The sequence below is a fragment of the Prosthecobacter sp. Pr1 genome (assembly GCF_057652315.1).
The window spans coordinates 115,344-171,939 of record NZ_JBYFBS010000016.1 but is presented as its reverse complement, the minus strand read 5'-3'; the positions used below and the strand labels follow the sequence as shown (position 1 = coordinate 171,939).

Sequence of the window (56,596 nt, the reverse complement as noted above, 5' to 3'; positions counted from 1 at the left end):
CCACTCATGCCCGTCGGCCAGCGCTTTCGCAGGGTCCCCCCCTTCCCCGCCTGCCCAGCGCCGATCAACGAGCCCTCCCCCTTACGGCTTCACCAGGAAGAACGCGCGGAAGCCATCCAGCAGCGGCAGGTTCGTCACCTCCAGGCCGGTGGTTTCATCCACCCACTGGGACTGCGGATTGAGCAGGTAGTTCTGATACACCGCTGTGGCAGGATCAGTATCACCGCTCCACAGACGCAGGCGGGAACCGATGGTGAATGGCTGCGCACCCGGAGTCTTGGCCGTGGCCAAACCAGTGCCCAGCAGCGCTGTGCCTGCGGTCTGCGGCAGCGCGAGTGCCGCGCTGCGGACTTCACCCAGGAAGGTCAGCGTGGCCGGCGTGCTGCGGATCTGCACCAGCATGCCCGTCTGCGGTGGAATGACACGGGCGGCATCATTCGCGAGCGAGGCATCACCATCACGCACCCACTGCGCTCCACCGTTCGTCGCAGTCTGCAGCCAGTCGATCTGGAACTGGCCGCTGGCGCTGTCAAAGAACATGAGGCGGTCTGCTGTATCCGCCGTGGCAGCAGCCTGCAGGCCGGACACCGGCAGCAGTGCGCCGAGCGTCCAGTGCGGACGGATGCGGATGCGGGCACCGGCCAGTGCGCTGTCCGCGCTGGTGGTGAGGGAGATGCTGCTCGTAGAAACCGTGGCGTCGAGATCCCAGGTGCGACCTGTCAGCGCACCGTTGAGCACTTCCACATAGTAGCTCACACCATTCTGCAATTGCGTGCGGATATCTCCGCCGTTGATGCTCAGCACCACCGTGCGGCCACTGACCGAGGCGACCTGCCCCGTGTAAACGGCAGGCAGCAGCAGCGGCATGGACAGTGACTGGCGGCCCACCGCAAACTGCATGCGTGCCCAGCCCTGCGCACCCGTGGTGGCCGTGGCTTCTGGCGTGCCGTCGAGGTTGGCATCCAGCGTCACCTTGAGGCGCAGGTAGCCATGTGCCGCACCGCTGAAGGCAGACTCCACCGCGCTGTAGCGCAGCGTTTCTGTCTGATCCGCATTGGCCGTGGTCACAGGTGTGAGCGCCAGCGTGGTCCAGATGCTGAGATCATTGCTGCCTTCCAGCGAGTAGCGCAGGTCTGCATGCTCACCCGCAGGCCGTGTCAGCACTGCGTCGATGGCACCCGAGACCGTGTTGTTCACCAGCGTGAAGCGCGACACACCCAGGCCGTTGCCACCCGCCGTGCCCAGCGCGTATTCCAGCAGGTTCGTCTGGCCATCCGCATCCGGATCATCATTTGGACTGTTGAGTCCGCCCAGGCTGTTCTGCGTCTGCCATGCTGTGAAGGTTGCCGCAGTGGTCGCAGTGCCGGGATTGGTCACCAGATTGCGTTTGACCTCCACGCCATTCGGCGAGCCCGCACTGCCCAGGAAGCCGAAGTCGACGGTCATCATGCCGGATTCATCCGCTGCATCATCCATGAAGGACTGGAAGCCGTTTTCACCGGTCGCGGCGGTCACGCTGCTGTTCAGCGGCATGGTGCCGTAGGCCAGATTGATGATGCCGGAGGAGACGCCCGTCGCAGAAGGCTGCGTGGCGTCGTCGCCATTTTCATCAAAGCGGTCATCCTTGGCGGTGTCCGCGTTGGTGGTCAGCACCACATTGCCCGTGCCGACCACCGAGGTCATGCCATCAAGCGGCGCACCTGTGGCAAACATGCCGGCAGGAATGTGGACGTAGTAGGCCGCAGGCGCGGTGGCGTAGAGCATGTAGGTGCCGTCTGCCGCAGTGACAGCCTCAGACACCGGCGTGTCCGTCACGGCCTGCGCCTGCTGGAAGAGCTGCACGGTGACATTCGCCATCGCCACATCGATGCCCGCTTCATAAGTGCCGTTCGAATTCGCGTCACGGAACACCAAGTTACCGACCATCAGCGCCTTCGCCTTGAGCCCGAGGTCAATGGTCAGGTCAATGTTGGCATCGTCATCATTGTCACTGGTCTTGTCGAATCCAGATTCACGGCCATCCGTGTCCGTGGGCAGCGTGCCCGCCACCAGGGAGAATCCGGCGGTCACCACGCCGGTCGTTTCCGGATCGGCCGCTGGCTGCGCGTTCTGGTTCAGATTGTCGTCACTGCCGTTGGTCGTCAGCATGCTTGGCACCAGGAAATTCAGCGGGCCGGTGGCAGTGAACTGCGCGGCAGGGATGCGCACATAGTAGGTCTGCGGAGACACTGCCGGCGGCGCGTAGAAGAGGTACTTGCCGGTGGTGTCGGTCGTCGTTGTGCTCACCACTTTTTCCGCACCCGCACCGTCGTTGTAAACCAGCTCCAGTTGGATGCCCGCGAGGCCTCTGTCCACGCCGGCCTGGTATTTGCCGTCGGCATTCGCGTCGCGGAACACCAGATTGCCCACGCCCAGACGTGTGGAGAAACCAAAGTCGATAGTCAGGTCGGCGTTGCTGTCATTGGCATCATCCGAAGTGCCCTGGAAGCCGCCTTCCTGCGCGCCGGTCGGCGCGGCATTGGCCGTCAGCGTGACCGCCGGTGCCGTGATGCCCACCTGCTCAGGACTCTGGGAGTCGATGCCGTCTTCACCCAGGTTGTCATCACCCAGGGTGGTCTGGTTGCCGCGCAGCGACATCATCTTGTGCAACGGTCCCGGACCCACCGGACCACCGTTGATGTTGATGGACGCCTTAAAGTTGTCTGCAGCCACATGCACCGTGTAAACACCGGGGCTCAAGTTGGTGAAGAAGTAGCGGCCGCTCACGTCCGTGGTGGTGCTGCGGATAAAGCTGGTGGAGCCCGCCGTGCCGCTGCCGGCATACAGCAGCATCCAGACGCCGGGCACACCTTCGCCTGCATCCGCCACGCCGTTGTTGTTGGCGTCGTTGAAGACCAGGTTGCCGATGTTCATCAGGCTTGGCAGCGTGCCGCCGGTGAAGCCCATGTCGATCGTGAGATCCACATCCGCGTCATTGAACTCATCCATCGAATTGAGGAAGCCCGCCTCGCCCTGCGGCTCGGTGCCATAGGCCAGTGCGAAGACCGTGGAGCTCACGCCCGTGCTCGTCGGATTGGCGGCATCCTGGCCGTTTTCATCCGCGCCATCATCCTGGCCGTCGTCACTGCCGACGCCAGTCGCGGAGGTCGTGCCAAAGAGTGCGCCGCCGCTCGTGAACTGCGTGGCTGGGATGTAGAGGAAGTACTGCCCTTCCTCATAAGTGTTCAGCAGGTAGGTGCCGTCGATGCTGGTGGTCGTTTCCATCACCGGCGTGGCGGTCGCCGGATCGTCACCCACCTTGAAGAGGCGCACGTTGACCCCGGCCACACCGAAGTCCGCGCTGTCATAGTGGCCGTTCGAATTCACATCGCGGAAGATCAGGTTGCCCACGCTCAGCGGCTTCGGCGCAAAGCCGAGGTCGATCGTCAGGTCCACGTTCGCATCATCAAAGTCATCGGACTCGGAGTAGTAGCCGGTTTCCGTGGTGGCTGCGGTCGGCGACTGCGCCGGCACCAGCGTGAAGACCGGCGTGAGTGCGCCCTCCGTCAGCACGGCGCCGGTGGTATAACCATCCTGCTTCGTGTCATCATCTCCCGCCGTCGTGGTCGGCACGGCTGAACCCGACGCCACCGGCTTCGAAGGCACCAGATTCGCCAACGCGCCACCGTCCTGGAAGTTGCTGTCAGGAATCTTCACATAGTAGCTGCCCGGCGCCACGCTGAAGCTGTAGAGACCGCCGCCGTAGGTCGTGGTGCTGCCCACCGCCGTCGTCGCGTTCGCCTCATTGGACCACAGTTCGACGGTGACGCCATCGACGCCGTACTCATTACCCGGATCAAAGAGGCCGTCGTTGTTGAGATCGTTGAAGACCACGTTGCCAACGCCCGAGCGCAGCACAAAGCCAAGGTCCACGGTGAGATTGGTGGAGGCGTCATTGATGTCATCGCTGCTGCCTTGGAAGCCGCCTTCCTGGCTGCCGGTCGGCGCATTGGTCGGCGTCAGGTCAACGATCGCCGTCTGGATGCCATTGACGGATGGGTTTCCATTGTCGAGGCCGTCTTCACCCAGACTGTCGTCACCGCTCTGCGTGCCGAAGATGCTGGCATAGCCAAACAGCGGCGAGCCAAAGTCAAACTGCCATGATGGCACGCGCACAAAGTAGCGGCCCGGTGCCAGATCGGCGAAGAGATAGGTGCCGTCCGTGTTCGTGGTCGTGGTGGCCACCGGCGCATCAAACGGAATGAACGCGCCTTCGTTATACAGCTCCAGCGTGACGCCGCCCACGCCTTCACCGGCATCCGCACGGCCGTTGAAGTTCGCATCCAGGAACACCAGATTGCCAACCGACACGGAGCGGAAGAAGCCGAAGTCGACGGTCAGGTCGGTGTTGGCATCGTTCGCATCATCCATGAAGGCATTGCTGCCAAACTCACCGAGAGAATCGGTCGGCTCGTTTCCGGGGGACAGGTAGAACTGCGCGGACTCCACACCCGTGGCGGACGGATCCTCCACATCGATGCCGTTTTCATCCACATTGTCATCCACGCCATTGTCCGCACCGTCGCCCGGCAGCGAGCGCCAGCCGGAGAGTGGTTTGCCTGCGGCGAATTCGGTGGCCGGGATGAAGATCTTGTAGGCTCCCTCCACCAGATTGCTGAAGATGTAGCTGCCGCCGTTGTTCGAGATCACCGTGGAGATCGGATTGGCCGCATGCACGTCCGCCGTCGCGCTGAAGAGCTGCACCTTCACACCGTCGATGCCTTCACCGGAGTCATAGACACCGTTGCCGTTGAGATCCACGAAGACCAGGTTGCCCACGCCGACGCCGTTCGGATTGTTCAGGGCAAAGCCGAAGTCGATGGTGAGGTTGAAGTTGTCATCATCAAACGAGTCGATCGTTTTGAACGCACCCGTCTCACCGCTCGCATCGGTCGGCTCCGCATTCACCGCCAGCGTGAAGACGGCGCTGCTGATGCCGTTGAGGAATGGGGACGGGTCATCCAGTCCGTTTTCACTGTCAGGCACGTCATCATCCAGATCCAGGGAGGCGCTGCTGGCTCCTGCGAGGGAGGAGAGCCCGTTGAGCGGACGCCCTGGCTCAAACTGCGTATACGGAATGTGCACCACGTAGTCGCCCGCAGGCAGCGAGTCGAAGAAGTACTGGCCGCCACCGCTGGTGATGGTGCTGAAGAGCGGCACACCAAAGCCCGGTGTCTGGCTGCTGCGGTAGAGTTCCACCGTCACACCGTCCACGCCTTCACCCACGTCAGCCTGGCTGTTTTGGTTGGTGTCGATGAACACCAGGTTGCCCACGCCGACCGGCGTCTGGAAGCCGAAGTCGATCGTCAGGTCGATCGCCGCGTCGTTCTGGTCATCCGATGTGTATTCAAAGCCGGTTTCACCGCTGTCATCCGTCGGCGCATTGCCGGGATAGAGGCTGATCACCAGAGACGACACGCCGTTGTCCGTTGGCAGGCCGTCATTGATGCCGTCTTCACCCACGTCATCGTCACCCACGAGACCTTCGAGAATGCTGATGCGCTGATACAGCGGTCCTCCGACCTGGAACTGCGAGGACGGAATGTGCACCAAATAATTGCCGGGACGCAGGAAGTTGAAGCCGTAGCGGCCCGTCGAATCCGACGTGGTGAAGGCCAGCGGATTGTCCACTTCTGGGAACTGCGTGTCAGTGTAGATTTCGACCCTGACGCCGGACAAGCCTTCACCCGAGTCATAGTGACCGTTCGAGTTGTTGTCCGCGAACACCATGTTGCCCAGCGCCACCGGACGGTAGAGACCGATGTCCTCCGTGAGGTCGATGTTGATGTCATTGAGATCGGTGGAGGAGTCAAAGCCGGTTTCGGAGCTTGTATCCGAAGGTGCCTGATCACGCACCAGATTGATGATGCCGGTGCTCACGCCCGTGATCCACGGCGTGTCCGTCGGCAGCGCATCCTGGCCGGTGTTGTCGTCACCTGCAGTGACCACGGGCAGACTGTAAAGGCCGCGCAGATTGCCGCTGGACTCGAACTGATAGGCCGGCAGATGGATGAAGTACTGCCCCTGCCACAGATTGCTGAAGAGGTAGAGACCACCGTTGGCGGTGACCGCCGTGGCCACCGGCGTCGTCACTCCTGGAGTGTCGCCCCAGCGGTAGAGCTGAATGGTCACATCATCACGGCCCTCGCCCACGTCGAAGCGGTTGTTGCCGTTGTCATCCACGAACACCAGGTTGCCGATGCCCATGATGCCGGGCTCCACAAAGCCGAAGTCCACCGTCATGTCGCCATTGGCATCCACCGTGTAGTTGTCCAGTTCGCCACCGCGGCCAAATTCCGCGCCGGCGGAGCCGTTGCCCACAGGCTCGGCGCCGGGAGTCAGCGTGATCAGCGGGCTGTTCACCACCGTCTTCGGACCACCGGGCTGACGACCGCTGTCATCGCCGTCGATCTGGTCATCCACGTTGGACGAGATCGGGCTGCTATAGCCGCTGCCTGCCAGCGGCAGACCGTCCACAAAGTTGGACTCAGGAATCTGCAACTGATACACGCCCGGAGCCTGGCCGGAGAAGTAGTAGAAGCCTTTGTTGTCCGTGTAAGTCCAGCCCACGAGGAACTCGGCGCCGTCGGCGGAGTCGCCGTTCAGATCCCGCCACAGGTCCACGCGCACGCCGGGGATGCCCAGCTCTGCCGCATCCTGGATGCCGTTCGCATTGTCATCATTCCACACCAGCGAGCCGATGGCCACGCTGTCTGGCAGCGGCGCAAACGGACGCCCGATCGCCAGGTCACGCGGACCGGACCAGATTTCAAAGTTCGGACCCGGTGGCCGTGGGATCGGCACTTCAAACACATTGACCGTGCCGTTGGGCGCAGTGGTGATGTCCACACTGATCAGCGCCCCGCTGTTGAAGCTGCCGGCGTTGACCGGCTTGCCCCAGCTGTAACCCGAGATGTAGAGCTTGTTGTTCGATGGGTTGAACTCGATGTCACGTGTGTCCACCTCACCCTTGCCTGCGCTGGAGAGCGTGGCGATGAGCTGCGGCAGACCCGGCGCGGCAGGCGTGCTGAGATCGACGCTGAAGACCTCGCCATCGGAGCGGTTCACGCCGTAGAGCGTGCTGCCTTCGATGTCGATGCCCGAAATCAGCGCGATGGACTGCCCGCCCGGCACCATGGCCATGAGCTGGATGTCCGTGACGATGGTGTTGAGCAGCGCGCCCGTCGTCGTGCTGTAGCGGCGCACTTCACGGGTGTCGTTGGTCTGCACCACCAGATAGAGGTTGCCATCCGGGCCAAAGTTCATGTCTTCCACATCCGTCTGAGTGATGAAGGTGTAGGGAGCCGAGGCGCCGATCGGCTTGCCTGGAACGTCGCCCGTCGGTCCTTGGAAGCGCACGACGCGGCCCCCGTTCACATCATACACATAGAAGTTTCCGTCCGGCCCGATGGCGAACTGGGAGACCAGGCTCATGCTCGTGGCGCTGTTGTCGAGCACCGGACCCAGGTCGGTGCCGGCGGGGCTGATCTTGCGCAGGTTGCTGGCGCCGTAGTGGGCCACATACCAGTTGCCGTCCTGACCCAGCTCCATGCCATACGGCACGTCGCCGTAGTCCGCATTGCCCTGGCTGAGGCTCGTGCCAAACGCGGGCACCAGAGAGCCGGAGTAGAGTCCCGTGCTGGAATTGAAGGCCTGGATGCTGTCCGCCTGCGTGGCGGACACGTAGATGCTCGGCGTCACATTGACGAAGCCAAAGTCGATGGTCGTTTCGTTGTAGGTGCCGCCGCCCGTGCCCGGCTCATCTGCGGCAGTCAGCGTGATCACCGGGCTGTTCACCGCGCCACCGCTCAGCTGCAGGCCGTTGTCATCATTGTCCACACCGTTGTCCACAAAGGTGGTGTTGCTGCTGGAGAGCGGCTGTGCGGCCGGGGCACGGGGGATGCGCACATAGACTTTCAGCGGCGGCACCGAAGTGAAGAGATAGGCCCCGCCGGCGCTCGTGGTGGTGGTTCTCAGCAGCACATCATCCGTGCCGCCGATGCTGCCGTCCGCGCCTGCATTCCACAGCTGCACCGTGACGCCGTCGATGCCCGGCTCGCCGTTGTCACGGAGTCCGTTGTCGTTCGTGTCCTGCCACACGAGGTTGCCCACGTTCATGCCGCGGAAGAGGCCGAAGTCGATCGTGTTCTCCGTGTCCGCATCGCCGTCATCCACCGTCGGCTCAGCGCCTGTGGCGAGCGTGATGACTGGGGAGAAGACCGGTGTGCCGGGACCGCCGGGCTGGGAGGCGGCGTTGTTGTCATTGTCCACGCCGTTGTCGAGGTTCACCGGATTGCCGCCGATGATGTTCAGCTCGGTGGGCATCAGCACGCGCATGAAGTAGGTGCCGGGCTGCAGATTGATGAAGGTATACTGACCCTGCCCGTTGGTGGTCGTGCTGGTGAACATCAGATCGCTGTTCGGACCGCTGCCACCGATGGCATGATCCGCACCTGGATCCCAGAGTTCCACCGTGACGCCGCTGATCCCGGATTCGCCCACATCACGCAGGCCGTTGAAGTTGCTGTCTTCATACACGGTGTCACCGATGCTGAGCCCCTTCACCAGCAGCGAGTAGGACTGCGTGGCGGAGCAGTTGTAGGCGTCCGTGCTGCGCACCGTGAAGTTCGCCGTGCCATACACCTGGGCAGAGCCGGAAATCAATCCGCTGGAGGAAACCGTCATGCCCGCCGGAGGAGAGCCTGCGATCACCGCATAGGTGTACGGTCCGGTGCCGCCGCTGGAGGTGAGCTGCTGGCTGTAAGGAATGGCGTAGTAGGCGCTCGTCAGCGAGGTCGGTGTGATGCTCACCGACGGGCAGTTGACCGACAGCGTGTAGATCTGGGTGGAGGAGCAGTTGAACGAATCCACCGCCTGCACCGTGAAGGACGCCGTGGTGGCCTGTGTGGGAGTACCGGAGATGAGGCCGCTGGCACTCATCGAAAGTCCGGCTGGCAGTGCGCCGCTGGCCACGCTCCAGGTGTAGGGAGCGCTGCCGCCTGAAACCGTCAACGACGCCGTGTAAGCCGTGCCCACCACACCGTTTGTCAGTGTCGCCGGAGAGATGGTCATCGTCGGGCAGATGATGGTGATGGTATAAGGCTGCGTGCCCGGCGCACCATTCACATCCAGCGCCTGCACCGTGAAGGAGTAGGTGCCCGGAGATGCCGTGGTGGTGCCGGAGATCGCGCCTGCGGTGGAGATCGACAGGCCCGTGGGCAGGCTGCCCGTCAGCTTGCTGAAGGTGTAAGGCGCGGTACCACCGGTGGCGGTGAGCTGCGTGAAGTAGGGCACCAGACGTGTCGCGTTCGAGAGCGTGGACGGCGTGATGAAGATCGGCGGATAGTTCACCGTGAAGGTGTAGGAAATCGTCGAGGAGCAGTTGTCCGCATCCGTCGCACGCACCACGAAGGTGAAGCTGCCCAGGCTCGTCGGCGTACCGCTGAGCACTCCGCCGCTGCTCAGGGTCATGCCGGCAGGCAGCACGCCAGAGGCCAGGCTCCAGGTGTAAGGAGACGTGCCGTTTGCCGCCGTCAGCGTCTGGCTGTAAGCCGCATACTGCACTCCCGCAGGCAGCGTCGCCGGAGTGATCGTCAGCGTCGGGCAGGCGATGACGATGGCCAGCGCCTTGGTCACCGAGCAGTTCACCGAATCCGTGGCACGCACCGTGAAATTGTAAGTGGCAGGCACGGCCGTCGGCGTGCCGGAGATCAGACCGGCGGTGCTCATTGACATGCCCGCAGGCAGTGCCCCGGAGGCGAGGGTCCAGTTATACGGCGTGGTGCCGCCAGACGCGCTGAGCTGCTGGTTCGGATATGCCACATTCTTCGTCGCGCTCGGGAAGGTCGGCGCCGTGATGGTGTAGGACGGGCAGTTCACCGTGATGGCATACACGCCGGACTTGGCGCAGCCGTTGGCATCCGTGGCGGTGACGGTGATGTTGTAGGTGCCCGGCGCGCTGGAAGGCGTGCCGCTCAGGATGCCGCCGCTGCTCAGGGTCATGCCGCTTGGCATCGTGCCGGTGAAGCTCCACGTATACGGGCTGGTGCCGTTGCTGGCGGTCAGCGTCTGCGGGGAGTAGGCCGCATACTGCGTCGCCGCTGGCACCGTGGTCGGAGCTAGCGAGAGCGCCGGACAGGTGACCACCCAGTTGAAGGAAGTATCGAGCGCACAGCCATTCGCATCCGTGGAGCGCACCACAAACGAGTAAGTGCCCGGTGCGCCGGTGATGGTGCCGGAAAGCAGACCGCTGCTGGAAAGCGTCGCGCCCGTAGGTAGCGTGCCGGAGGGCCGTGTGTAGGTGTAGGCCGAAGTGCCGCCCGTGGTGGTGAACTGCTGGCTGAAGGCCGTGTTTTGCGCCACCGAGGAAAGCGTGGTTGGGGACAGCGTCAGCGTCGGGCAGACCACGCCAATCGTCATCGCCTGTGTGGCGGAGCAGTTGGAGGCGTCCACCACTTTCACCGTGAAGCTGTAGGTTCCCGTCGCGGCTGTGGGCGATCCGCTCAGCACACCTGCGCTGGAAAGCGCCAGTCCGCCCGGCAGCGTGCTGCCGGTGGCGAGGCTCCACACATAAGGCGAGTTGCCGCCCGCAGCGCTGAACGTGGCGGAGTAGGCCGAGCCCTTCAGCGCATTCGTCAGAGTCGCAGGCGTGATGCTGATCACCGGGCAGGAGCGCAGGCCGAAGTCGATGGTGTTTTCCGTGTTCGTCAGCCCTGTGCTGCCGGGCTCACCGCCAGGAGTCAGCGCAAACACCATGCTGTTCACCACCGAACCCGCACCACCCGGCTGCGAGCCGTTGCTGTCATTGTTCACGCCGTTGTCAGCCGTGACGACCGTGCTGCTGGCCAGCGAGTAGGCGGCGGGCGGTGTCAGGCGCACGTAGTAGTTGCCGGCGGTGTAAACCTTGAAGCTGTAGGAGCCGCCGCTCAGCGTGGAGATCGTTTGCAGCACCGTGTCTGCATTCAATCCGCTGCCGCCCACGGCGTTGTCCGCGCCGGGATTCATGAGATCCACCTGCACGCCGCTGACTCCAGTTTCCGTGGTGTCCTTGAGTCCGTTGTTGTTGACGTCATTCCACACCAGGTCACCCACGGTGATGCCGGTGAAGAGACCGAAGTCGAGGGTGTTGTTACCATTGGTGCCGTCGCCATCCACACCGGTGGCGGGTTCCGTGCCCACTTGAAGATCGATCACCGGACCGTACACAAACGTGCCCGGACCGCCCGGCTGGCTGCCGTTGTTGTCATTGTCCACGTCGTTGTCCAGCGTCACCGCCACGCTGCTCACACCCGGCACGCTCACCGTCGGTGTCACACGCACGTAGTATTTGCCCGGCACCAGATTGGTGAAGGCATACACCCCGGTGCTGCTGGTCAGCACGCTCGCGCCCACCTGCGTGTCCGCATTCGCGCCGCTGCCGCCCACCGCATTGTCCGCACCCGGGCTGAAGAGCTGCACCGTCGCGCCGCTGATGCCGAGTTCGCCGGCGTCGCGCAGTCCGTTGCTGTTGGCGTCGTTCCACACCAAGTTCCCCATATTCACCCATGGCGAGACAGAGCACGGCTCCGTGGCGATGGTGAAAACACCAGAGGGATCGGTCACGAAGGAGCCTTCCGTGGCATAGCTGAAGGCGGTCAGCGCGCCGTTGCTGTCATACGTCGGCGTGCTGCCAAGGTCCACCATGTGCAGCTCGATGCCCGTGGCGCCGCCGGTCTGGATGCCTTCCCACGTCGCGGAATCCACCCCCATCGCGCTCCAGTTCGTCGCGTTGTTCACGCGGCTCACATCGATCACGCATTGGAAGCGCACACTGCTGCCGGCCTCAGTGACCTTGTTCAGCATCACGTCTCCCGCCGTGCTGTTGCCGGAGGCCGTGCTCACCATCAGGTTCGCCGCCGTCTGCCAGCTCTGGCCGCCCAGCGTGGTATCATACTTGTAAATGGTCACTGTCGGGCTGGCGCGCGTGATGCCGTCCACATACACGATGGCATGGTCCGCAGTCGCAGGATTCCCGCCCGTGCTGACCAGGAACCACAGCGCGTCCACCTTGGAGGCGCCGATCTGGTTGAACGTCAGGTCCACGTTCAGACGGCTCAGCGCCGCATCATAGATCACATCAGCATTGCTCATCGTGGCCACTCCGCCCTGCGTGTAGTTGAAATCATACGCCTGCACCGGTGTCCATTCCGTGGCCCCGCTCAGCACGCCGTCGGCGTTGGAGTCCATGGCCAGGAAGTGATAGCAGCCCGTGGCGCTCGGCCCGCTGGACTTGAAGCCGAAATCGATGGTCATGTTGCCATTGTTGTCATCGGTGTCGTCGAGAGTGTTGAACGCGCCGCTCTCGCCGTTCGTGTTGATCGGCTCACCGCTGTCGCTCAGTGAGATCAGTGCGCTGCTGATGCCGTTGGTGGCGGGCAGCGCGTTGTCGATGCCGTCGTCATTACCCACGATGTTGTCATCCACGTCATTGTCCGAAGAGCTGGACGGGAAGATGGAGATCGTGTTCACCAGCGCCTTGCCAGTGGCAAATTCGGAGGCCGGCACGCGCACATAGTAGGAGCCTGGCACCACGTTGGTGAACTGATACCGCCCGCGCACGCTGGAACTGGTGCTCGTCGTCGTGCTCGTCACAAACGAACCCGCGCTGTTGAGCAGTTCCACGCGCACGCCGCCGACGCCTTCGCCCGAATCATAGACGCCGTTGTTGTTGGCATCTTTGTAAACCAGGTTGCCAATGCGGCAGAGAGTCGGACGCAGGCCAAAGTCGATCGTGTTGTCGAGGTTGCTTCCAAACGGTGCCAACAGGTTGCCCGGCTCCGTCAGCGCCGAAAGCGTGATCATCGGCGAATAAATCGGCGCGCCCGTGGCGGACTGCGTGATGCCGTTGCTGTCGTTGTCGATGCCATTGTCCGCATTGCTGCTCGTCGTGCTGCGGCGCGGATGCGTGATCGGCGGCGTGAGCTTCACATAATACTTGCCCGCGTTGAGTCCGCTGAAGCTGTAGAGACCGTCGCTGCCCGTGGTGAAGGTCGTTCCCACCTTCACGTCATCCCCATTGTTCACCGTCGTGTCGGTGGAGGTGTAAATTTCCATCTGCGCACCTTCGACACCGGTCTCACCCACATCGACAAGGCCGTTGTTGTTCGCATCCGCAAAGACCAGGCTGCCCATCGTCATCGCGGCGCTGAAGCCGAAATCCACCGTCATGTCCTGGTTGCCGCCGCCGCTGGAAAGATTGCCCGGCTCCTTGCCCAAAGCCAGATTGATCACCGGGCTGGACACCGCCGTGCCAGATCCACCGGACTGAATGCCGTTGCTGTCATTGTCCACGCCGTTGTCCAGATTCACGCTCGGAGAGGCCACCGGCCACATTGCGTCAGGCGTTGGCAGACGCACAAAATAATTGCCCGCAGTCAGGCCGTTGAAGAGGTAGTAGCCGTTGGCATCCGTGGTCGTGGTGGAGACCAGCGTGTCATCCCCCGTGTTCGCCAGCGAGTCGGCACCGGGGTTCATGAGCTGCACCGTGATGTTTTGCAGTCCAGGCTCGCGTGGGTTCTTGATGCCGTTGCCGTTCGTGTCCGCCCAGACGAAGTCACCGATGGCCAGCGTCTGCGGATTGGTGGTGGCGCTGCCCTGCAGCAGGATGTTGTCGATGTCGATGTATCCGGAACCGTCACCGCCCCAGAGATAGACTTCGATCATGAAGGACTTGCCCGCGAGCTGCGCTCCCGTCGGCAGCGTCGATGCACCGCCGATGGAGTTGGTCCATGCCAGGTTCATTGAATACCAGGACGCAGTAGCTGCAAGCTGGAAGACGTTCGTCGTCACCGTCTTCATGGTCGCGCCTTCCATCCAGGAGAGGAACACCTTCCCCTGCACCGGCGCGGTGCTGCCCACGCGGTACACATCAAACAGCAGGTTGCCAATGTTGCCCGTGGCCGTCGGGTCCATGTCAAACCGGATCCACAGGCTGTCAGGGCGCTGCACCAGCGAGCCCGGCACGGCATCATAGCCCGTGTCATACGCGGAATCCCAGTCGCGCATGCGGCGTGAGAGCGCACCACTGCGGATCGGCCCGTTGTTGGTCGGTTCGCTGATGTCCGTGAGGCCGTTCATGTCGTCCTCGATCTGGATCTTCGCCGCATTCACCACGGCGGAGCTCTTCATGCTCGGCGGTGCGGGCAGGCCGCCGCTGCTGCTGTTCAGCTCGTATTCCAGCAGGTTCGTGAGGGAGGCCGGCACTGCGCGCAAACCAAAGTCGAGCGTGTTGTCCGCATCGATGCCGCCCACCACATCACCCGGCTCACGGCCCACCGCGAGCGTGACGATCGGGCTGACGATGGCGGTGCTCACGCCGCCAGCCTGCACGCCGTTGTTGTCATTGTCCACGCCGTTGTCCAGCGCCACCTGCGGTCCGGAGGAAAGCGGATAGGCCGTCGGCGGCGTGGCGATCTTCACAAAGTATTTTCCAGGTGCGAGTCCGGTGAAGGCATACGCGCCGGTGCCGTCCGTGGTCGTCGTGCCCTGGGACACATCATCCCCGTTGCCGATCACCGAGTCCGTGGTGGAGAACAGCTGCAGCGACACACTGCCGATGCCCTGCTCACCCACATCCTTCGTCCCGCTTTGGTCCGTGTCCTGCCACACCAGATTGCCAAGCGTCAGACCATTGATCACGGCGATGTAGTCCCGCGTGCCGGAGCACGTCGCGCTGTCCACGCCGCGCACGGTGAAGCTGAAGCTGCCCGCCGCTGTCGGCGTGCCGCTGATCACGCCCGTGCTCGTATTCAAGGTCACGCCCGGAGGCAGGCTGCCTGCGGTGACCGAATAAGTGTAAGGACTGATGCCGCCTGTGGCGGTGACCGTCTGGCTGTAGGACACACCGCGATAGCCCGAGCTCAGGCTGCTTGGGTTCAGCGCCAGTGTGGTGCAGTTCACCGTCATGGTGATGGTCGTCGTGCCGGTGCAGCCATAGCTGCCGCGTGCCGTCACCCCAAAGCTGTAGCTGCCCGGTGCCGTGGGCGTGCCGCTGATGACGCCGGCGGTGCTCAGCGCCAGGCCGGAAGGCAGACTGCTGCCCGACTGCAGAGTCCAGGTGTAAGGATCCGTCGCGCCAGAAGCCGAAAGCGTCGTCGAGTAGCTGGTGGCCACGGTGCCGTTCGGCACGCTGCTCGGCGTGATCGTAATCGTGGGGCACTGCAGCGTCAGTGAGTAGGCCGAGGTACCAGGGCAGTTGTTTTGATCCATCGCCTGGATCGTGAAGTTGAAGGTGCCTGCCGTGTCCGTGGGAGTACCGCTCAGCAGACCTGCCGAGCTCAGCGTCATGCCCGCAGGCAGCGTGCCCGTTTTCACGGTCCATGTCTTCGTGCCCACACCACCCGTGGCGCTAAACTGCTGCGAGTAGGCCGTGCCCACCGTCGCGGTGGTCAGGGATGAAGGGGAGATGGTGATCGCCGCGCAGTTCACGCCCAGCGCCAGCGCCTGCTGCACCACGCAACCGTTCAAATCGCTCGCCTGCACCGTGAAGTTGAACGAGCCCACCGCCGAAGTCGTGCCGCTGATCAGACCTGCGGAGGAGAAAGTGATGCCGGATGGCAGTGCACCCGCGGCCAGCGTCCAGGTGTAAGGCGAGGAGCCGCCGGTCGCCGTGAGCTGCTGGCTGTAGGCCACCGTCGTCGTGGCCTGTGGCAGCGTCGTCGGTGTGATGGCGATGGCCGGGCAGCTGAAGACGATGCTGCAGGAGCGCGTGGCCGTACATCCCACGGAGTCCGTCGCCGTCACGCTGAAGGTGTAGGTTCCAGGTGCCACCGTCGGTGTACCACTGATGACTCCGCCACTGCTCAGGGTCAGACCCGTTGGCAGGCTGCCGCTGGCAAGCGACCAGGTGTAGGTGGAATTGCCACCGCTCGCGGTCAAAGTCTGGCTGTAAGCCTGATACTGCATGCCGCCGGCCAGGGTGGACGGGCTGATGGTGATCGTCGGGCAGTTCACATGCAGCGTGTAGCTGCGTGTGGCGGAGCAGCTCGCGCTGTCCGTTCCCCTCACCACCACCGTGTAATCTCCCGGCACCGCCGTGGGTGTGCCGCTCAGCAGACCGGCGCTGGAAAGGCTCATGCCCGTGGGCAATGCGCCGCTCTGAATGCTGAAGGTGTAAGGGGAGCTGCCGCCCGTGCCATCCAGCAGCACGGAGGAGTAGGCCGCAAACTGCTGCGCATTCGAAAGTGTGGACGGAGTGAGGGTGATCGTCGGGCAGATGACTTTCACGCTCAGCGCCTTCGTACTCACGCAGTTGTTGGCGTCACGCGCACGCACGGTGAAGGAGTAGGTCGCGGGTGCGGAGCCCGGTGTGCCGCTGATGACGCCCGCGCTGCTCAGGCTCATGCCCGTAGGAAGCGCACCGCTGGTGATATCCCATTGATAAGGAGCCGTGCCGCCCGTCGCGGTCATCGTCACCGCCGTGTAGGCAGAATACTGCGTGGCATCCGTGAAGGTGCTCGGAGAGATGCTCAGCGTCGGGCAGCCCACCGTCAGCGAGTAGCTGCGCAGACCGATGCCGCTGTAGGCGTCCGTGGCGCGCACCGTGAAGGGATAGCTCGCAGGCACCGCCGTGGGAGTGCCGCTCAGCACGCCGGTCGTGGTGTCCAGCGTCAGCCCGGCAGGCATGCCGTTGTTGCCGCTGTTGGTGACGGTGTAGCGTGCCAGCGCTTCAGCAGAACTCAGCGCGCGGTTGTAAAGAACCGGTTCATCCAGCGCACCGTTCCAGGAGGTGCCGGCAGTCGCGCTGCCACCCATCACCAGCGGCTGTGCTGAATGATTGATCGCCGTGGTGAAGGCCTTCGTGGCAATCTGCACGCCGTTGACATAAATGCGGATGTTGGTGAGGTCATACGTGGCCACCACATGGCTCCAGCTGCCCACCGTCAGCGGCGCATCGACAAATTCGGACGTGCCTGCCACCGAGCCGGTGCCATTGATCCAGAAGCGCACGGTGCTCGTGCCGCTAGGTTGGATCAATCCGTAGCCGTTTGCAGGAGCGGTCGCGCTTGATGTCTTCTCGATGAGGATCTGATCTGCCGCAGGTGTGGCAGTGGCCGGACGCACCCAGGCTTCCAGGCTGATCTGCGCCGGACGCATCACGGACTGATCGGCCACCTGCAGGTAGTCATTCACTCCATCAAAGCTGAAGGCTTGTCCCACCAGACCGGCGGTGAAGGCCACGCCATTCATCAGCGCGCCGTTGTTGCCCGCGATCACTTCCGTGGCTCCGCTTTCACCGGGCCACCATGCGGCGGCGCCGCTCAGGGCGGAAGGTCCGTAGCTCCAGGCGTATGGCGATGTGCCGCCCGTGGCTGCCAGATTTTGCGTGTAGGCCGCATACTGCGTCGCCGCAGGCAGCGTGGCCGGATTGACCGTCACGATCGCATTGCTCAGCGTCAGCGTGTAGTTCTGCGTGCTGGAGCAGCCGATGCTGTCCGTGCTGCGCACCGTGAAGTTGTAGCTGCCAGGTGCGGCCGAAGCGCCGGGTGTGCCGCTGATGACACCCGCGTTGTTCATCGTCATGCCGTTCGGCAGAGCACCGCTGCTGATGGCATACACATAGCCGCCCGAGCCGCCGCTGGAGGTCAGCGTCAGCGGATTGTAGGCCACATACTGCGTGGCCACCGCCACCGTGCCGGGGCTGATCGTGATGACCGGACAGGCACGGAAGCCGAAGTCGATCGTGTTCTCCGTGTTTGAATTGCCTGTGCTGCCCGGCTCGCCGCCCGCCGTCAGCGTGATCACCGGGCTCATCACCGCGGTGTTGATGCCGCTGCTCTGGATGCCGTTGCTGTCATTGTCACGACCGTCATCCGAAGTGTCCACCACGCCTGAAGCCAGCGGATAAGCCGACGGCGGGGTCGGCACACGCACGCGGTAGTTCGCAGGCTGATACACCGTGAAGCCATACACGCCGGAGCTGTTCGTCGTCGTGCTGGCGATGACCGTGTTCACCGTGCCGTCGAGCAGTTCCACCGTCACTCCAGCGCCCACACCGGCTTCGGTGCCGCTGCTGAAGGCACCGTCATTGTTGGCGTCGATGAAGAGCTGGTTGCCAAGCTGGATGCCGGAGAACAAACCGAAGTCGACGCTCAGTTCCGTGTCAGGATTGGTGTCGCCATCGTTCGTCGGCTCCGTGCCGCTGGCCAGTGTGATGACCGGGCTGTAGATGTACGTTCCCGGTCCGCCGGGCTGGCTGCCGTTGTTGTCATTGTTAACCCCATTGTCCAGCGCGACGACGTTGCCGCCGGTCGCGGGGATGTTCGAAGGAGGCGTCACACGTACCACGTATTTGCCATCGGCCAGTCCGGTGAAGTTGTAAGCGCCCGCCGAGTTGGTCGTCGTGTTGGCGATCAGCAGGTCATCGGCATCTCCGGCGATGTCGTTCGTGCTGCGGAAGAGATCCACCACGACGCTGCTGATGCCGATCTCAGGATTCGAGCCCGTGTCGCGCACGCCGTTCTTGTTCGCGTCGTTCCACACCAGATTGCCGATCGTCAGCGTGGCCGTGGTGTTCACCTGGCAGAGATACACAAGGTCAGCCGCCACCGCATTGGTGCTGCTGCCGCCGGAAAGCGCCAGCGTCGCCGTGTCGATCTGAGACGGTGTCGCGCCATTGGCCACGCGGAAGTGGTAGGTAAACTGACGCCACAGCGGCTGCGTGCTGTTCGCGCCAGCTTCCGTCCAGTTGTTGTAATCGGAAGCGCCAAAGGCGGAGTACGAGATCGTGCCGCCGTTGTATCCGCAGCACTGGCTCACGCCCGGAGCAGTCGCGCTCATTTCACCCTGCGGCACCGTGTAGTATTGATACAAGCCCGGCGTCGCTCCGGTGATGATTTGGAAAATTTGCGCATTCGCTCCGAGATTCCACAGGATCGAAGCCGCACCGGAGGAGGCGCTGGAGGCCCACACGCTCAATTCATATTCTTTGCCCGGCTGCAGCACGCTGCTCCAGCTGCCACCGCCCGCAGGCAGCAGATTCACAGCGGAGTTCGTGCCCTGCAGCAGCACCATGCGCTTGCCGTGCCGGCTCTTCACACTCTCCATCCAGGAAACCTTGGAGCCGCTGCTGCCCACGGCGATCTGCACACGCTGCACCGGCTCGCCGATGCCGCTGGTGCCGTTCGTGCCGCCCAGCCACTGGTAGGCATTGATGCCGGAGCCAAACGTGGTGCCCGTGCCGTCATATCCCATCACGCTCGTGGCCGTGCCCGTCGCATTCGGCAGCCCCAGCAGTTCAAAGCTCGGGTTGTCGATGAGATTGGTGATCTGACATGGATTCGAATTCGCAAAGCCGATGTCGATGCTGCTGTCGAAATCTGTGTCGTCTCCATCCACGCCAGCGCCGGGCTCCGTGTTGGGATAAAGAGTGATCAGCGGCGTGACAACCGCGATGCCGGACACCGCCTGGATGCCGTTGTTGTCATTGTTCGCGCCGTTGTCCTGGTTCACCTGGCTGGTGCTCACCTTCGGATAGAAAGTCGGCGGTGTCGGGATGCGCACGTAATAGATTCCAGGAGCCAGTCCGCTGAAAAGATACTGACCATCCCAGTCCGTGGTGGTGGAGGCCACCAGCACGTCATCGCCGCTGCCGTTGTTCACCACGCCGTTGATGCCCGGAGCCCACAGTTGCACCGGCAGATTGGGCACGCCGCTTTCAGAGGAGCCGCGCAGGCCGTCATCGTTCATGTCCACCCACACCTGATTGCCGATGCCCATTCCCTTGATGTTGAAGGTCACCGCAGCCGCGGTGCTCTGGCAGTTGTAGGCGTCCGTGGCGCGCACGGTGACGGTGTAGGTGCCCAGCGTCGTCGGCGTGCCGGTCACGTTGCCATTGCTGGCCAGACTGAGTCCGGGTGGCATGCTGCCGCTCACCAGCACAAACGAATACGGCGCGGTGCCGCCGCTGCCGGTGATGCTCTGGCCATAGCTGGTGCTGAGATAGCCGTTGGCAGGTGTGGTGCCTCCCACCGCGATCACCGGGCAAACCGGCGTCAGTGTGTAAGAACGTGAGCCCGTGCATCCGTTCGCATCCGTGGCAATGAGCGTGAAGGTGACCGGCGTGCTCTCCGTGGCTGTGCCGCTGAGCACCCCCGTGCTGCTGTTGATGCTCAGCCATGCAGGCAGGCCCGTCGCACTCCAGGTCAGCGGCGTTGCGCTCGTGCCGCTGGTGGCGATCGTCTGCGAATAGCTGAGGCCAAGGTAAGGCACAGGCAGCGTCGTCGGGCTGAGGGTGATCGCCGGGCAGACCTTCACCTGGTAAGTCGCGGACCCCAGGCAGCCTGTTGAATCCGTGATCGCCACCGTGATGCTGGCGCTGCTGCCGTCTCCCGTCGCGGCCGTCCCGCTGAGGACGCCGCCGCTGGAGAGCGTGAATCCGGCGGGCAGTGTGCCGCTGCTCAAAGTGTAGGTGTAGGGTCCGGTGCCACCGGTGGTCGCCAGGGTCTGCGAATACGCCGTGCCCGCTGTGGCGCTCGGCAGCGTGCCCGGCGTCACGGCGAAGATCGTGCAGCGTGGGTCCAGGGTATAAATCTGCGTGGTCGCACAGCCGTTGGCATCCGTGGCCCGGATGGTGAAGTTGCCCGGGCTGTTGTCGGTCGGCGTGCCGGAGATCTTCCCGGTTGTGGCATTCAGCGTGCACCACGCTGGCAGGTCGCCAGCGACGACGCTGTATTGATAAGGTGCCACGCCGCCCGTGGCCGCCACCGTCTGCACGTACTGCTGCCCCACCGTCGCCGGTGGCAGGGTCGCAGGCGACATGCTGATGGCGGGGCAGACTTGCAGCGCCGGCCACACCTGGCTGCCGACGCATCCGTTCGCATCGGTGGCGGTGATGGTGAGGCTGATCCCAAGTCCGTTCGCCGTGGTGGGCGTGCCGCTGATCACCGCCGTGGTCGGGTTCAGCGTCAGGCCCGCAGGCAGCACACCGCCCGAGACTCCCCACACGTAATCCAGCCAGCCCGTCACCGGCTGCAGCGTCAGATTTGGGCCGGACCAGTACAGCTTCATCACCGCATTGCCGCCGGCTTCATAGTATTCCACGCGGACCGGCACCATCACACCTGCGGTCAGATTCACCGAGGCCGTGTAGGTGGCGGCAGACTGGTCAATCCATTTGTCAATGACCAGCGTGTTGTTCACCCACACGCGCACACCGTCATCGCTCGTGCTCTGGAAGGTGTAGGTGCCGGTGGTCGCAGGACGGATGAAGCCGCTCCAGCGCACCGAAAATTGGTCCACCGGAACAGCTGGATCCGGCGAGCCCGTGACCCAGTCATTATTGATGGCCGTCTCCTGGCGTGTCAGCAGCAGCGTTTTGAAGGTCGTCGTCGAGAAATACTGCGCGGTCAGACCGGACGTCGGCGAGGCGCTGAGCGACTGGCTGTATGGCACCCCCACCGTGGCCACCGCTGGTGAAGCCGGTGTGATGGTGACGGCGGGACACACAGGCGGCAGCGTGTAAGTCCGGGATGCGGAGCAAAGATTCGCGTCCGTCGCGGTCACCGTGAAGGTGACGGCGGTGGAGTTCGTCGGCGTGCCTGACAGCACTCCGGTGCTCGCATTCAGATACAGCCATGAAGGCAGGCCCGTGGCGCTGAACGTCACCGGCGTGACGGTCGTGCCGGACGCCGTGATCGTCTGCGCGTAAGGTGAACCGATCACCGGGGCAGGCAGCGTGGCGGGGTTCACCGTGATCACCGGGCAGATCTTGATCTGCAGCGCCTGGTCTCTGAAGCAGGTGTTCGCATCGATGGCGCGCACCGTGACGGTCGTGCCGTTCACCCCGCTCGTCGGCACCGTCGGCGTACCGCTGATGCTGCCCGTGCTGCTGATGCTCAAGCCTTCCGGCAATGTGCCAGAGGATGTGCTCCAGGTGTAAGGCGTCGCACTGCTGCCAGTGGCGTTCATGGCTTGAGTATAAGCGCTGCCCACAAGGCCGCTGGTCAGCGTCGTGGGTGTCATCACGATCACAGGACAGGAGCGGAAACCAAAGTCGATGGTGTCTTCAAAGCTCGTGCTCCCCGAGTCCCCCGGCTCCGTTCCCGTGGCCAGTGTGATCACCGGACTGATCGTCGCCGTTCCAGCACCGCCGTTTTGCGAACCGTTGCTGTCATTGTCCACGCCATTGTCAGCATACACCGTGAGCGTGGCGGACGTGTAGACGGCAGGCGGAGTGGGAATGTTGACGCGATAGGTGCCGGGTGCCTGGCCGCCAAAGAAATACTTGCCGCTGGCGTCGGTCGTCGTGGTCAGCAGCACGTTGCTCGTCGTGGCGTCCAGCAGCTGCACCGTGATGTTTGCCTGGCCGGATTCAGTATTGGACTGATAGAGGCCGTCGCCGTTGAGGTCGGCAAACACGAGATCGCCCAGGCTCACTCCGTCGCTCAGCGCAAAGTCCACGGTGAATTCCGTGTTGGTGTTGGAGTCGCCATCGTTCACCGATTCCGTGCCGGGGATCAGCGTGATCATCGGGCTGTAGATCGGCGTGCCAGGACCGCCGGGCTGCATGCCGTTGTTGTCATTGTCCACGCCGTTGTCCAGCGCCACCACCACGCCGGAGGTCACTGGCAGTGATGCCGGTGGGATGACCTGCACATAATAGCTGCCCGAAGGGATGGCGCTGAAGACATAAACACCGCTGCTGGAGATGGTGACCGGGGTCGAAATCTCGTAGTCTGCATTCACGCCGGTGCCGCCGCGCACGCCGTCCGCACCGGGATGGAACAGATGCACCACCGCGCCCACAGCGCCCGTTTCGCCGTAGTCTTTGATGCCGTTGCGGTTCGTGTCCTGCCACACCGCATTGCCCAGGCAGAGCCGTGTGTCAGCCACATCCACCTTTTGGAACACCATCGAATCTTCCTGGCCGTAAGGGTTGTCACCAAAGACGCCCATCGTCTTGCCGTCGGCGGAGATGCCGTCACCACCGTTGTAGAGGTTCCAGAACGAGTAGGTGCTGTCCTGTGTCACGTGGCCGTCGGAGACGAGCAGGTCGGAGATGCGGGTGTACAAATCCTGCGGCGTGTCCCACATCACCGCAAAGCTGCCCGTGGATCCGCTGCCATAGATCGTGCCGAGCACGCGGCCCGTGTCGCTCACCGCACCGACGATGCCGCCCAGATTGTCCTGCGGCAGGATGCGTGGCAGATTGGTCCGCGTGCTGGTCTGCGTGTCATACACAAACGGTGTCGGCACGCCGGAAAGGCGCTGGCTGCTGCCAATGTAGCGTCCGTTCGGGCTGATGCGACCCGCATTCAGCGAACCTCCGGTGAAAGTGACCATCACGGTATTGTATCCTGCTGCGGGGCTGCCGCTGAGCACCTTGCTCACGCCGCTGCTGTCCGTCACCAGCAGCTTGGTGCCGTCGGCAGAAGCATCGACGACTTCACGCACTCCGGAGATCGCAGTCCAGGCACGTGTGTTGAGATTCCAGTAGCCGCCCTGCGCCAGCACGGGGCCGCCGGGGCCGTCAGGATCCACCGTGCCAAAGGCATACGCGCTGTCACTCGTCAGCGCAGAGGGGATGGCGCTCATGCTGGCGTTCGAATCATACGGAGTCATCAGCCGCACCGTGGCACCGCTCGTCTGACTGTAGAACCATGGGACGATGCTCAGCTTGTTGCCCACCGTCCATTTCTCATAACCGACCGCATCACCACTGTCATTGATATCCCGGCCCATGGCATAGGGATGTGTCGAGTCCAGCAAAGGCACGTTCACAGCCACATCCGTGAGCGTGTTCATGGTGAAACCGTAGGATTTCTTGGCCACGCGGATGCCGGTGATCCATCGTCCGTTTGGCGACATGTTGTAAAGGCAGGTGCCGATTCCGTTGTTTTCACCGCCGAGCACGTCACGACCCAGACGCGTCACCAGATAAGCGCCGCCAACGCTTTGATTGAGCGACGTGGGGCAGTTCGAAGTGACGGTGGCGGAGATGATCAGGCTGCGCGTGATCGTCGCCTGGCAGTTGTTGGCATCGGTGACTTTCACCGTGAGCGTGGAGCTGCCCGCGACAGTCGGCGTGCCGCTGATCGCGCCGGTGGAGGTGTTGAAGCTCAGGCCTGCAGGCATCGAACCACCTGTGATCGCATACGTGTAAGGGGCAGTGCCGCCTGCGGTGATGAAAGTCTGTGCATAACTGGAACCCACCATGCCCACAGCCAGCGTGCCGGGGCTGACGCTGATAACAGGGCACTGCGGCGTGATGGTGTAGCTGCGCGTGCCCACACAGCTGTTCGCATCCGTGGCGCTGATGACAAAGGTGCGTGAAGTCGAGCTCGAGGGTGTGCCGCTCAGCACACCGGTGCTCGCGTTGAAGGTCACTCCCGCTGGCAGCGTGCCGCTGGCAAGGGCCAGGACATACGGCGAGGTGCCGCCGCTCGCGCTCAGAGTCTGCGACGAGCTCACGCCCACCATCCATGAGGTGGTGAGGGGGGCCAGGGAGATGACGGGGCAGATTTTGAGGCTGATGATCTGGTCCTTCAAGCAGCCGTTGGCATCCATGCTGCGCACCGTGAAGCTGCTGCCAAGTCCATTCGCAGTCGTCGGCGTGCCGCTGATGACTCCGCTGCTGCTGATCAGCAGGCCTGCGGGCAGCGTGCCGTTGCTGATGGAATAGGTGTAGGGCGAAGTGCCGCCGCTGGAGGCGAGGGCCTGGCTGTAAAACGTGCCGACCATGGCTGCCGTCGCCGTGGTAGGAGTGATGCTGATGGCCGGGCAGACCTGCAGGGTCCAAGTCTTGGAAGCCTGGCAGCCATTGGCGTCCGTGGCGCGCACGGTGAGGCTGGCCCCCGTCGCATTCACCACGGTGGGTGTGCCGGAGATCACGCCGGTGCTGGCATTGAGCGTGAGCCCCGTTGGCAGCGTGCCGCTGGTCAGCACCCAGGTGTAAGAGGCGCTGCCGCCGCTGGCCGTCAGCGTCTGCGAGTAAGCGGTGCCCACGACAGCCTGCGCCAGTGAGGCAGGCAGGATGCTGATCGTGGGGCAGACCGGCGCAAGGGTGCAGGCCTGCGTTTTGGCGCAGCCATTGGCATCTGTGGCACGGACGGTGAAAGCCGCGGTGGTCGTGCTGGTCGGTGTGCCAGTGATCACACCTGCAGAGCTCATCGTGGCCCAGGCTGGCAGGGATCCGCTGGCCAGTGTGAAGGTGTAGGGGGATGCACCACCGCTGGCGGAAATGGTCTGCGTATAGGCGACCCCCACCGTTGGCGTGGTCAGTGTCGCAGGCGCGAGCGAGACCACCGGGCAGACTTGCAATGAAAGGGTCTGCGATCCCTGGCAACCATTGGCATCATTCACCCGCACGATGAGGGAGCTGGCCGGACTGGCCGCTGCCGTCGGTGTGCCGCTGATGACGCCAGTGCTGGAATTCAGCGTGAGACCTGTGGGCAGCGTGCCGCTGATGAGCGTCCAAGAACTGTAAGGCGCCGTGCCACCGCTGGCGGCCAGTGTCTGCGAGTAAGCCGTGCCCACCGTGCCTTGCGTGAGCGTGGTGGGGCTGATGGCGATGGTGGCGCAGCCCGGTGTGACGGTGTAGGCGCGCGTGCCGGTGCAACCGTTCGCATCCGTGGCGCGCACCGTGAAGGTGGCCGCCGTGGTGGTGGTGGGCGTACCGCTCAGCACCCCTGCACTGCTCAGCGTGGCCCAGGTGGGCAGCGTGCCGCTGGCCAGCGTGTAGGTGTAGGAGGCCGCACCACCGGAGGCGGTGATGGTCTGCGAATACGCCGTGCCCACCGTCGGTGCGGTCAACGTGACAGGTGAAAGCGTGACGACGGGGCAGACCTGCAGCGTGAAGGTCTTGGTGCCGGCGCAGGTGTTGACACTGTCCGTGGCGGCGATGGTCACGCTGACTCCGCCCGCATTGCCCGTGGTCGGCGTGCCGCTGAGGACGCCCCCGCTGCTCAGGGTCAGGCCCGCTGGCAGCGTGCCGCTGGTGACTGACCAGGTGTAATTTCCTGAACCGCCGGTGGCCGCGAGCGTCTGCGAATACGCACTGCCGACGGTGCCCAGCGGCAGCGTGGTTGTGGAAATGGTGATGGCCGGGCAGCCCATGGCGAAGGTCATCGCCTGCGTGCCCTGGCAGCCGTTCGCATCCGTGGCGCGCACGGTCACGTTGCCGCTGGTCTGTGAAGAAGGTGTACCACTCACCACACCCGTGCTGGTATTGAGTGAGAGACCCGCAGGCAGCGTGCCGCTGACGACCGCATACGTGTAGGCGGCAGAACCACCCGAGGCTGTGATCGTCTGCGAATAAGAAACCCCCACGGTGCCCGTGGCCGGTGTCGTGGGAGAGAGGGAAATGACCGGGCAGATTTGCAGCGTCACGGCCCGTGTGCCCTGGCAGCCATTGGCGTCATTCACACGCACCGTGATGGTGGTAGCGGGGCTGGCGGAAGCCGTCGGTGTGCCGCTGATGACACCCGTGCTGGCATTGAGCGTCAGGCCCGCTGGCAACGCACCGCCCGTGACCGTCCAGGTGCTGTAAGGAGCGATGCCACCGCTCGCGGCGAGCGTCTGTGAGTAAGCCGTGCCCACCGTGCCTGCGGGCAGTGCTGCGGGCGTGATTGAGATCGTCGGGCACAGTGGCGTGAGCGTGTAAGCCAGCGTGGAGGTGCAAGAATTGGCATCCGTGACACGCAGCGTGAAAATGGCCGTGGTGGTGGAGTTCGGCGTGCCGCTGAGCACACCAGCGGAAGTCAGCGAAGCCCAGGTGGGCAGCGTGCCGCTGGCCAGCGTGAAGGTGTAAGGGCCGGTGCCGCCGCTGGCCGTGATGGTTTGAGAATAAGACGTGCCCACCGTCGCCGTGGTCAGCGTCGTGGGCGAGAATGAGACGACGGGGCAGATTTGGAAGGTGATCGCGCGTGATCCCTGGCAGCCATTGGCATCATTCACCCGCACCGTGACGGAGGTCGACGGGCTGGCGGAAGCCGTCGGCGTGCCGCTGATGACACCCGTGCTGGCATTGAGCGTGAGTCCCGCTGGCAGCGTTCCTGCAGTAACGGTCCATGAGCTGTAAGGCGCGACACCGCCGGTGGCGGAAAGCGTCTGTGAGTAGGCGCTGCCGACCGTGCCGGTGGCGAGTGATGCAGGCGTGATGGTCACCGTCGGGCAGACCGGCGTGACGGTGAAGGAAAGCGTGGTGGAGCATCCATTGGCATCCGTGGCGCGCAAAGTGAAAGTGGCAGCCGTGGTGCTGTTGGGCGTGCCACTAAGCACGCCTGAGGAACTCAGCGTCGCCCAGGTGGGAAGCGCACCGCTGGCCAGCGTGAAGGTGTAGGATGCAGTGCCCCCTGAAGCGGTGAGTGTCTGTGAGTAGGCCGTGCCCACGGTGGGCGTCGGCAGGATGGAGGGAGAGACGGAAATGACGGGGCAGATTTGCAGCGTCACCACCTGCGTCCCCTGGCAGCCATAGGCATCGTTCACCCGCACCGTCACGGAGGTCGAGGGACTGGCGGAAGCCGTCGGCGTACCGCTGATGACGCCGGTGCTGGCATTGAGCGTCAAACCCGCAGGCAGCGTGCCACTCGTCACCGTCCAGGTGTTGTAGGCTGCGGTGCCGCCGCTCGCGCTCAGGGTCTGCGAATACGCAGTACCCACCGTGCCCGCAGCGAGCGTGCTTGGCGAGATGCTGATCGTCGGGCAGGCAGGTGCGACGGTGTAAGCCTGGGTGTCAAGACAGCCCGCAGCGTCCGTGGCACGCACCGTGAAACTCGTCGAGGCAGCGCTGGTGGGGAGACCGCTGATCGTCCCATTGCTCGTGCTCAGAGACAGCCCCGAAGGCAGCGTGCCGCTGGTGAGCGCCCATGTATAAGGCGAGATGCCGCCCGTTGCACTGAGGGTTTGTGTGAAGCTGGTGCCCACCGTCGGTGTGTTGAGCGTGGGCGGAGTGACCGTCACCGCCGGGCAGGTCGGCGTGATGCTGCTGGTCAGCGTGCCGGTGCAGCCCTTCGCATCCGTGGCACGCAGCGTGAAGCTGGTGGCGCTGGAGCTGGTGACTGTGCCCGAAATCACACCCGTGCTGGAATTCAACGTAAGACCGGCGGGCAGCGCCCCGGTGGCCACCGCGTAGGTGTAGGGGCCGTTGCCGCCGCTGGCAGTCACCGTCTGCGAATACGCGGCCCCCACCGTGGGAGTGGGCAGCGTGCCCGGAGTCAGCGTGATGGTGCTGCAGGTCACATTGAACAGATAGTCTTCCACTTCACCCGGACCGCTGGCTCCCGTGGGGCCGGGATTGGTCACGGCAGTAAGACGGAAACGTGCGCCGAGAGCACCCACCGCAGCAGTGGAAGGCACATTGAAGGTGTAGCTCTGGCTCACATTGCTGGTGCCAGAGGGGATGGTGACGTTGGTGATGATCTGGTCGCCGCTGTCCGTCAGAGATCCATTGTTGCCGAAGTCCACCCAGCCATTCAGGAATGCAGGCGCACCGGAGGTGTTCGTCACCTTCACCGTCACACTCACGCCCGTGGCTCCCTGCACCGCGCTGGCTGGCAGCGTCACGCCGTCTTCATCATCCGTCCATGACTGGTCGTCCGCATTCGCCGCCGTATTGAAAGCCGCCGGAATGTCGTAATCAACCAGCGCCCCCATCAGCAGCGAGCTGAACACGGTGTCACGTGCCACCGCGAATCCAGAGTAGTCGCCAAAGTCATCCAGCACCTGGGTGAATTCATAGCGCATCGCACCGCCGGAGATGGCGCTTGCCGCGATGCTGGAGTTCACGGTGGTGGCCACGCCGGTGGTTTTGTCCAGCGTATACAGCGCCTTGCCCGCCTGCGCATACAGCGTGCCGTAGCCATCCGTGGAAAGACCGAACACATCGTCAATGGCCGCGCCCCCCGTGGTTTTGATCTGCCCCACAAGCTGTGTGGCCGTTCCGCCTTCCGGCACTTTATAGAGATAGAAGGTGTTAAATCCGCTGCCGGCCACCGCGTAATACAATTCATTGCCGATCCATGCAAGGTCACCTGCGCTGTTGAGGGCCTCTCCATTCGGAACGGTGGACGGTGAACTGTAGGCACGGGTCAGCGCCGTCGTGGAGCTGGTGCTCAGCGCGGACAGATTGAAGGTGTAGATGTCGCCGTCGTTGACGCTGCTGATGTAGGGCTTCCCAGCCGAGTCAAACACCAGGCCGTTGAGGCTGTTGCCAAAACTTCCCAGCCGCGTCAGGGCTCCAGTCGTCGGATTGATCTGGTAGATGTTGTTGAAGTCGATCCCGTAGAGAATGCCCGAAGGTGACCACGCCAGGTCCGTGAGGTAGCGAACGCTCGAATCCTTCGTCTGACCGACGAGCACCTTGGCCCCAGTGGAGACATCATACGTCTCCAGATAGCCGGTGCTGCCACTGCCGGAGCTGACGTAGAGCAGACTGGAGTAGCTGGTGCCGGAGGCCACCGTCATGAAATAGGACTGCGAGGCGGTACACCCGTAGGAGTCGCTGACCTGGACCGTGAAACTGCTGGTGCCCTTCGCCGTGGTGGTGCCGCTCAGCACGCCCGCGCTGCTCAGGGAAAGCCCCGCTGGCAGCGTGCCCGACGCCAGCGACCAAGTGAGCGGTGTATTCACAGAACCCGAAGTCGCCGTGGCCACCATTGTCACATTGACCGCCGTGGACAAATCCCACGACCCCATGGCAAACGGTGAGATCACATAGCCCGTGCATGCCGGAGTAAGCGTGTAGCTGCGGGTGCCGACACAGCCGCTTTGATCCACGGCTTTCACCGTGAAGGTCTGGGTGTCACCGGAGGTCGGAGTGCCGGTCAGTGCGCCGCCCGAGCTCAGGGTCAGCCCGTCTGGCAGCGTGCCGCTGCTCACACTGAAGCTGTAGGGTGACGTGCCGCCGCTGGCACTGATCGTCTGCGAGTAGGCGGTGCCGACCGTCGCTGTGCCCAGAGTGGTGGGACCCACCGTGATGGCCGGGCAGATCTGCACCAAATAATCTTCCACCTCACCATTGCCTTTCAGACCAAGGGGCGTTGGAGAGCTCGTGGAAGTCAGGCGCACGCGCACGCCCACATTCCCAAGGGTGGCGCCGGACGGCACTGTGAAATTGATGGTCCTGTTGGAATTCGAGCTGCCCGTGGCGATCATCGTGTTCGAGGCAATCTGTTCGCCAGAGTCCGTGAGCGAACCGTTCTTGTTGTAGTCGATCCACGCATTGAGGAAGACGGTGGCACCACTGGTGTTCGTCACATTCACAATAATGCTGCCTGACGTACCCGTGACCAGACTGCTCGGCAGGGTCACACCGTCTTCATCATCCGTGCCCGTGTTGTCATCTCCCGTTGCGAGGGAACTGGCCGTGACCGAAGGTTCACCGTCAGTGGTGGCACCTATCCTGATGGTGCTCACCATGGTGCTGCTGGCATTGCCGAAACTGCTAAAGTCCCCATAATCCGTCTCGGCAAGTGCCCCCACCGCCGAAACCACAAACAAGCTGATACCGGCTGTCAATGAGCGCAGGCCCCGGGCACAGCGCCTCCTCAGCCACGCAGCAGCGCGGAGAATCGAGGCAGTCGACCCGCCTGTTTCTTTAGAAACATTCGAAGAACTGCTGTATTCCAGAGGAAGACCCATGTAATTTTTGCGAATAAAGTCAGCTTAGCAATACTCATTATAATTTCAATAGAAAGAACGCATTTATTTAAGTTTCCCTAAACAACCATTTTTCATCCCCTCAATTTTGTAAAAAGGCGCACTCCGGAGCTCGACACACCTTCGATTGCCCTTATTCTCCGCGCCCCCTCAAAAAAGTGGCAAATATGAGCAAAAAAATCGTTCTCGCATACTCCGGCGGCCTCGACACCTCCGTCCTTCTCTCCTGGATCAAGGAAACCTACAACGCCGAGGTCATCGCCTTCTGCGCCAACGTCGGCCAGGACGATGAACTGAAAGGCCTGAACGCCAAGGCCAAAAAGACCGGGGCTTCGAAGATCTACATCGACGACCTGCAAGAGGAGTTTGCCACCGATTTCATCTTCCCGATGATCCAGGCCGGAGCCATCTACGAAGGCGAGTACTTCCTCGGCACCAGCATCGCCCGCCCCCTCATCGCCAAGCGCATGGTGGAGATCGCCAAGGCTGAAAAGGCCGGCTTCATCGCCCACGGCGCCACCGGCAAAGGCAACGACCAGGTCCGCTTTGAGCTCACTGCCGCAGCCCTCGCCCCCGAGATCGAAATCATCGCCCCATGGCGCGATGAGCGCTTCCGCACCCAGTTCCCCGGCCGTGCCGAGATGATCGCCTACTGCGACGAGAAAAAAATCCCCGTCCAGGCCAGCGCCAAGAAGCCCTTCTCGATGGACCGCAACCTCCTGCACATCAGCTATGAGGCCGGCATCCTCGAAGACCCTTGGTTTGACGCCAGCGATCCGAAGAACAAAGGCTACTTCAACACCCTCTCCGTCTTCCCCGAAGACGCTCCGGACAAGGCTGAAACCGTCATCCTCGAATTCGAAAAGGGCAACTGCATCGCCGTCAACGGCAAGCTCCTCTCCCCTCTCGGCGTCATGAAGCTCCTCAACAAGCTCGGCGGCAAGCACGGCGTCGGCCGCGTGGACATGGTGGAAAACCGCTTCGTCGGCATGAAGAGCCGCGGCGTGTATGAAACCCCCGGCGGCAGCATCCTGCACTTCGCCCACCGCCAGATCGAAAGCCTCACCATGGACCGCGAAGTCATGCACCTGCGTGACAGCCTGATCCCGAAATACGCCACCCTGGTGTACAACGGCTTCTGGTATGCTCCGGAGCGCCTCGCCCTCCAGGCCCTCGTCACCGAGAGCCAGAAGAAAGTCAGCGGCACCGTGCGTGTGAAGCTCTACAAAGGCAACATCATCCCCGCCGGCCGCAAGAGCGTCTTCAGCCTCTACAATCCGCAGATCGCCACCATGGAAGCCGACCCCACGAAGGCCTACAACCAGGACGACGCCACCGGCTTCATCCGCCTCAACGGCCTCCGCCTCAAAACCGGCGCGATCCGCGACCGCAAGAAGTAAGAAAGCTTCAGGAGAAGATCATCTAAATCACACCAACACGCCGAAGAGCCATCTCTTCGGCGTTGTTGTTTTCCAAGGAAGAACTCACCGCACTCCCAAAAAGCTCGGTTTCTCCTGCTCTGCAGGTGACAATATCGTCAGCAATCAACACCGTTGCATACGGCATCCAGCCATGGTGCCGGCCGCGAATGACACCGCGCAGAGCAAAGCTCTTGCGCAAACTTTTCCCGAAGCTAAACCTCAGGCCGCCTGCCCTCGAAAGCACAACCGTCCGCTCCATGCGCTTCAGGCCTGCAAACGAGCTTCGCTTCCCTCTCCAACACACCGCATGAACGTTGATTCCACCGAGCTTCTCCTGGTCATGCCCGTGTACAATGAGTGCGCCTCCATCCGCAAGGTGGTGAACGAATGGTTCAGCGAGATTGAAAACTGGACGTCACATTTTGTCTTCCTGGTCATCAATGACGGCTCCACCGACGAAACCGGCGTCATTCTCACCCAGCTACAGTCCAGATACGGCGCCAGGCTCGAAGTCATTCAGCGCGAAAACCGCGGCCATGGCCAGAGCTGCCTCCAGGGCTACCGGATCGCCATCGAGCGCGGCATACCCTATGTTTTTCAGCTTGATTCAGACGGGCAGTGCGACCCGCAGTACTTTTTCCGCTTCTGGCGCAACCGCGAAAAATACGACGTGATCTACGGCGTGCGCAGGCGGCGCGACGACGGCATGCGCCGCGTCATCGCCAGCATGGTGCTGCGCCTCACGCTGCTGCTTTTTGCCCGCGCCAATTGCGCCGACGCCAATGTGCCCTACCGGCTGATGCGCACCAAGGCCTGTGCAGCCGCCGTCGGCCGCATTCACGAAAAGTTTTTCCTGGCCAATGTGGCCCTTGCCGTCCTGCTCAGGCATCAGCCTGGAGTGAGGCAGGGCACCGTGTCCATCCGCTTCCGTGAGCGGTACGGCGGCGAGCCCTCCGTGCCCCTGGGCAAATTTGCCTCGCGCGCCCTGGAAATGGTGCGCCAGCTGCGTGATCTCCTGCATTTGAAATGAAATTTTTTTCCTCCCTCCGCTGGTTCCAACTGCTGCTCCTCGCCGGGTTGGCGCTCCTTTGCTGGAACGCCGCCAGCACCACCGTCTGGGATGACGAAACCAACGGATTCTTTCTGGCAAGAGAGCCGCTGCCTAGCCTCCTCCAGCTCATGGCGTCCAACATTCACGAGGACCCGCCGCTCTATGACGTCGTCCTTCACTGCTGGCAGCACTGGGCAGGCTATGAGCCGTTCAGACTGCGCCTCCTCTCCATCCTTTGCTGGCTCCTCGCTCTCTGGGGCCTGTTCAGGTGCGCCATGCGCTGGGGCGGACGGCGGGAGGGATGGTGGGTGCTCGCGCTGGCGGCGTGGATGCCCTACCACTGGATGTTTCCATCCGCCATTCGCTGGTATTCCATGTTTGCCGCGCTCACGGCGTGGAACCTCCACGCCCTGCTTTCCGGGCTGGATCTGCCCGGCCGGCTGCCTGGCGCGGCCTTTCAGTTCAGGCCGTGGCGCTTCGCCGCCTACGTCGTTTCTGGCGCGGCCATGTGGTACTGCAATTACAGCGCTCCGGCGGTGTTTCTGGCCCAGGGCCTCGCCCTCCTGGCCGTCAGAGGCGTCAAAAAAGAGCCCTGGCTCTGGCTCATCGCCGCATGGGCTTTGATCGGCCTTTGCTATCTGCCATGGCTGACGGTGTTCATCCATCAGCTCGGCATTTCGGCTTCGTCCTTTTATCTGCCTTACACAGTGGCGTCGCTGTATGCCATCTTTGCCGGCGAAGTCTCCACGCCGTTTGAGTGGTGGGTCTCGCTGCCCGTCGCTGTGGCCGCCCTGGCCGTCCTCCTGCTCGCCGTCTCCACCCGCCGCAAGACGCTGTTTCTCACGGTGCTCGTGGCGGCCATCCTCGGACTGATGGTGGCAAAAAACGTCATCTGGACCAAGCGTCTGCTCATCTTCACGCCATTCCTCGCGCTGCAGGCCGGCATCGCCCTGGCATCCATCACGCACAGCAGCCCTCACTTCCAGCGGCGGGTGAAACAGGTCTTTCTCTCGGCGGCACTCCTTGCCCTGGCCGGCAGCCTGTTCAACCTTGTCCGCCGCGACGGCTGGCTCACCTACCGCTGGCTCGTTCCCACCGGAGATGTCGTCAGGGACATACGCACGCGGCAGCCAGGCGCACTGATCTTGTCCAACTCCAACGTCGTCGCCTTTTATTGCCATGATCCCGTGGGGCTCAATCTCATCAGCCTCTTCCCTGAACGCGTCACGAAAATGCACATGGCACCCTTCTATCCGGGCATCAATGCAGCCGTGCTCAGCGGTGTGCATTCCAGGCTTCAGGTTGCAACGGAAGCCGTGTACATCCATGACAGCTCCGGCTTCTCCTACTCAAAAGTCGCGCCATGGATACTGCAGGAGATGCAGGCGGCTGGATTTTCACAAGATGAAGTGGTTCCCCTGGCCATGGCCTCGGCCGGCTATTTGAAGCATCACCCAGCGGCGACGGCGCAGCGCGGCCTGGATGCCGCACGGCTTGTCGTGGTGCGTTTTAGCAAAGTCCCGCACCCGTGATGCTCACATGGAAACGGACGTTCTCATCGTAGGCGCGGGCTTTTCAGGCCTGGTGATGGCGGAGCGGCTCTCCAACGCCCTCGGGCTGCGATGCCTTGTGGTGGACAAGCGCGCCCATGTGGGCGGAAACGCCCATGACGCCTACAATGACGCGGGCGTGCTCACCCATGTTTACGGTCCGCACTACTTCCGCTCAAACAGCGCCAAGATAGTGGACTATCTCTCCCGGTTCACCAGCTGGCTGCCCACCAGTTACGAGATCCGCTCCTTTGCCGAAGGCCGCTACTGGCACTTCCCCATCAATCTCAACACTTTCGAGGAGCTCATCGGACGGCCTTCCACGGAGGATGAGTTCAAGGCCTATCTGGATCAAAAGCGCGTCAACATCGCCTCGCCTGCAAATTCAGAAGAAGTCATCATCTCGCAGGTGGGGTGGGAGCTGTATGAAAAATTCTTCAAGGGCTACACGCTCAAGCAGTGGAAAAAACACCCCCGTGAACTCGACGCCAGCGTTTGTGGCCGCATCCCCGTCCGGACCAACCGGGATGACCGGTATCTTAGCGAATCATTCCAGGCGCTGCCCGCCGCAGGTTACCACCGGCTTTTTCAAAACATGATCGCAGCCAGCCCCGGAGTGCAGATCCTCCTCCGCACTGACTACCGCGAGCTCCTGCCAGAACTCAAGGCCCGGCACATTGTTTACACCGGTCCTATTGACGAATATTTTGACTTCCGCTTCGGTCCCCTCCCCTATCGCTCGCTCAGGTTTGAGACCCAGTCCTTTGACGCCGACGCACTCGCCGCCAGGCTCCCCATTTCTGGCAAAAAAGGCTTCTGGCAGCCAGCCATGCAGGTGAACTACCCCAACGACCACGCCTACACCCGCATTGTGGAGATCAAGCATGCCACCCGGCAAAGCTGCGACAATACTTCGATCATTTACGAATATCCGGACGAATACGCCCCCGGAAAAGAACCTTACTATCCCGTGCCCACTGCGGAGAACAGCCGGCTCTATGCCCAGTACGCCGCACTCGCAGCCGCCACCCCCGGGGTGAGTTTCATCGGCCGCCTCGCCACCTACCGCTATTACAACATGGACCAGGTCGTGGGCATGGCTCTCCACGAATTTGACAAATTACAGCCAGTGCTCGCAAGGGCCGCCTGAGACACCGAGGGGCGGCGGAGTAGCGCACCCCCATCCTGAAAAAGTCAGGCTCACCACAGCACAAACCCCGTCTCCCCCGCGCGGCGGATGCGTGGGCTGAAGAGTACAAACATCGCTCCAAGGGAGTAGGTCACATTGGCCAGTCCCACCCACAGTGGGATCACCGCATGCGGCACCAAGGCTGCTCTTGGCTCCGTGGTGTCTGGCAGGACGCGGCTCAGGAAATACAGGCCCGCACCTGCCCCTGCGAGAAACACCAGCGCCAGCAGCCAGCGGCAGGACCGCTGCCCGTTCATGAAGCCATACATCACCACCAGACTCAGCCCATACCAGACCAGGGATCCGGCGAACCAGCGAAACACCTCGTGAAACAAAAACAACGTGATCACCACCGCTCCGAAAATCATGTGTGCCCACATGAGCTTGCGCGTGAAGTCGATCTCTTCACGATGCTTGGCGCCTCGATTGCGCTGCACATCAAGCATGGGGGTTCAGGGGGCGGAGGTTGTGTTTTCGTCAAGGTTGTCTTTGATCAAGACACCTGAGTTGGGCGTCAAGGCGAAGCCAGCACTCTTCTTAGCAAGTTTACGGCCAATATCCATGCAAAGGTTGCATGTGATCATGACATTCTTCACCACTCCCCTACTCCATACCGCTGCGGTGGACAACCCGGAAAATGTATTCCCATTGAGAACCAGTCCATTGACCCCTTCCTCAATCAGCACACCCGTCCCTGCATCGATCCCCATCGGCGTTTTCGCCTCAGCAGGGCGCTTGTCCTTCCCTGCCCCGATGTAGGTGTTGCAGAAGGTGTTGCCGCTGATCGTGTTGCGCTCGGAATCCTTCCCCACCCTTACCGAAAACTCATGGGCCAGCACAAAGGTGTTGGCGCTCAGCGTGCAGCCGCAGGCATCCCGCAGATCAATGCCACCCTGCAGATGATGGGCGATCACGTTCGCACTCAGGGTGATCCCATAGCAGTCGCGGTCCAGGATGACCGCCGTGCCATTGCACTCCTCGATCATGTTGCCGCTGAGCACCGAGCCGTAGGTGTTCTCAATGATGACTCCATTCCCCAGGTGGTCGTCGATGTTGTTGCCGTTCATGCACAGGTTGAAGGCGTCGATGCAGCGCAGTCCGTCCCAGTTCTCTTCAAAGTGGTTCGCGTTCACCACGATGTCATGCCCGCCGAGGATCTCGATCCCGCTCTTCTTGTTGTAAGTGAGGATGCAGTCCGCCACGCGCGGATCTTCCGTGCAGTTCACCATGTGGATGCCATGGCCGCCGTGGTGATCCACCGACACGCCTTCGAAATAGATCTCCTGGATGCCTTCGGCAAAGATGCCGTCGCCGCTCTTCTCATTGCCGCTCACTCGCAGGTCCGCCATCTGCACGCGCCAGAGCTGCGCCTTCTTGTCCGTGTCGAGATTCGGCGGGCGCAGGATGAAGGCGGGGGCGCCTGCTTCATTCTTGTTGAGGATGTGCGTCGCTGCACCACTGCCCACGATGCGCGTCTCCGCCGTCTTCACCCGCAGCGGCTCGGTGATCTCATAGTTCCCCGGCGGGATGGTCACCAGCCCCCCGGCTGCCGGCAGGGCATCCAGCGCGGCTTGCAAATTGGGATGTTTGCCCGCGTCCACCGTCACCGGTGCGGCCGTTTGCGCATGAGACATCACCCCAGACAGGGAGAGAAACAGAAAGCAGAAGAATGATTTCATCCCACACAAACGCACTGGAAATCGCTTTTTCGTCGCCTGTTGCAGATATGAGCCCAACCGTGACAGCCTTAACAGAAAATTTCTGATCTTGGGCACATCCGCCCAGCTTCCCTTTTACGATGGACGTGCGCCCACGGGTTATAGTAATTTCTTTCCGCGCATGAAAACCGCGCTCTCCCTTGTCGCCTTTTTCGCCCTCCCCCATCTGGTGCTGGCCCAGCTTGCACAAGATGTGAACCCTAACCAGCCATCACAGGGCATCGATCCCGCCCGGATATCGCATGATGTGAGCCCGGCGCATTTCGGCGCGCTCACCTTCTATTTTGAAAACGACACCTTTGCCGACACGGACCGGGATTACACCAATGGTGCGCGCATCAGCTGGACCTCGCCCAACATCAATCGCTTCAGTGACGACCCCACGGCAGGCGGCCTCGCCGGCGTCTTCGATGATGCCCCCGGCACCGGAGACTCCAGCTACACGCGCAATGTAGCCATCTCCATCCGGCCAGAGCCTTTTCACTCCCGTAAACACACAGGCCAACACCCTCGTGCCCAATGAGCGGCCCTATGCCGCCTGGCTCTACACCGGCCTCGGCCTCGTGTGGAAAAAGCCCCACGTCAAAAACACCCTCGTCTTCAACATCGGCGTCATCGGCCCCTGGGCCATGGGAGAAGAAACGCAGCATGCCGTGCATCATGCCCTCGGCCAGCGCTCCCCACAGGGCTGGGACAACCAGCTCCGCAATGAAGTCGGCGTCACCGCAGCCTACGAGGGCAAATGGCGCTTCCGCAGCAATCCTGAAGGCAGCGGCCTTGCCTGTGATTTCCTCCCCTACGTGGGTGCCACGCTCGGCAATGTGTACACGCTCGGCACCATCGGCGGCGAGTACCGCTTTGGCTACAATCTGCCCGATGACTTCGGCACCGGTGCCATCAGTGACTCGGCCACCACGCCCACTCCGGTGGAAGGTTCCGCCGCCCGCTCCTGGGCCCACCGCTTTGGCATGCACATGTTTGCCCGCGCTGAAGGCCGCGCCGTCGCCCGCAACATCTTCCTCGATGGCAACACCTTCCGCAGCAGCCACTCCGTGGACAAAAACATCTTCGTCGCCGATCTCTCCCTGGGCTTCGCCATGAACTGGCGCAACTCCAAGCTCAGCTACGCCTTCATCTACCGCACCCGCGAGTTCAAAGGCCAGCCCGAAGGCCAGCTCTTCGGCTCCGTGACGCTGAGCATCTACTTCTAAACGATTCCCTCCATCGTTCCCAGTTCGCTGTTCCGTGTGTCCACAGTCCGCTCTTTGCGGCTCTGTTCAATTTTCATTTCTCAGTTTTCAGTTCCCAGTTTGCAGTCCTCCTGCAGTCTGCATACCGCCAGTCCCTCCAAGCTGTGCTGCTTCAGTTCCCGTATTCGTCATTCACTTCGCCTCACTTTCCGCCTGCAAAACATCCGCGCCACGCCACGTTTGCCTCTTCCACCCATGATCAAACGCCTCACGCTCCTGTTTGTCGCAGCTCTCTCGCTTTCCGCTTACGCGGAGCCGAAGAAGCTCCTCGTCGTCACTGTCACCACTGGCTTCCGTCATTCCTCCATCGAAACCGCCGAGAAAGTCCTCGCCGAACTCGGCGCCAAGTCCGGTGCCTTCACCGTCGATTTCGTTCATCAGCCCGAAGGCCAGCCAAAGAATCCAGGCAAGGCGCCGGAGCGCGGGCCAAAGGACACCGACGAATCCTTCAAGGCCAAGGCCGAAGCCTTCAGCAAGGCCTCCGCAGACTTCAATGAGGCCAACAAGATCTGGAACGACAAGATCAAAGCCTACATGGCCGACAAGATGGCGCTCGAAAAAATCAAAGGCTACGACGGCTTCGTCTTCGCCAACACCACCGGCGACCTCCTCCTCCCTGACCGCGACGGCTTCATCAAGCTCATCGAAGGCGGCAAGGCCTTCATCGCCATGCACTCCGGCTCCGACACCTACCACCCCTTCCGTGGCTACATCGACATGCTCGGCGGCGAATTCGAAACCCACAAATCCCAGGTCGAAATCCAGCCCGTCGTTCACGACCCCGCCCATCCCATCACCAAGACCGTCCCCCTCGGCTGGAAAGTCTTCGATGAGATCTACATCATCAAGACCTTCGACAAAGCCAAGGTCCACGGCCTCCTCGGTCTGAACACCCATCCCAACCTGGAGCAGATGAAGGCCGAAGCCGCGCAGCGGAAGGCAAAGAACATCGAAGACCCCAAGAAGGATGCCGACCTGAAGGATGTCGAAGCCCAGAAAGGCCGCTACTACCCCGTCTCCTGGTGCAAGGAAGTCGGCGCAGGCCGTGTCTACTACAACTCCCTCGGCCACCGCGAAGACGTCTGGGACCCCACCTGGAAAGCCGACACCAAGGAGCGCAAGAACAGCCCCGAGATCGCCGAGACCTATCAGGAAATGATCCTCGCCGGCATCAAGTGGGCCCTCAAACTCGAAGAAGGCGTCTCCACTCCCGGCAACATTCCTTGAGGATAAAGTCAGTTTGATTCAAGCCAGGGCGCTGTGGAAACACAGCGCTTTTTTTTGATTCGCCCATTCCGTCAGACAGGCCAGTTCCAACTGAGTTTTGTGATTTGCCTACCTAACTGCTACAGCCCTGACGGCGGCAGTCCACCCGGCATCCCACCTAGCGGTGGTCCCGGCCAGCCCGGCGGCAAAGGCGGTGGGACATATCCAGGAGGAGGACAGGGCACCCCCGTTATCATCATGTACCTGCTGTCACCTCCCCTGCCAGTTGTTGGAGCTTCTTGATCTTTGATGGCCATTTCCAGCAGGGTCGTGGCGTTTACCGCAATGGAACCCAACCCCACGGCACTCATCGACACCAGCGCCGCCTTCGTCAGTTTCTTCTTGAGTGAATTTCCATCACGCAGCGCAGTCACGTCTATAGGCGTGCCGTTCAAATACTTGAAGTAGGCCACACAGGGACTTTCTCCCGTGCCCGCCAGCAGCGCCTGGCGTTCCTCCACATTCATCATCGAAAGGTTGTGCACGTTCTTCTGGCACACATCACAGAAGCGCGTCTTCTCATTCCCATCCATCTGCGCCCAGAGCTTGGGACAGGTGAAGGAAAGGGCCGGAAACTCGGCGGTGGCGCTCATGGTTGGATTGGATCTTTGATCACCCACGATTGTTCACAAATCCGCCCCCATGTCAGCATCATTCTTTGGTCGTGCGATATCCGCCTGCGGGCAGAAGAGGAAGCTGAAAAATCATTCAAGTATTTCAGCTCATTCTTGATAGCAGTGCAGAAAACACGCAAGACTGCTTCAAGCATGACTGAAGAGCTGCAAACTTTGCGTGATATTGTGACCCGGCTGGAGGCGGCAGGCATCGACTACATGCTGACGGGATCGGTGGCCCTGAACAGCTATGCCCAGCCGCGCATGACGCGAGACATTGATCTGGTGGTCGCTTTTGTGATGAAGGATGCCAGCCGGATCGCCAGCGTACTGGGGCCAAAATATTATGTGTCCGAAGATGCGGCGCGTGAGGCCGTGCTCCATCAAAACAGCTTCAATGCTATCCATCAGGAGACGCTGATCAAAGTGGACTTCATGATTCGCAAGCAGGACGACTATCGGCTGCATGAGTTCACCCGACGCGTCCGGCTGCGTGTCACAGACTTCGATCTCTGGGTGGTAAGCAAGGAAGACCTCATCCTTTCCAAGCTTCACTGGGCTCAGGAATCTCTGTCTGAACGGCAGCTTGCCGATGTCGAAAACTTGATTGCGACAGGCTGCGACACCGAGTATTTACGCCAATGGTCAGCCGCATTGAACCTGACAGATATGCTGACACGGGTTTTGCCGTGAAGGACACCGCGCCCGAGATCAACACTTTGATCTTTACGGCCATGATGCGCAAGACTCAGGAAGAGCGGTTTTTGATGGGCTTGGACATGATGGCAACCGCGCGTGAGCTCGCCTGGAGCAATCTGCCGAACGCCACCACCGAGGAGGAAAGACGTCATGCCTTTTTCCGCCGTTTCCAAGGCCAGGAACTTCCTCTTTAGCGTCCAGCGGACGCGAGCAAGAAACCTTGCTGGCAGCAGCCGTTTCACGGGCTCCTACGCCAGCTCAAACTGCACGTGGTTGTAATCCAGCACCTCTAGACACCCCGCCTCAAAAGGAAACGGACGGGCGGCGGTGATGGCAACCACATCGCTGCCAGCGCGGCGGCCGGCTTCGATGCCCGCTGGGGCGTCTTCGAAGACCAGGCACTGGTCGGCCGTGGTACCGCAGAGCGCGGCGCCCTTCATATAGCCTTCGGGATCAGGCTTGCCGTGTGCCACCATCTCGGCGTTGATCATCAGCGCGGGAATGGGCAGACCGGCCGCTTTGAGACGCCGCGTGGCCAGCGCACGACTGGCGGAGGTGACGACGGCGAAGCGACCGACTGGCAGCCGCGCGAGAAGCTCCGCAGCACCCGCAATGGCGACGACGCCTTCCGTATCGTCAATCTCCCAGGCTTCGAGCTTCCGCGCCTCCGCTTCCTCATCCAGACCGGGAATGGCAAACTCACGCACCGTGTCAATGGTGCGCCGCCCATGACACACGGCCAGCACGGGGCCCGCATCACGTCCGTGCCCGGCAGCCCATTCATGCCAGACGCGTTCCACGGCGGCGCGTGAATCCAGCAAGGTGCCGTCCATGTCGAACAGGATGGCTTGGTACGGGCGGTCGAGCTTGAGAACAGGAGGTGTGGAAGAAGACATGCGTTGCTGTTGAAATGAGAGGGGTGTTGCCGGAACGGCCAGAGTGCTTTCGAGCTTTAGCTCGTTCTGGAGCGCAGGAATCTCCGCTCCTTCCAGACCGAGCTAAAGCTCGGAAGCACTTTAATCCCCGGATTCACATGCCGGCCACTGACGCCGCAGCCACTTCCGCACGCTTGTCCTTGCTGAAGCGGATGTCTTCGGCGCGCTCGATGAAGATCGTGTCTTCGCAGATGTTCTTCGCATGGTCGCCCACGCGCTCCAGAAACCGCGCCACGAAGATGAGGTGGATGTAGCCTTCCAGCTCCGAGTGGTGCGATTCCATCACGGAGATGATTTCGCGATCCAAGGATTTCTCAGCGGCATCCAGCTCCTTGTCCAGCAGACGCGCGGCGGTTGCGGCATCGGGATCGGCATTGAGGAAGGCCTGCAGGCTGAGATCCAGATTGCGATCACACAGCGAATACACCGGCTGGATGAGCTTTACCTCGGGAAACTCGGGCAGGTTGTTGATGATGCGCGCGCGCTTGGCGATGCTCGATGCCTGATCAGCGATGCGCTCCAGATTGTTCGCCACGCGGATCGTTCCCATCACCTGCCGCAGGTCATGCGCGGTGGGCTGAAACTTCACCAGGATCTGCATGCCGTGTTTGTCCACGCTCTTCTCCAGTTCGTTCACGTCCTGATCGGCGGCGATGGCCGCGTTGCACAGGTCGGTGTCACGCTCCAAAAGCCCCCGCATCGCACTGGCGAGATTCTTGCGCGCCATGCTGGCCATGGCCAGGACGTCGCCGCGGAGCTTGTCGAGCGAATGGTTGAAGCTGGAGAGGATGTGTTCGTGCATGGTTGTTAAAATGACTCAATGTGACGGTTTCGCTACATTGGAATTGCGGAAGATTCCATGTGGGCCGGGAGTTCTTCCTCCACCTCGCCTTTGGGGTCTCGGTGGGTGCGCTCGCAGAATTCGGGGTAGCTGATGATCTCAAAGGTGCCGTCGAGATTCTCCCCGATGGCCGTCATCGACTCCACCCAGTCGCCGGAATTGAGGTAATGCGTGCTGCCCACCATCTTGTTGTCCGCCTTGTGGATGTGCCCGCAGATGATGCCGATGCAGCCGCGCTGCTTGGCCAGGTTTTGCAGCTGCTCCTCGTACTTGCCCACCGCACCGATGGTGGACTTCACCTTCTGCTTCACCCACGCGCTGAAGGAGAAGGGCTCCTTCCCCCGCAGGCCGCGATACGCATTGTACAGCCGGTTGATGCGCAGGAGAAAATTATACCCCAGCCCGCCGAGCTGCGCCAGCCACGCATGGTTCGTGCTCACGGCATCAAAGCCGTCTCCATGCACAACAAGGTAGTCGCCCTTCGGTGTGTGGTGGATGTGCTCGTCCGTGATGATGAAGTGCTCAAACTGGATCGGGATGAAGCGGTCCAGCACGTCATCATGATTCCCGCGCAGGTAGATGATCTCGGTGTTCTCCTTCTCCATCTTGCGCAGCACGGTACGGATGAAGTTGGTGTGCCCCTTGTTCCAGCCACCCATGCGGCGGAGGTGCCAGGCGTCAATGATGTCGCCATTGAGCACCAGTTTGTCGCACAGGCAGTTGCGCAGGAAGTGGGAGGCCTGCGCCGCCTTGCTGTCCGGCATGCCCAGATGCACGTCGGAAATGAAGAGGGTTTTGAAGCGCAGCTTCGACTTGCCGGTGGCGGGATTGAGAACTGGGGCTGCTTCACTCATCACATCAAAATGTTCATTTTAGGCATCACCGAGGCCAGCTCATGCTCAAATTGTTCAATCACCCGCTCCCAGCCCAGGTCAAACGCCGACTGCCGGGCGGCAAAGCGCAGCGCCTCGTTCTGCCATGCGGCGGCGGCCACGCGGGTCTGCGCCAGAAAGGCCCCCTCCTCATTGAAGGGTGCCAGCCAGCCGTTTTCTCCGGAGCGGATCAGCAAACGCGGCGCCGCATAATCATACGCCACCACGCCCAGCCCTGCCGCCATCGCCTCCAGCACCACATTGCCAAACGTTTCCGTGATGCTGGGAAAGAGAAACACATCCCCCGAGGCATAGTGCGCCGCCAGATCCGCCCCCGTGCGCGCTCCGGCATAGTGAAACTCGGGCCGCTCCTCCTTCAGCGACTCCAGACGCGGCCCATTGCCCACGATGACCATGCGCGCCTTGGGCTGCACCTCTTTGAACACATCAAACGAGCGCACCACCAGCTCCAGGTTCTTTTCCGCCGCCACACGTCCCACATAGATGGCCACCGGAGTGGTCTCATCCGCGCCCCAGCTCTGCCGCAGCGCCGGATCACGGCGAATCGGGTCAAACATCTCCGTGTCCACCCCGCGCCCCAGCACGCCCACGTTTTGAATGCCCCAGCGCTCCAGCATCGCGGCAGTGTCTGCGGAGGGGGTCAGCGTCCGCGCCGTCTGGTTGTGGATCGTCCGCAGCACCCCCTGGGCCACCGTTTCCAGTCCGGGCAGGTGGTAATCCTCCAGGTAGTTTTGAAAATTGGTGTGGAAGCCGGACACCACCGGGATGTCGCGCTTCCCCGCCGCACGGATGGCGGAAATGCCCATCAGCGTCTCCGTGGCCACATACAGCACGTCCGGCCGGAAGGCGTCAAACAGCTCCAGCATCTGGCGGGTGGAGGCAAAGCCAAAGCGCAGCCCCGGATACCCCGGCAGCGGCATGGAGTGCATCACATGGCGCTGCAGGCCGGCTCCCTCCTCCTCCACCGTGGTGACCACCTCCACCACATGCCCCCGGCGTTCCAGCCCGGCCCCGAGGGTGTACAGCGTCCGCGCCACGCCATTGATGTCTGGCGGGTAGGTATCGGTGACGATGAGAACCCTCATTTCGGGAGATAATGAACGAAAGCAGGATGAAGCGCATCCCCTAAAGCAGTCCAACTTTGTCACCGTGACGAATCCGTCACGCTTGTTATCTGGGAAGAAATCAAGACTGTTGCCATGTGACACCTTCGTTGCCATCATGAGTTTGCCGATGGCACGGCCAAATCACAAAGCCACTCCATGAGCAAGATACTAATCGTCGAGGATGAATCAGACATCGCGGAACTCATCTCCCTTCATCTCAACCGTGAAGGACATGAGGCGATCTGCATCGGCAACGGTCTGCAGGTCATGCCGGCCGTGCTGGCTCAGCAGCCGGAAATCATTGTGCTGGACCTGATGCTGCCCGGACTGGACGGCATGCAGATCTTCAAGCGCCTCCGCGCAGACACCCGCACCGCCGCCATCCCCGTCATCATCCTCACCGCCAAAGGCCAGGTGACCGACAAGATCGCCGGCCTCGAACTCGGCGCGGATGATTACCTCACCAAGCCCTTCAGCCCGCGTGAGCTCTACCTGCGCATCAGCGCGGTGCTGCGCCGTGTGAAGAAGGTCACCCACGTGTCGGAAATCCAGCGCGGCCGCTTCATGCTGGACCGCAAAAACATGAAGCTTTTTTTGGATGGCACGGCCCTGGACCTGACCACCATCGAGTTCAAGCTGCTCACCACCCTCATGGAAAACGACACCGCCGTACACAGCCGCGCCGATCTCCTGCGCGATGTCTGGGGCTACAACAGCGACGTCGCCACCCGCACTCTGGACACTCATATCAAGCGCCTGCGTGAAAAACTCGGTGCAGCCGGCGAACATATCGTCACCATTCGCGGCACCGGCTTCCAGTTCCAGACGGAACTCGCCGCCCCCCAGCCTGCATGACCTCCCTTTCCCTCTTTCTCGCCCTGATGCTTGGCATCTGCCTTTTTGCCTGGGCTAGGCGTGAGAAACACTGGACGAAACGCTGGGAGGGAGTGGCCAAAAACCTCGGTCTGAGAGCGCGGGATGCGGACCTGCTGCCCATGCATGCCACCACCGTCCTGCTCGCCCGCCAGCAGGCGGAGCAGCAGGCCGAGCAGCGCCGCGTCTTTGAATCCCTGCTCGATGAGATCAGCCAGGGCCTCGTGCTGGTGGATGACCACCTGCGCATCCGCTACGCCAATGCGCCGCTGAAAAAGCTCCTCCACCGCAAGGAGATCCACGTCGGACGCCCGCTCATTGAGGATGTGCGCGACCACCAGATCTCCGACCTCGTGCAGGAGTCCATGGCCGAAAAGCGCCACACCACCCGCCGCATCCAGATGCTGCCTTCAGACGTCGGCGCCGGGTCCAATCTGGGCGGTCGTTACTTCATCATCGAAGCCGCTCCGCTGGGCCTGGACGTGGGCGGCGGTGCCTGGCTCATGATCCAGGACGTGACCGAATCCGCCATGACCGAGCAGATTCGCCGGGATTTCGTGGCCAATGCCTCGCATGAGCTGCGCACCCCGCTCACCCTCATCAACGGCTACATCGAAATGCTGCAGGAAGACTCGGCCAAATCATCCCCCACGATGAAGCGCAGCCTCGATGTCATGGAAAAGCATGGCAAGCGCATCGCCCGCATCATCGAGGACATGCTTGCCATCTCACGCCTCGAAGACGCCAGCAGCTCCCTGAACAAGGAGCCCTTCGATGTGCATGACTGCGCCGAGGACGCCGCCGATCACCTCGCACCCATGCTCGAAGGGCGGGATGCCCGCATCGAGCTGGATTTCCCCAAGGGCGACTGCCTGCTCACTGGCGACCGCTTTTACTGGGACCAGATCTTCACCAACCTCATCGAAAACTCCATCAAGGAGAACACCAAGCCCGGCCTCGTCATCCGCGTCTCCGGAGAGTGGAAAAAGGACGAGTGCATCCTCAAAGTCAGCGACAACGGCATCGGCATCCCCGCGCACGATCTGCCTTTCGTCTTCAAGCGCTTCTACCGTGGGAACAAGCACCACTCCTCCACCCAGGTGAAAGGCACCGGCCTCGGCCTCTCCATCGTCCGCCGCGCCGTGGAGGCCCACGGCGGCACCATCGAACTCACCAGCTCCCCCGGCATCGAGACCACCTTCACCATGCGCCTGCCTTTGCAGCCCGCATAAAGGGAACTCCGAAATTTCATTCTCTGCCCCCTCTGCTTCTTTGCCCCTCTGCGGCAAATCGAACGTCCTTCATGCCCTCCATGAAGGAAATGCATTTTGAGAAGCGGCCATAGCAGGCAAGCTCTCCGCCCGCACCATCGCCGCCCGTTCAAGATTTTGACTTCATACCCAAGCTTGAGCCCAAGCGTAGTCTGTGGTTAGAACCCCCTCCTGTGGAAGACCTCTTCGGCCATCGCATCTCCTACCTGCGCGTCTCCGTCACCGACCGGTGCAACGAACGCTGCCGGTACTGCATGCCCGAGGAGGAGCAGGCCTGGTTCGCCAAGGACGAAACCCTCAGCTATGAGGAACTCCTGCGCACCGTCCGCGTCGGCGCCACCCTCGGCATCAAAAAAATCCGCGTCACCGGTGGCGAACCCCTCACCCGCCCCGGCGTCGCCGGTTTCTGCGCGGATCTCGCCCAGATCCCTGGCATCGAAGACATCGGCATCTCCACCAACGGCACCCTCCTCACCAAACTCGAAGACGGCGTCACCATGGCCGAGCGCCTCGTCAAAGCCGGCGTCCGCACCGCCAACATCTCCCTCGATTCCCTCGATCGCGCCACCTACCAGCGCACCACCAGCCGCGATCTCCTGCCCCGCGTCCTCGAAGGCATCGACGCCGCCATCGCCGCCGGCTTCCAGTCCATCAAGCTCAACTGCGTCCTCATGAAAGGCCAGACCGAGCGCGAACTGCCCGCCCTCATCCATTTCGCCCGGGAAAAAAACGCCCTCCTCCGCTTCATCGAGCTCATGCCCGTCAGCACCCAGGACGTCCTGAGTGAGGACAACTTCCTCCCCATCGGCATCGCCAAGCAGCTCGTCGAGCAGACCACCGGCCCGCTCACACCCCTGCCCGATTTCAAGACCAACGGCCCCGCCGCCTACCATCTCATCCCCGCCACCGGCCAGAAGATCGGCTTCATCGGCGCGATGACGAACCTGCACTTCTGCGAGAACTGCAACAAGCTCCGCCTCACCTGCGACGGCAAGCTCCGCCCCTGCCTCGGCAGCTACCTCGAATTCGACCTCCGCACCGTCCTCCGCGCCGGCTGCACCGACCCCGAACTCGCCGCCTTCTTCCAAAACGTCGTCTCCCGTAAACCCAAGGAACACGACTTCCGCCACAACTACCAGCCGAATCGGCGCATGATCGCGATTGGCGGGTAGGTGGAGGGCGATTTTATCAACGCCCACACGGATTCCTCTGTGGTATGCTCATCCCTAATTATGAATAAAAGCATGCTCAAACCATTCGTGCTTTGTGCGCGGATTTTTGCATTCATGATTCTGGCATTGATGAGCATTCCCTTTCTCCACGGGGCAGCTCAAAAGCAGCAAGCGGTCATGACCGAATTGGAAAAACAGACGGGTTTAAGCTTTGGAGCCCAAGCAGAGATTCTTTTTCACGAGGTCGATACCGAACGCCTTCCAGGACTCACCGAATGGATCATCAAAGCACCAGGCTTCAAAATTGAACCCCAAACGTTTCCGAAAATGCCACTCAAGATGTTTGATAACAGCTCACTTCAAAAAGTGCTGACGCTGCGAATCAAGTCACTTAAAATTAATAACCTCAAAGATTCATATCATGCAGACTGGAAGACTGCTGCGGGTGAAAAATTTCAATGTGATGTTTTACTCTCTGACGAGTCCCCTCTGTTATTTCTTTTGAAGGAACCTTGAAAAGAATCATTCGTGCCCTGCAAAAGCAGCGTCGCGTCCAGGCTTTGCTACATGCACTCCAAGTCCTTGGCACCGCACAGCAGCATTGGTGTCCCATGCTCAAGTCTGGACAGGATTAACACGATTGCAGAATTAACAAAATTCGAGCCATCCATCCATTCCATCGCCCCCGCTTCCTTCCCGCGCCCCCAAACCACAACGCCTTAATCCTGCATAATTCCGTCATCCTGTGAATCCTGTCAAAATCAACCAACCTAACAAAGACACGTCACCGCCTCGCTCTCCAAGGCAGCACTCGCTGAAGCTCGGCCCGCTCTGAGCTGACTTCTTCGCGCCGTGACGCGAGGAAGTCTATTCCTGGCCTAGAAGAGCCTTGTGCTCGAAAAACAGCCATTCCACCTCTGAACTTCGGCAGGATCGAACGCAACCTGCAGCCCGCAAAGCTGAACCGCTTCCTCTCGCTAAAACCCCTCCAGAACGACCTTCCCCATCGCCCTGCCACTCTCAACGAGCGCATGGGCCTGCCTTAGATTCCTGGCGTTGATCTGGCCCAGATGGCTCACTGCGGTGGATCGGATCCTGCCGGCATCCACGAGTTCGGCCACTTGGTTGAGCAGGCCTCCCTGCTCGCTCATCTTGGGCGATTGAGGCCGGGCCCGGGCGAACATGAACTCCCAATGGAGGGAGAGGCTTTTCGGTTTCAGCTTATTGATGTCCAAAGACCGGGCCACATTCTCGATCAACCCAATGGCTGCTTCTGGAGCCACCGCTTCGATGATTTCATCGAAGTGATCTTCGGTCTTGGTCAGGGCCAGGACATGGCTGGCACCTTCAGGAGCAATCTTCCTCACCTGTGCCCCCAAAGGTTGGCGATGATCAATCACCTCATCAGCGCCCAGTGTCCGACACCACTCCACGGTTTCAGGACGCGAGGCGGTGGCGATGACCTTCAACCCGGTCAGCTTTTTCGCCAGTTGGATCGCGATGGAACCGACCCCTCCCGCCCCGCCAATGATCAACAGCGTTCCTTGCGATGCAGAAGTCGTGGGAAGCGAAAACCGGTCAAAGAGCAGTTCCCAGGCTGTGATGGTCGTGAGGGGCAACGCCGCCGCATCGGCAAAGCTGAGTGACGCGGGCTTCCTGCCCACGATGCGCTCATCCACGGCCTGAAACTCCGCATACGACCCAGGCCGCTCCAGTGAGCCCGCATAGTAAACTTCGTCACCTGGTGCAAACAAGGTCACTTCGGAACCAACCTCCACGACCACACCCGCAGCGTCCCAACCTAAAATCTTGAGTTCACCCGAAGGCTGTCCCGGACCGGCGCCCCTGCGAATCTTGGTGTCCACAGGATTGACGGAAATGGCCCGCACTTGAACCAGCAGATCGCGCGGTCCCGGCTTGGGTTGATCGATCACCACATCCACGAGGCTCTCTGGATCTTCGATAGGCAGATGCTTGCGGTAGCTGATGGCATTCATGATTGAGTTCCAGCAATGAATTAAGTCTTGAAAAGGAGCACAGCATCCCTGCGGTTCCACCCGTTTTCCGTCAGCCTTTACATCATGCCATTCAATCCCTCCCGCTTCCAGCCCGCGTCCTCAAATCACAACGCCTTGATCCTGCATCATTCCGTCATCCTGTGAATCCTGTCAAAATCGACCAACCTGCCAGAGACACGCCACCTCCTCGCTCCCCAGCCCTCCTCACATGAGCCTGGCACTCAGTGACAAAGGCCGACAGCAGATCGAGAGGCGCAAACGCGTGGGATAGGAATGCCCAGAATCAGTTGTCCCGAGGCTCGTTCGGATAGGTCAATCGCATCACCAACGGCGCACCACGCAAAAACCACCAAGCAAGGATGAACGGCCAGATGATTCCGACAATGGTTTGAATGAGCGCCCAGAGGCTTAATGTCACGAGACGATCCAATATTTTGAAAAGGCCACCCGGAAAGGCGGACAAGGCATGATAAAGAAAAATCAACCCCGTCAGGCGGAGTGCGAGAGCAAATATCTGCGGAGCTTTCATGGATTGGAAGATTGAACAGGTGAATCAAACCGCAGGATCTGCTCCATGGCAACGAGAGTTCTGCATGGAAGAGATGCAGGTTTCCCATGCTTGATCTGCGGAAGAGTGCCAGGATAAAAAATATGAATGCGAAGGCCTCAAGCGCGTGGTGGAAGATGTGACTGGCAGCTCTGGTTATCGTGCACGACGGCATGGAGCCCACGAAAAGCGCCATGCGTGACGCGGAAAAATACTTCTTTAATTAAGGAGACCCATCCCTAGCATTTACACCCCATGAGCCAGCTCACCCACCTCAACCGCAAAGGCGAAGCCGCCATGGTCGACGTCTCCGCCAAGCCGCCGCTCCGCCGCGAAGCCGTCGCCGAAGGCCGCATCCTGCTGCAGCCCGCCACCCTCGATCTCATCCGCAAAAACCAGGTCAAAAAAGGCGACGTCCTCAGCATCGCCCGCATCGCCGGCATCCAGGCCGCCAAGCAGACCCAGTACCTCATCCCCCTCTGCCATCAGATCCCGCTGAGCAAAGTGCAGGTCGATTTTGAAGTGCGGCCCAAAGCCATCCACATCACCGCCACCGCCATCACCGTCGCCCCCACCGGCGTCGAAATGGAAGCCCTCACAGCCGTCAGCATCGCCGCCCTCACCATCTACGACATGTGCAAAGCCGCCGACAAAAAGATGCGCATCGAGGGAGTGAAACTGGTGAAGAAGACCAAGGCAGCATCCCTGATATGAGGTCTAAAATTGACCACGGAATACACTGAATACACGGAAACCAGAGTCTGATTCCGTGTATTCAGTGTATTCAGTGGTTGATCAATTCCGAACTGCGTTCCATCAACGCAAAACACACAGCGCAACGCAATCCGCTTACGCGAAGAGGTTCGTGATCGGCTGACCTTTGTCGGCAATTGTGAACGGACGCTTGCTCGGGCTGTAGATCACCTGGTCCAGTGGCAGACCCAGCGCATAGGCGATGGAGGCGTTGAAGTCCATGATCTTGACTTTGTCTTCCACCACTTCGCGACCTTCCTTGTCGGTCTTGCCGTAGGTGAAGCCGCCTTTGACGCCGCCGCCAAACATGACGCCGGAGAAGGCTTTCGGATAATGGTCGCGACCGGCGTTCTGATTGATGTCCGGCGTGCGGCCGAACTCAGAGGTCAGCACGATGAGAGTGTCTTCTAGGAGACCTCGATTGTGCAGATCAGCCACCAGCGTGGCCAGCCCCTTGTCCAAAGTTTCGCAACGGTCGGGCACGGCCACAAAGTTGGCGTTGTGCGTGTCCCAGCCGCCGAGAGAAACTTCCACGAAGCGCACACCGCGCTCCACCAGACGACGGGCGAGGAGGCAGCCCTGGCCGAAGGCTTCCTTGCCGTAGGCGGCGCGGAGATCTCCGGGCTCCTGGGTGAGGTCGAAGGCCTTGAGGTCTTCGGACTTCATCATGGCCATGGCGTCGTCATACATGTCGGCATAGGCCTTCACATTGCGGTGCGGGAAGGTGGTGCGGAAGTCCTTGTCGAGCTCATCGGCCAGCTTCATGCGGGCCTGGAATTTCTCTTCGGGGCTGCCGTTCTTGATGTTCTTGAGGCCGTTCTCCGGATTGCTGACAAACAGCGGAGCCTGCGCCGCAGGGAAGAATCCCGCGCCGGGATGACGGCTGTCATTGCCGATGAAGACGAAGTTTGGCAGGGTGCTGTTGCCACCGCCCTGAAACACATTGAGCCACGCGCCCATGGCGGGATGGCGGATGGTGCCGCGCATCTCGTAGCTGGTGTGCATCATGTAGTTCCCCTGCTCATGCGCACCCTGGGTGGAGGAGAGGGAATTGATCACGGTGCCGTGGTGCATCTGCTGCGCGGTGAGCGGCAGGTATTCGGAAATGCGCACGCCATCCGCACTGGTCTTGATGGGCTTGGTCGGGCCGGCGGTTTCCACGCCTTCCTTCGGATCCCAGGTGTCCATGTGGGACTGACCACCGCTCATGTAGAGATAGATGACGTTCTTCGCCGTGGCTGCCTGCCTCAGCTTCGAGGAACCCTCAAAGGCGGCGAAGGATTTGCTGGTGAGCGACTGGCCCAGCAGACCGACTCCGAGAAGGGAGCTGGCTGTCTTGGCAGCGAAATCACGCCGGGTGATTTCACCTGAGCGGACGAGTTTGGAGGCAAGTTCCTGTTTCATGGGAGGTGCGCGTGGGGTGTGGGTTGGATCGTGTCTTACTGAATGAAAATGAACTGCTGGGTGTTCAGCAGGGAGAAGACGAGGTCCTCCATGCTGGTGAGGCCGCTGTCCTGAGCCTTGAGCCAGACGGCTTTTTCTGCGGCGGTGGGCTTGCGGGAGAGGATGGTCATGTAGGCGGCGTCCACCTTTTCATCCGCATACGGGGCCTTGTTCACCGTCAGCATGAGCTGGCTGTACTTGCTGGTGATCTGCGGCAGCAGGCTGCCGTTCATCATGGCCAGGGCCTGCGGCACGCTGGCGTCATTGTTGGCGTTTTCGATGGTCTCGCGGTCGCTCTGGCCAAATTCACGCAGGTAGTGGCCGCGCGGAGCGGGGCTTTCCAGCTCGGCGGCACGCAGCGTTTCACGGCTGATCCGCTCGCGGCTGTTGATGTAGTACTTGCGCTCCTTTTCATCTTTGATGCCAAAGAAGTCAGCCTCTTCCGCGTAGGCGGCCTGCGCCTTCAGGGCCACCGCCTTCCTTTCTTCCGGGCTGAGCTCCTTGCGGTCGTAGCCAGGGATGAGGATCTTCTCCGCCTTCGCGCCATTGGCCATCATCATCATGTCGCCACCACCGCTCATCATCGCGGGGGAGGAATCGCCACCGCTGTTCATGGCCAGGGAAACGGTCTGATAAGGCTTGCCGGTGATTTTCTGGAAGAGCTTCTTCTCCCCGGGTGCAATCACCTCGGCGTAGGTGACGCGGCGGCCTTCGTTCTGGATGCGATTGACCTCCGTGCGAATGGCGTCGGCCTTCTTCTTGAGCTCCTCGGCTTTGGCCACGGCGGCCACTTTGGCAGGACCTTCGGGGAGGGCGTCGGCCGCATCGCGGGCTTCCTTGGTGGCGAGGCGGGCCTCGGCAAAGAGCTTCTGCTGCGCATCGGTGCGCTCACGATTCTTGCTGTAGATGTCAGCGGCTTTCTTCAGACCTGCCAGAGCTTCCTCAGGCGTGAGTGCCTCGACGCCATCGGCGATCTTCTTCGCCTGCAAAATGCGCTGCTCCATGGCATCGCGGGTGGCCTGGTTGATCATGTCCGGGCTGGGATTGATCAGGGTGACAAAGGAGTCCCACATCTGCTCGGCGCTCATGCGGCGCAGCAGCGGACCGGTGAAGTGATACACATTGCCGGGCGCATGCTCCTCACGCGTGACCTGGGCCTGGTAGGCCTTGGTGTTGTAAAGGACGCGCAGGACGCCTTTCATGTCATAATTCATGTCCACCACCAGCTTCTCCAGCTGCTTCTCCATCTCAGGAATCATCGGTACGGTGTTGTCCATCAGTTCATCCAGCGGCTCGATGAGGGCCAGGCCAAACACACGCTTCCACAGGCGGTTGGCGATGACAGTCGTGAAGCGGGGATTCTCAGGGCTGGTCATCCAGCGCGCATAGGCCTGCAGGGGTGTCTCCCCGTTTTGGGTGATGCACTCATGCCCCATCATCGTGCCGGGTTCGACGGTGGATTTGGGTTTGGCGTCGGTGTACTGATAATCATGCGGCAGCGTCGGCTTGCGCGCGCTGCTGCTCACAGAGGTGTAGCGCATGGTGTCGCGCACATCGTTCATCGCTTCCTGATAACCGCGCTGTTCCTTGCGGAGAACCTGACGGGCCTCCTCGCGCTTCTTGTTCACTTCCTTCATCTCCGCTTCGTACTTCTTCTGCTCGCTGACGAACTTTGCCTCCAGAGCGACTCTTTCCTCCTTGCTCAGTTTGCCGGTGTTCTTGGCGCGCTGCGGACGCTGCGGCTCCTTGATGGAGGCGCGGATGGCGTTTTCTTTTTCGCGCATCAGATCGGTCACACCGCTCATGGTGTCGCCGCCGTAGTCCTGGGTCTGCACGCCATAGGTGAAGGCGGCCATCTTGAAGAACTGCATCTGCGTCCACTTGTCGAAGGGGTGGTTGTGGCACTGCGCACACTCGATGCGGGTGCCCAGGAAGACGCGCACGGTGTTCGCCATGTTGTCCAGCGGCATGCCGCGGTCGCGCATGTAGTAACCGATGGCGCCATTGTCCCAGGCCTTGCCCTGGGCGGCCACCATTTCACGCACGAACTGATCGTAAGGCTGGTTTTTCCGCAGGCTGTCTTTGACGAAATTGGCATACGCCGCGCCGGTGATGGCGCCTGTCTGGTTGCCATTGGACGTCACACGCAGCACGTCGGCCCAGTAGTTGAAGAAATGCTGCACATAGGCTTCGGAGGCCAGCAGCTTGTCGATCAGCTTGGCGCGCTTGTTCGCGTCCTTGGAGTTCAGGAACTCCTCCGTTTCACGGGTGGTCGGAATGCGCCCGATGACATCCAGGTAAATGCGGCGCACAAAGGTGTTGTCGTCCGTTTGCGGATTGCCTTGGAGCTTGTTGGCCGCCCAGTCTTTGGCCAGAACCGAGTCAATCTGCCTGGCAGCAGCAGCGGTGTCCATCTGGCCCGCTGCCTTGGCAGAAGACAGCGAAACGAGCGCTAGGAGGGGGAGTGCGAAGAGTTTCTTCATGTTCGGGTAAACGTGCCAATTGCACAACCTTTTCACAATCCTGAACAATCCCTGCATAATCCTTATGGCCAATTTGCGGGGGTAACCCCGCCTAAAGAGCCCCAGCTCAGTCTATAAGAGAAGTCTCCAACCCCTGATTCCCCTGCCCTTTTTCCTGTCCGTCAGCAATTCACGCCCCCTTCTCACTCTCCGCCCGTCGCTTCACCGTGATCTGGTGGATCCCCTTCCGCAGCGTCCCCACGTTGAAATTGACGATCAGCCCAGTCGTGAAGCGCCCCAGCCTCACCTTCGACTCCAGCTCCTGCTGCTGCAGTCGCGTGATCTCCTCCTGGGAGCGCACCAGCAGCAGCAGTGAATCCCCCACCACAAAGTCCAACCGCGTCGCGGTCTTCACCAGGCGCCCGTGGTAGTTGAACTCCAGCGGCACATGGCGTTTGAAATCAAACTCCAGCTCTCGCAGCTCGATGGCCAGACACTCTTCATACGCGTCCTGCGTCAGACCGGGACCGAGGGTACGATGAACATTCATGCAGGCCCCGATCACGAGATGCGGCAGGTCAGCGGCGTTCATGGCGCGGTCGGCTGCAGCGTGTCTTCTCCCAGAATGCCGTAGATCTCCGCCGTGGTGCTCTGCTTGTGCGTGGTCAGCCACTGGTCCATGGCCGCAGACAGGCGCGCTTTCACTTCGGGATAGCGCGTCTTCATATCACGCTCGCAGTGCGGATCTTCGCGCAGATCAAACAGGCGCTCGATCGAGTGGTTCACCCCTGGAGTCCTGATGTATTTAAAGCGCTCCGTGCGCACGCAGTGCTCCTTCGTTTTCAGCACCGC

At 61.6% G+C, this 56,596-nt stretch carries 29 protein-coding genes (1 of these 29 running past the window's edge); 14 read left to right on the top strand and 15 right to left on the bottom strand.

Annotated elements, in window-relative coordinates; genetic code table 11:
* Positions 1-81 precede the first annotated feature (81 nt).
* Positions 82-30,531 carry a putative Ig domain-containing protein gene (locus AC24GY_RS22200; protein ID WP_487687334.1) on the bottom strand — a complete coding sequence of 10,150 codons (30,450 nt, stop codon included), beginning with the start codon at positions 30,529-30,531 and terminating at the stop codon, positions 82-84.
* 308 nt (positions 30,532-30,839) lie between these two features.
* Here AC24GY_RS22200 and AC24GY_RS22195 point away from each other — a divergent pair, with 308 nt between their 5' ends.
* Entirely contained in the window at positions 30,840-32,072 is a 1,233-nt protein-coding gene (locus AC24GY_RS22195) for an argininosuccinate synthase (RefSeq protein WP_397383789.1), read from the top strand.
* Positions 32,073-32,094: 22 nt separating this feature from the next.
* Here the strand turns inward: AC24GY_RS22195 and AC24GY_RS22190 are convergent, their stop codons facing one another.
* A complete protein-coding gene (locus tag AC24GY_RS22190; protein ID WP_487687330.1) occupies positions 32,095-32,352 on the bottom strand; it encodes a hypothetical protein in 258 nt (85 codons plus the stop codon).
* A 48-nt stretch (positions 32,353-32,400) separates the two neighbouring features.
* On the opposite strand from AC24GY_RS22190, the gene AC24GY_RS22185 reads away from it, so the two are divergent.
* The 3 genes from AC24GY_RS22185 to AC24GY_RS22175 are packed head-to-tail and all read left to right on the top strand — an operon-like array spanning position 32,401 to position 35,844.
* Positions 32,401-33,123, top strand: coding sequence for a glycosyltransferase family 2 protein (locus AC24GY_RS22185; protein ID WP_487687327.1), 723 nt, complete (start codon positions 32,401-32,403; stop codon positions 33,121-33,123).
* Positions 33,120-34,676: a glycosyltransferase family 39 protein gene (locus AC24GY_RS22180; RefSeq protein WP_487687324.1), complete on the top strand. Its 1,557-nt coding sequence runs from the start codon at positions 33,120-33,122 to the stop codon at positions 34,674-34,676. Before AC24GY_RS22185 ends, AC24GY_RS22180 begins: the two co-directional genes overlap by 4 nt.
* A gap of 7 nt (positions 34,677-34,683) precedes the next feature.
* The gene (locus AC24GY_RS22175) at positions 34,684-35,844 is read left to right on the top strand and encodes a UDP-galactopyranose/dTDP-fucopyranose mutase family protein (RefSeq protein WP_487687321.1); all 1,161 of its coding nucleotides are present in this window, start codon (positions 34,684-34,686) and stop codon (positions 35,842-35,844) included.
* Positions 35,845-35,894: 50 nt separating this feature from the next.
* Here the strand turns inward: AC24GY_RS22175 and AC24GY_RS22170 are convergent, their stop codons facing one another.
* Both AC24GY_RS22170 and AC24GY_RS22165 read right to left on the bottom strand, forming a co-directional pair.
* The gene (locus AC24GY_RS22170) at positions 35,895-36,329 is read right to left on the bottom strand and encodes a hypothetical protein (protein ID WP_422322303.1); all 435 of its coding nucleotides are present in this window, start codon (positions 36,327-36,329) and stop codon (positions 35,895-35,897) included.
* Positions 36,330-36,335: 6 nt separating this feature from the next.
* Positions 36,336-37,562 carry a right-handed parallel beta-helix repeat-containing protein gene (locus AC24GY_RS22165; RefSeq protein ID WP_487687318.1) on the bottom strand — a complete coding sequence of 409 codons (1,227 nt, stop codon included), beginning with the start codon at positions 37,560-37,562 and terminating at the stop codon, positions 36,336-36,338.
* A gap of 160 nt (positions 37,563-37,722) precedes the next feature.
* Between AC24GY_RS22165 and AC24GY_RS22160 the strand changes: the two genes are divergently transcribed.
* The 3 genes from AC24GY_RS22160 (at position 37,723) to AC24GY_RS22150 (ending at position 40,078) form a co-directional block, all read left to right on the top strand.
* Complete coding sequence (locus AC24GY_RS22160; protein ID WP_487687316.1) at positions 37,723-38,124, top strand: lipid A-modifier LpxR family protein; 402 nt, start codon at positions 37,723-37,725, stop codon at positions 38,122-38,124.
* Positions 38,114-38,812, top strand: a complete 699-nt coding sequence (locus tag AC24GY_RS22155) for a lipid A deacylase LpxR family protein (protein WP_487687313.1) — start codon at positions 38,114-38,116, stop codon at positions 38,810-38,812. Before AC24GY_RS22160 ends, AC24GY_RS22155 begins: the two co-directional genes overlap by 11 nt.
* Positions 38,813-39,046: 234 nt before the next feature.
* A complete protein-coding gene (locus tag AC24GY_RS22150; RefSeq protein ID WP_487687311.1) occupies positions 39,047-40,078 on the top strand; it encodes a ThuA domain-containing protein in 1,032 nt (343 codons plus the stop codon).
* 119 nt (positions 40,079-40,197) lie between these two features.
* Here the strand turns inward: AC24GY_RS22150 and AC24GY_RS22145 are convergent, their stop codons facing one another.
* Complete coding sequence (locus tag AC24GY_RS22145; protein WP_487687308.1) at positions 40,198-40,710, bottom strand: hypothetical protein; 513 nt, start codon at positions 40,708-40,710, stop codon at positions 40,198-40,200.
* A gap of 15 nt (positions 40,711-40,725) precedes the next feature.
* Here AC24GY_RS22145 and AC24GY_RS22140 point away from each other — a divergent pair, with 15 nt between their 5' ends.
* Positions 40,726-41,424 carry a nucleotidyl transferase AbiEii/AbiGii toxin family protein gene (locus tag AC24GY_RS22140; protein WP_487687305.1) on the top strand — a complete coding sequence of 233 codons (699 nt, stop codon included), beginning with the start codon at positions 40,726-40,728 and terminating at the stop codon, positions 41,422-41,424.
* The gene (locus AC24GY_RS22135; RefSeq protein ID WP_487687303.1) at positions 41,421-41,624 is read left to right on the top strand and encodes a hypothetical protein; all 204 of its coding nucleotides are present in this window, start codon (positions 41,421-41,423) and stop codon (positions 41,622-41,624) included. The genes AC24GY_RS22140 and AC24GY_RS22135 overlap by 4 nt, the downstream gene beginning before the upstream one ends.
* 54 nt (positions 41,625-41,678) lie before the next feature.
* Here the strand turns inward: AC24GY_RS22135 and AC24GY_RS22130 are convergent, their stop codons facing one another.
* From AC24GY_RS22130 to AC24GY_RS22115, 4 genes are all read right to left on the bottom strand, one after another.
* Entirely contained in the window at positions 41,679-42,326 is a 648-nt protein-coding gene (locus tag AC24GY_RS22130) for an HAD-IA family hydrolase (protein ID WP_487687301.1), read from the bottom strand.
* A gap of 133 nt (positions 42,327-42,459) precedes the next feature.
* Positions 42,460-43,167, bottom strand: coding sequence for a phosphate signaling complex protein PhoU (phoU, locus tag AC24GY_RS22125; RefSeq protein ID WP_422317383.1), 708 nt, complete (start codon positions 43,165-43,167; stop codon positions 42,460-42,462).
* A gap of 32 nt (positions 43,168-43,199) precedes the next feature.
* Entirely contained in the window at positions 43,200-44,060 is an 861-nt protein-coding gene (locus tag AC24GY_RS22120) for a UDP-2,3-diacylglucosamine diphosphatase (RefSeq protein WP_422317385.1), read from the bottom strand.
* Positions 44,060-45,184, bottom strand: a complete 1,125-nt coding sequence (locus tag AC24GY_RS22115) for a glycosyltransferase family 4 protein (protein WP_422317387.1) — start codon at positions 45,182-45,184, stop codon at positions 44,060-44,062. The genes AC24GY_RS22120 and AC24GY_RS22115 overlap by 1 nt, the downstream gene beginning before the upstream one ends.
* 177 nt (positions 45,185-45,361) lie before the next feature.
* Here AC24GY_RS22115 and AC24GY_RS22110 point away from each other — a divergent pair, with 177 nt between their 5' ends.
* From AC24GY_RS22110 to AC24GY_RS22095, 4 genes are all read left to right on the top strand, one after another.
* Entirely contained in the window at positions 45,362-46,060 is a 699-nt protein-coding gene (locus AC24GY_RS22110) for a response regulator (RefSeq protein WP_487687297.1), read from the top strand.
* Positions 46,057-47,310 carry a sensor histidine kinase gene (locus AC24GY_RS22105; RefSeq protein ID WP_487687295.1) on the top strand — a complete coding sequence of 418 codons (1,254 nt, stop codon included), beginning with the start codon at positions 46,057-46,059 and terminating at the stop codon, positions 47,308-47,310. Before AC24GY_RS22110 ends, AC24GY_RS22105 begins: the two co-directional genes overlap by 4 nt.
* 212 nt (positions 47,311-47,522) lie before the next feature.
* Entirely contained in the window at positions 47,523-48,521 is a 999-nt protein-coding gene (gene moaA / locus AC24GY_RS22100; RefSeq protein WP_487687292.1) for a GTP 3',8-cyclase MoaA, read from the top strand.
* A 72-nt stretch (positions 48,522-48,593) separates the two neighbouring features.
* Entirely contained in the window at positions 48,594-49,037 is a 444-nt protein-coding gene (locus AC24GY_RS22095; protein ID WP_487687289.1) for a hypothetical protein, read from the top strand.
* A gap of 461 nt (positions 49,038-49,498) precedes the next feature.
* On the opposite strand, the gene AC24GY_RS22090 is transcribed toward AC24GY_RS22095, so the two are convergent.
* Together AC24GY_RS22090 and AC24GY_RS22085 are read right to left on the bottom strand one after the other, a co-directional pair.
* Positions 49,499-50,518, bottom strand: coding sequence for a zinc-binding alcohol dehydrogenase family protein (locus AC24GY_RS22090; protein WP_487687287.1), 1,020 nt, complete (start codon positions 50,516-50,518; stop codon positions 49,499-49,501).
* A gap of 304 nt (positions 50,519-50,822) precedes the next feature.
* Positions 50,823-51,068, bottom strand: a complete 246-nt coding sequence (locus tag AC24GY_RS22085; RefSeq protein WP_422317399.1) for a hypothetical protein — start codon at positions 51,066-51,068, stop codon at positions 50,823-50,825.
* A 273-nt stretch (positions 51,069-51,341) separates the two neighbouring features.
* Between AC24GY_RS22085 and moaC the strand changes: the two genes are divergently transcribed.
* Positions 51,342-51,800 (top strand): cyclic pyranopterin monophosphate synthase MoaC, encoded by a 459-nt coding sequence (moaC, locus tag AC24GY_RS22080; RefSeq protein WP_487687285.1) that lies wholly within the window; start codon positions 51,342-51,344, stop codon positions 51,798-51,800.
* Between the two features lie 135 nt (positions 51,801-51,935).
* Here moaC and AC24GY_RS22075 read toward each other — a convergent pair whose 3' ends face one another.
* From AC24GY_RS22075 to AC24GY_RS22060, 4 genes are all read right to left on the bottom strand, one after another.
* A complete protein-coding gene (locus AC24GY_RS22075) occupies positions 51,936-53,243 on the bottom strand; it encodes a DUF1501 domain-containing protein (RefSeq protein ID WP_487687282.1) in 1,308 nt (435 codons plus the stop codon).
* Between the two features lie 35 nt (positions 53,244-53,278).
* Entirely contained in the window at positions 53,279-55,765 is a 2,487-nt protein-coding gene (locus AC24GY_RS22070; protein ID WP_487687279.1) for a DUF1549 domain-containing protein, read from the bottom strand.
* A 169-nt stretch (positions 55,766-55,934) separates the two neighbouring features.
* Positions 55,935-56,336, bottom strand: a complete 402-nt coding sequence (locus tag AC24GY_RS22065) for a GxxExxY protein (protein WP_422320920.1) — start codon at positions 56,334-56,336, stop codon at positions 55,935-55,937.
* On the bottom strand, positions 56,333-56,596 hold the 3' portion of the coding sequence (locus AC24GY_RS22060) for a sulfatase-like hydrolase/transferase (protein ID WP_487687276.1). Its footprint extends 1,929 nt past the window's final position; the window shows 264 of its 2,193 coding nt (coding positions 1,930-2,193); its start codon lies off the right edge, out of view; the stop codon is at positions 56,333-56,335. The genes AC24GY_RS22065 and AC24GY_RS22060 overlap by 4 nt, the downstream gene beginning before the upstream one ends.

Excerpts from the sequence above, each read along its gene's own strand:
- AC24GY_RS22195 (WP_397383789.1), top strand. The coding sequence starts at position 30,840 with ATGAGCAAAAAAATCGTTCTCGCATACTCCGGCGGCCTCGACACCTCC.
- AC24GY_RS22190 (WP_487687330.1), bottom strand. The coding sequence starts at position 32,352 with ATGGAGCGGACGGTTGTGCTTTCGAGGGCAGGCGGCCTGAGGTTTAGC.
- AC24GY_RS22185 (WP_487687327.1), top strand. The coding sequence starts at position 32,401 with ATGAACGTTGATTCCACCGAGCTTCTCCTGGTCATGCCCGTGTACAAT.
- AC24GY_RS22180 (WP_487687324.1), top strand. The coding sequence starts at position 33,120 with ATGAAATTTTTTTCCTCCCTCCGCTGGTTCCAACTGCTGCTCCTCGCC.
- AC24GY_RS22175 (WP_487687321.1), top strand. The coding sequence starts at position 34,684 with ATGGAAACGGACGTTCTCATCGTAGGCGCGGGCTTTTCAGGCCTGGTG.
- AC24GY_RS22170 (WP_422322303.1), bottom strand. The coding sequence starts at position 36,329 with ATGCTTGATGTGCAGCGCAATCGAGGCGCCAAGCATCGTGAAGAGATC.
- AC24GY_RS22165 (WP_487687318.1), bottom strand. The coding sequence starts at position 37,562 with ATGAAATCATTCTTCTGCTTTCTGTTTCTCTCCCTGTCTGGGGTGATG.
- AC24GY_RS22160 (WP_487687316.1), top strand. The coding sequence starts at position 37,723 with ATGAAAACCGCGCTCTCCCTTGTCGCCTTTTTCGCCCTCCCCCATCTG.
- AC24GY_RS22150 (WP_487687311.1), top strand. The coding sequence starts at position 39,047 with ATGATCAAACGCCTCACGCTCCTGTTTGTCGCAGCTCTCTCGCTTTCC.
- AC24GY_RS22145 (WP_487687308.1), bottom strand. The coding sequence starts at position 40,710 with ATGAGCGCCACCGCCGAGTTTCCGGCCCTTTCCTTCACCTGTCCCAAG.
- AC24GY_RS22130 (WP_487687301.1), bottom strand. The coding sequence starts at position 42,326 with ATGTCTTCTTCCACACCTCCTGTTCTCAAGCTCGACCGCCCGTACCAA.
- phoU (WP_422317383.1), bottom strand. The coding sequence starts at position 43,167 with ATGCACGAACACATCCTCTCCAGCTTCAACCATTCGCTCGACAAGCTC.
- AC24GY_RS22120 (WP_422317385.1), bottom strand. The coding sequence starts at position 44,060 with ATGAGTGAAGCAGCCCCAGTTCTCAATCCCGCCACCGGCAAGTCGAAG.
- AC24GY_RS22115 (WP_422317387.1), bottom strand. The coding sequence starts at position 45,184 with ATGAGGGTTCTCATCGTCACCGATACCTACCCGCCAGACATCAATGGC.
- AC24GY_RS22110 (WP_487687297.1), top strand. The coding sequence starts at position 45,362 with ATGAGCAAGATACTAATCGTCGAGGATGAATCAGACATCGCGGAACTC.
- AC24GY_RS22105 (WP_487687295.1), top strand. The coding sequence starts at position 46,057 with ATGACCTCCCTTTCCCTCTTTCTCGCCCTGATGCTTGGCATCTGCCTT.
- AC24GY_RS22095 (WP_487687289.1), top strand. The coding sequence starts at position 48,594 with ATGCTCAAACCATTCGTGCTTTGTGCGCGGATTTTTGCATTCATGATT.
- AC24GY_RS22090 (WP_487687287.1), bottom strand. The coding sequence starts at position 50,518 with ATGAATGCCATCAGCTACCGCAAGCATCTGCCTATCGAAGATCCAGAG.
- AC24GY_RS22085 (WP_422317399.1), bottom strand. The coding sequence starts at position 51,068 with ATGAAAGCTCCGCAGATATTTGCTCTCGCACTCCGCCTGACGGGGTTG.
- moaC (WP_487687285.1), top strand. The coding sequence starts at position 51,342 with ATGAGCCAGCTCACCCACCTCAACCGCAAAGGCGAAGCCGCCATGGTC.
- AC24GY_RS22075 (WP_487687282.1), bottom strand. The coding sequence starts at position 53,243 with ATGAAACAGGAACTTGCCTCCAAACTCGTCCGCTCAGGTGAAATCACC.
- AC24GY_RS22070 (WP_487687279.1), bottom strand. The coding sequence starts at position 55,765 with ATGAAGAAACTCTTCGCACTCCCCCTCCTAGCGCTCGTTTCGCTGTCT.
- AC24GY_RS22065 (WP_422320920.1), bottom strand. The coding sequence starts at position 56,336 with ATGAACGCCGCTGACCTGCCGCATCTCGTGATCGGGGCCTGCATGAAT.